Origin of the sequence: Nocardia sp. NPDC059154, from assembly GCF_042755705.1 — a bacterium.
Classification (GTDB): domain Bacteria; phylum Actinomycetota; class Actinomycetes; order Mycobacteriales; family Mycobacteriaceae; genus Nocardia.
This window is the reverse complement of sequence record NZ_JBHZCS010000081.1, coordinates 1-43242: the sequence shown is the minus strand read 5'-3', so window position 1 is coordinate 43242 and position 43242 is coordinate 1. Positions and strand designations below refer to the sequence as shown.

The following is a 43242-nucleotide window of genomic DNA, read 5'->3' as shown; positions in this document are numbered from 1 at the left end:
AACCCGATCAGCGTCTGCCCCGACGACAGCTTGGCGATCTCGCTGTCGTTCGGCGCGGCGACCTTCACGACCACATCGGCGCTGTACGGATCACCTATCTCCGCACCAGCCTCCACATATGCGGAGTCCGGGATCGACGCTCCCAAGCCCGCCTCTGACTCGACAACAACGGCCACCCCTTGTTGCACAAGGCTCGGGATGGCTTTGGGCACCAAGGCAACTCGGCGTTCGCCGGCATCGATCTCACGAACGACGCCGACTCTCGTCCGGCTCGGAGTGCCGTCTCCAGCACTCTTCACTGTCTCCACTCGTTCAGGTCCTCACTGGTAATCACGGCCAGGCACCGCCCCGGTTGGGCCAGATACTTCAGGACGCTGTGCGGCTTCGGATGTACCGAAATGAAACAGCCTGTACAACGACCTGCTCGCGTCTGGTGGAGCGGCATCCCAAGAGTTATTGTATTGAATACTCACTCTATTAATAGCGTGTCGTCACCACCACTCGGAAACCAGGAGGAACTGATGTCGGAGCGAGTCACCATCGACATTGTCGACGGGGTCGCGGACGTCCGACTGAACCGGCCCAACAAGCGAAACGCCCTGGATCTGGCAATGTTCGGCGGACTGGTTCGCGCCGGAGACGATCTCAAACGGCAACGCGGACTCCGCGCGGTCGTGCTCTCCGGAGAGGGACAGGACTTCTGCGCCGGACTCGACTTCCGGGTCTTCGAGTCGATGCGTGACGACGAGGGATGGGCAGGAGCGATCGAGCTTCCGCCGGGGTCGGGACCTGCCAAGGCGGCCGGCCAGCGAGCCGCACACATCTGGACCGAGCTTCCGGTGCCCGTTATCGCCGCAATCAGCGGTCATGCACTCGGAGGCGGATTGCAGATCGCCCTCGGCGCGGACATCCGGATGGTGGCGCCCGATGCGAAATTGTCCGTCATGGAGATCAAGTGGGGTCTTGTACCGGACATGACGGGAACCCAGCTGCTGCCCGAGCTGGTCGGGCGCGATGTGGCCAAGGAGCTCACGTTCTCCGGGCGGATACTCAGTGGCACCGAGGCATTCGAGCTCGGCCTCGCCACCCGGGTCTGCGCCGATCCGCGCGGATCGGCGCTCGAGCTTGCGCATTCGATCGCCGATCGCAATCCCGAAGCGATCACCGCCGCCAAACGTCTGCTGGATCTGGCTGGCAGGGTTGATCTCGAAACCGGTTTCGCCGCAGAACAGGCCGAGATCGGCGCGCTGGTTGGCAGCGCGAATCAGGTCGAGGCGGTCAACGCGGAGTTCGAAGCACGCCGTCCGCGGTTCGCCGATCGGACCGAACACACCGGGTAGGACGAGCCGCACCGGAACCCGTGTAGCGGCTCACAGGAAGTGAGAGGGCAGTCGAAATGACCGCAGAACTTGTCGAATACGAGCGGTCACCGATGGGTAGTGGAGCGCCCAGTGGTCACAGCACCCGAGCCTGGCGTGATTTCCGTCGGCGATGCGCCCTGACCGCGGCCACCGAGGTGTTCGTCGCGCGGGGCTACCACGCCGCCACCATGTCGGAGATCGCCGAACGCGCGGGATTCAGCAAACCTGTTCTGTACAAACAGTTTTCGAGCAAGCTCGAACTGTACTTGGCGGTGTTGCAGCAACATATCGACACTCTCACCGAGAACGTGCGTCACGCGCTGCACTCCGCTGCCCCGAGCCGGGACCGCGTCCACACCGCGGTGAAGGCGTACTTCGACTTCATCGACAGCGAAGCTCAGGGCTTCCGGCTGGTTTTCGACTCCGACGCTTTGGCCGAACCCTCGGTGCAGTGGCGATTGGGACGGGCCGCCGACGCGTGCGTCGAGGCGATCACCGGGGCGATCGCGCAGGATGCCGCGATGAACACCACGCAGGCGCGCCTGCTGGCCGCAGGGCTCGTCGGAGCCAGCCAGTTCGCGGCGCGGTACTGGCTCGACACCGGCCGGACCAGCTCGAAAGCCGATGCCGTCGAGTCCGTAGTCGCTCTCTGCTGGGGTGGCCTGTCTCGGATCCCGCTGAGCCGGATCGAGCCGATCACCCTCCCGCCTGAAGGGGATTGACGCGTTGGTTACCACCGGACAACTTCGGCGCTCGGCGAGAACACGCGGGCCGCAGCCGAAAAGGCGTGCAGCCGCTCCGCGAGTCTGGTGGAGGGCATCGCACTTCCGCGACGTCCTCGCGCGATGATCCGAAGGCAGTTGGCTACATGCCTGCTGTCTGTGGGCCACGAATCAACCGGACGAGGCCACAGCGTCAGCGGACAAACCGCTGACGCTGTGCACCGAACACGGACTCACACAGCTGATCGCCGACGCCGGGCCACAGATAGCCACAGTTGTTGAAGCGGGTCGGTGAAGACTGGCGGCTGCTGAACAAGCAGGTGTCGGATCCCGAGCTCCGGAAGTCCCTCACGCCCGATTACAAAGCCGGATGTAAGCGACTCCTCCTCTCCAGCGACTACTACCCCGCAGTCGCAAGCTCCAACGTCGACGGAAGTGGCCGCGAAGCTGGACCAGCGTGGACGCTATGTCACTGCAACGGGATGTCCGCAGTCAGCCGGTCGACGAGAAAGGCGAGGATCTCGTCGCGGGCCGCGGCGGTCGGTTCCCCCGCCGTATCGATCAGATGCGCGGTGACCACACTGTGCGGGCAGCCGACGATCTGCGAGAAGAACGGCGGCGGAGAGGGATTCGCCGCGTCGGCGGGCAGCACTCGCGGCTCGAAACGCGGACCCAGCGCCGCGGAGTAGGCGGCGAAGCGCTGCGCGGTGCAGAAGCGGTCGCCCTCGAAGCGATAGGCGCGCACCACGAGATCATCGCGATCGAGTCGCTCCCGCACGGCCGCGAGCTCACCGGGCGAAATCTCCAGTCCGCCAGGCTCATCCAGTGGCAGCGACGGCTGGCACAGCACCGGCGCCAGCATCGCGGGCTCCAGCATCATGGTGAGCGCGAAATTCCCGGTGAAGCACATACCCAGCGCGCCGACGCCCAGACCGCCGCATTCGCGATGGGCCAGGGCTGCCAGCGCACGCAGCCACACCGCGACCGGGCTGGACTTGCCCGCACCGAAGGCCCGGAATTCCGCGCTGACACAGGCTCGTTCGAAGACTTCCACGCCCGCCTCCGCCCCCGGATAGGCACCGTCGCGGCCGAACAGTGACGGCAGGTAGACGGTGAGCCCGGCGTCTCGCACCCAGCGGGCGAAGCGAGCCACATCGGGACTGATGCCGGGCATTTCCGCCATGACGATGACGGCCGGTCCGCTGCCGCTGACGTACACCGTGCGGGCTGCTCCGTCGAGTGTGATCGACCGGGGTGCGAAATCGGCGAGGTCGTCGTCGAGAGGATCCTGCGGGAGAGATTGCTGCACACCCCATACCCTGTCGCAGCAGGTCAGCACACCACCATTGGCAAGATCGCCACCCTTCGGTCTAATCTCGCCACATGATTACCCACCTCGCGCTGGACGGTGTGCTCGAAGGTGCACTCGGTCTCGGTATCGACATCGTCGACACGGCAGCCGGGATCGCCGGTGACACGACAGGCGGGCGGCTGCGGCAGCGCGTCGCATCACTCGATGGGCTGCCGGTCCGATCCAGCGGTGGGCGGCTGATCAGCGTCGATACCGAAACCCCGCTCGGCGCGGCGGAGTTCGAACCCGGCGATATCCTGGTGCTGCCGGGGCCGTCCGCGTCCACCGAAGCGCGTGTCGAGGAACTGCTGACCCGACCCCAGACCATGCAGGCCGTCGAAATCATCCGGCGTGCTGCTGATTCCGGCGCTACGGTAGCTGCCTCCTGCTCGGCAGTCTTCGTGCTCGCGGCCTCGGGGCTGCTGTCGGGCCGGACCGCCACCACTACCTGGTGGCTGGCGCCGCTGTTGGCCCGCCGCTTCCCCGATGTCACCGTGCACTCCGATCGCATGGTGGTCGACAACGGCGAAATACTCACCGCCGGTGCGGCTTTCGCCCACACAGATCTGCTGCTGGCGCTGGTCGCCCGCCTCGGCGGCAGTGCGCTGGCCGAGCAGGTGGCTCACTACCTGGTGCTCGACGCCCGCATGTCGCAGTCGCGCTACATGGTGCTCGAGCATCTACGGGCCACCGACCCGGTGCTGCGCGCCGTGCAACAGCACGTGCACGCCAATCTGCACCGGCAACTATCGCTGGACGAATTGGCCAGTGTCGCAACGGTTTCTCCGCGCACTCTGACCCGCCGCATCCGTGACCGCGTCGGCGTCTCACCCACCCAGTACGTTCATCGCCTCCGGGTCGGGCAGGCGGCCACCCTGCTCACGACCACGCGCGAACCCGTCGACGTGATCGCGGGTGCGGTTGGTTACGCCGATCCGGCGGCCTTCCGGCGCATCTACCGCAGGCACACCGGCGAGACACCGACCGCCACCCGCACCCGCGCGGCCGAATCGACCTAATAGGAGTGCCGTTCACGGTCGTGTCGCCTGGTACATGAAGCCCTGTTCAGCCAAGTAGCCACCGCGATCACTGTTCTTGTTCGGTCGCCAGCGTGGAGTAGCGGTGCAGTGATGTCTTCGGGATGCCGGTCTTGCTCGTGATTTCACCTCGCACAGGTTCCAGCCGAGCCGGTCGAGTGTGTAGGCCACGATGGTGTCGCCGTCGAGCAGTTTGGCCAGTCCGGGCCGGTCGACGACCGCCCCGCTCTTCTTGTCGAGGTAGATCCGCTCATCTGGCAGGCCTGCGGCGGTGAGGGCGTCGAGTTGGCGTTCCAGGCTTTGCTTGGTGGTCGAGACTCGGGCGTAGCCGAGTTCGAGTCCGCCGACCGGATGCTGTGGTGCGTTCGCCATACCCGAAATATCGGAATTCGCTGCCGTACATGCCTTTCGGAACATCTTCGGTGGAACGATTTCCGGAACGAATGCCGTTCCGCTTCGCCCTGGTGTCCGATCACCGACCGCGGCGTGTTCGGTGCGGCGTCGGGTTGTTCCACTTCCAAGGAAGCGGAACAGATAGCCAACCCGGCTACCGCCCAGGACAAACGGACCTCGATGGCTTCAGGCGGCCTTACTTTGGGCCTGGGGCCAGCTTCAGGATTCCGGGGCCGTTCCTGACACCTGTCGAAGATGCCGCGCTCGTTCCGGGTCGTCGCGCCAACGCCTGCCGACCCGGAACGATCGAAATCACGGTCGGCTTCAGCTCGGTAGCCGTACTTGGTGGCCAGCGAGTGGTAGAAGTTCTTGCCCTTCGCCCCCATACCGCCGACATACATCGCCAGGTGCGGCTTCACCTGCTCCCGGAGCGGTTCGACGTTGTCACCGATGGCCAGCGCCGGGCTGGCATAGATTTCGAGTTCACCGAGGGCCGGATCGCGCTTGGCCTTGCCCCGGGTCAGCGCCGCTCCCCACACCGCATCGACCTTCTCCGGCAGCACGAGAAGCGGCTGCCATCCCTGGGCCAGCTCTGCGGCCAGCTCTACATTCTTCGGCCCCAACGCTGCCAGTAGAACCGGGATACGTTCGCGCACTGGGTGATTGATGAGCTTCAGCGACTTGCCCAACCCGGTGCCCGCTCCCGGCGGCAACGGGATGGTGTAGTGCGTGCCCGCGAACTCCAGCGGCTCACGTCGCCACACCTTGCGGCAGATCTCAATCACCTCTCGGGCTCTGCCGATGGGCGCGTCATACGGCACGCCGTGAAAGCCCTCGATCACCTGCGGACCGGACGCACCGATTCCCAAGATGTACCGCCCATCCGATACATAATCCAGTCCCGCCGCGGTCATGGCAGTCAGCGTCGGAGTACGGGTGAAGAGCTGCAGGATGCCCGAAGCCAGCTGTACCCGTTGGGTTTTGGCCGCCAGGTAGCCGAGGCCGCTGACCGCGTCGAACGAGTAGGCCTCGGGGACGAACACGATATCCAGTCCTGCCTGCTCCAGGTCTGCGACTTCAGCGGCGACTTCCCTGAAGCCGCCCGCGTAGTTGATGCCCAGTCCGATACGCATTGGCCGATTACTCCTATTATATTGAGTGTTCACTCTATTAATTTGTAACAGACGAAAGCCGAGGGCAGGCGTGAACACGTCATCCACCGCACAACGAGGCCCGCTTGCGGACGTCCGGGTCGTTGAACTGGCCGGCATCGGCCCCGCGCCGCACGCCGCGCTGCTACTCGCGGATCTGGGTGCAGATGTGGTGCGCGTACAGCGGCCGGGGCAGTTCCCCGGTTCCACGGAGCGGCCACAGTGGCGCGGGCGGACCATTGTCGAGGCCAACCTGAAGGATCCGGCCGACATCGAGAAGACTCTCGCCCTGATCGCCAAGGCCGATGTGCTGATCGAGGGCTTCCGGCCCGGCGTCACCGAGCGCATGGGACTGGGCCCCGACACGGCGCTGGAACGCAATCCACGCCTGATCTACGGCCGCATGACCGGCTGGGGCCAGTACGGCCCGATGGCCGACCGCGCCGGACACGACATCAACTACATCTCGCTCACCGGTGTGCTGAACGCCATCGGCCGCAAGGGCGAACGCCCCGTGCCGCCGCTGAACATGGTCGGCGACTTCGGCGGCGGTTCCATGTTCCTGGTCTTCGGCATCCTGGCCGCGCTGGTGGAACGCCAGAACTCCGGCAAGGGCCAGGTCATCGACGCTGCCATGATCGACGGCGCACTCGCGCTCTCACACATGATCTGGGGCATGAAGGGCGTGGGCCTGTGGTCCGATGAGCGCGGCACCAACCTGCTCGACACCGGTATGGCCTTCTACGACACCTACGAGACCTCCGACGGCAAGTACATGGCCGTGGGCTGCATCGAGCCCCAGTTCTACGCGGAACTGCTGCAGGGCCTGGAGATCTCGCCCGAGGGCCTGCCCAACCAGCTCGACCCCAACGGCCAGGACCAGCTGCGCAAGCTGTTCACCGAGAAGTTCAAGACCAAGACCCGCGACGAGTGGTGGGCGATCTTCGAGCACACCGACGCCTGCACCACCCCGGTCCTGACTTTCACCGAGGCCGAACAGAATCCGCACATCCAGGCCCGCACCGGGCTGATCGACATCGACGGCGTCGTGCAGCACGCCCCGGCCCCGCGCTTCTCGCGCACGCCGGCGGGCATCCCGACCCCGCCGCCGAACGAGGGCACCCCGATCGAAACGGTCTGGGCGGACTGACCTTCCGCGCACGGCCGAACGCCCCCTATGGAATTCCACAGGGGGCGTTGACTTTTCCGATGCGGCGGGTAGCTCCCGGACTTACGGGGCGACGAGCTGGATGTCGAGCTCGATGGCGATCTTGTCGCTCAGCATGGCGTTGGGCATGCCCGGGGCGACGTCGAACTCGCTGCGCTTGATGGTGCCGGAGGCGGTGAAGCCGGCGTGCTCCTTGTTGTCCTGCGGGAAGACCTGCACGCCGCCCCACTCGACCTCGAGGGTGACGGGCTTGGTGATGCCGCCGATGGTGGCCTCACCGGTGACCTCGAACTCCCCGCTCAGGGCGACGGGCTCGGGGACGCGGAAGGTCAGGTGCGGGCGGTTGGCGACATCGAGGATGTCGGCGCTGCGGACGTGGCCGTCGCGCATCTCGTTGCCGGTGTCGAACGAGTCGAAGTAGATGGTGGCCTCGATGGCGGCCTCGCCGGCCTCGTTGACCACGAAGCCGGTCTCGAAGCGGTTGAAGCGGCCGCGGACCTTGGAGATGCCCAGGTGCTTCACGGTGAAGTTGACCGAGGAGTGGGCGGCATCCAGGGTCCAGGAGCCGGGGGCGAGGGTGGTCTGCTCGGAAGTCGTCATGTCAACCACTCTAAGTGGACTTCGGTCCGGTTATCCACACCGTGGTTATCCGGGGACTGCCAGGGCGCGGATAACGGAACCAGGACCAGGCAGTATGGAAGGGTGTCCCGTTCCGAATTCGCCGAGTTCCTGATCGCCCGCCGCGCGCAACTGCAGCCCGAGGACGTCGGACTGCCCGCCGGGCGGCGACGGCGCACACCCGGCCTGCGCCGCGAGGAGGTGGCCGCGCTCGCCGGTGTCAGCGCAGACTACCTGGCCCGCCTGGAACAGGGACGCGACACCAACCCCTCCACCGCCGTGCTGGCCGCCCTCGCGGAAGCCTTGCGGCTCAACGAGATCGAGAAACACCACTTCGGCAAGCTGGCCCTCGGGCTGGAGCAGAAGGCTTCCTGCCCCGCATCCGGGCAGGCCCGGGAACAGGTCTCCGAGACCATTCAGGCGGTCATCGACGCCCTGCAGCCGACGCCCGCGCTGGTGCTCGGGCGCTGGCTGAACCTGCTCGCCGGAAACCCCTCCTTCCGCGCCTTCGCCGAACCCCTCGGCATGTTCGACGCGGAGGCGCACGGCAACTTCGCCATCTACGTCTTCGCCCACCCGGCCGCCCAGCAGACCTTCCTGAACTGGTCCGACGTCGCCGATATGGCTGCTTCGTCCCTGCGCGCCGCCGCCACCCGGTTCCCCGACGACCCGTCGGTCGAGGCCGTCGTCACCGCCCTGAACCGCTACCCGGAGTTCGAACGACGCTGGCGCGAGCACCGGCTCACCGATTTCCGATCCCTCGTGCTGAAGATTCAGCACCCCGCCCGGGGTGCGGTCGAGGTGGAGGTCGAGACCCTGGATCCGGCCGCCGACCAGACCGTCATGGTCTGGCTGGTCGACCGCCGCCAGGCCCGCACGCCCGGATTACGGCTGGTCAACGAATAAAAGCCGCAGGTTCCGGGGGTTTCGTTCCCGCTGCCGGGGCGGGTCGGGCCATCTACAGTTGAGCCATGGCTCGGAATTGGCCGATGGTCGAGCGGGTGAAAGAACTCGAATCGATCAGGTCGGCACTCACCGGCGACGAGTTCGTCGGGGCGGTGCTCACCGGTGACGCGGGGGTCGGCAAGACCACGCTGGCGCGGCAGGCCACCGCCGCCGTCGGCGGCAATATCCGCTGGGTCGCGGGCACCGAATCCGCCCGCAGCATTCCACTCGGGGTCTTCGCCCACATGGTGGGGGTGTACACCGCCCACGATCCGGTGACCTTCATGGCGGCCGCGCGCGAGGCGCTGCTCGCCGACGGGCACACCATCATCGGCGTCGACGACGCCCATCTGCTCGACCAGCTCTCGGCCACCCTGCTGCTGCAGCTGGCCCTCGACAAGGCCGCCCACATCGTGTGCACCGTACGCAGCGGGGTGCAGGTGCCCGACGCGGTGACCTCGCTGTGGAAGGACGGGCATCTGCTGCGCATCGACCTGAAGCCGTTCACCCAGCGCCAGAGCGTGGAACTGGTGGAATCCATGCTGGGCGGGCAGCTGGAGGGCTTCACCGCCAACCTGATGTGGGAATCCTCCGGCGGCAACGCGCTTTTCCTGCGGCACCTGGTCGAGGGCGCGCTGGAGGCCGGGACGCTGCGGCAGGTCAGCGGGGTGTGGCAACTGCGCGGGCGCGCGGCCGTCACCTCGGAATTGGCTGCGCTGCTGGAGGATCGGGTCGAGCAGCTGCCCGAGTCGGTGCTGCGGGTGCTGGAACTGCTCACCTTCTGCGAGCCCATCGACCTGGACGTGCTCTCCGAACTCGCGGGCGAGGAGGCGGTGGAATCCGCCGAATCACGCGGTCTCATCAGGATTGTCGAGAACAGCCATCAGCTGCTGGTGCGTTACAACCATCCGCTGTTCGGTGAGGTGATCCGTCGGCGACTGGGTATCGCGTCGGCGCGGCGGCTGCGCGGGCGGCTCTACTCCTCGCTCCGGGACCGGCCCATCAACTCCGCGTCCGAGCGCATCCGATTGGCCGAATTGGCGTTGGACAGCGACAAATCCGCGGATCTCGAGCTGTTCCAGGCGGCGGCCGCGGATGCCATCGCGCTGGCGAATCTGCCTCTGGGCGAACGGTTCGCGCGCGCGGCGGTGGAACGCCAGGGCGGAGTGGAGGCCGCTGACCTGCTGGCCCGCGCGCTGTTGTGGCAGGGGCATCGCATCGAGGCCGAGCGCACACTGGCCGGATTCGATCCGGACGAGATGAACGAGGTGCAGCTGGCGCGCTGGGGCAGCACCCGGGTGTCGAACCTGCTGTGGTCCATGGGCGACGCGGATCGCGCCGATACCGTGCTGGAATCGGTGCGACACCGGGTCACACATCCGAAAATTGTTGCGACACTGGATGGTCTGGCCTCCGCGTGCGCGGTCAACGAGAACCGGCTCGACGATGCGTTCGCCCTCGCCGAGCCGGTAATGTCCGCCCCGGACGCGCCACCGTGGGCGGTGTACTGGGCTGCCTTCGGCGGCGGACTCGCCCTCGCGCTCATGGGACGCGGTGAAGCCGCCCGGCAGTATGCGGCCCGCTCGCACGCCGTGGAGTCGCATATCGACGGATTGAACCGATTCATCTCCACACACGCGGAAGTGCTGGCCCTGACCTTCATCGGCGAGTTGGAAGCCGCGCGCCGATGCGCCAATACGCCCTACCCGTTCTCCTCCCCCGGCCAATATCTGGCCTGGGGCATGGCCAAGATCCTGCAGGGCACCGTGGACGTGGCGCAGGGCCAGTTCCCGCAGGGCATCGACAATCTCGAGCAGGCGCTCGCGGCGCTCACCACGGAGGGCGCGGCGTCCTGGATGTTCCCCGCCCAACTGCGGCTGGCGGAGGCGTACTCGGCGCTCGGGCGGCCCACCGAAGCGGCGGAAGCCATTGCGGCGGCGACCCTGCGAGGCGGGCGTCACAGTGCCGTCTATGAACCGCTGCTCGGACTCGTGCGGGCCATGCAGACGGCCGCCGAGGGCACCGCGACACCGGCCGTCCGGCTCGCGCTGGGGGCGGCGGATCTGGCCGCACGCACCCACCAGCACGCCATCGAGGCCATGGCGCTGCACGCCGCCGCCCGTTTCGGCGATCAGTCGGTCGGCGGGCGGTTGGCGGATCTTGCGGCCCGCATCGACGGGCGGCTGGTGCAGGTGCAGGCGCGGCACGCGGTGGCGGTCGCGGCCCACGACGGACCCGGATTGGATACCGCCGCAGCGGAATTCGAGGCAATCGGGGCGCTGCTCTCCGCGGCGGACGCGGCCGCGCAGGCCGCCTCCGCGCACGAGCGGGCGGGTGACCGCCGGCGACTGCTGGAATCCGCGGCAACCGCCAATCGGCTGGCGGCCGCCTGCGGCGGCGCGTCCACCCCGGCGCTGCGGCAGTCCGCGCAGCCGCTGCCGTTGACCGCGCGCGAACGGGAGATCGCGAATCTGGTGGCGGCCGGGCTGTCCAACCGGCAGATCGCGGACCGGCTGACCGTCTCGGTGCGGACGGTGGAGGGGCACCTGTACCGGGCGTGCATCAAGCTCGATGTCACCGATCGGGAGGCGCTGGCGGAATTGATGCGCGGAGGGACGCCTTCGGGCAAATCAGCAAAGCTGACCTGATCCGGATCGAGTAATGAATACCGGCGTGCTCCGCCACGCCGTCCCCCTGCCGCCGGCGTCCTGCCGCTGGAACTTCGCACCCCCAATTCGAGGCGCTGATCTGCGTCGATGCGGATAGGGCCGATGCACGGCCAAGCCGAGCCACGGGTTCCCGCGAATAACCGGTAGTCATGGCCGGTCTCGGAACCGGCGCAACGAAATATGTTGGAAGGCAGGTGTTTCGACGTGGTCGGTCGGGATCGTGAAGTGAAGGGCGCCGTGGCTCGGCGGGCGATCGTCGTGAGCGTCGTTCCGCTGGCGTTGGCAGTGGCCTGCGCGAATACGAGTGACCACTCGGCCAAGTCGGCGCAGGGCAGCTCGACCCTGGCCGCCGTGCAGCCGGCTGGTACCCGCGCCCCGGCCAATACCGGTGCCCCGGAAGCGAATCCGCAGCCGGGTGCGGCGGCCCCGGACGCCGCGGGCACCGCCGGCCACTCGAGCTCCGTCCAGTCCGTCCCGCGCCCCGGCGCCGCCCAGCCGGGCGTGGCCCTCCCGGCCCGTGACCAGGATCGCCCCGGCCCGCGTCCGAGCCTCGCGCAGCCCGGCGTCACCGTGCCGAATCACCCACTGCCGCAAGCACAGTCGCCGTCGCAGGCCGACTACCCGATCCCCGCGAACTTCCGCCCGATCCCGAATCACGAAGCGGCACCGGCGGTCGACTTCCGAACCCTGCACGCCCCGACGCTGGTGGACCCGGTCCTCCCGATCGCCCCGCCCCCGCGCACCGTCCGCATCGGCGACTTCACCACCCCCGCCCCGGACCAGCTGCCAGACGACATTCTCGACACCGTCAACGGCGCAGCCGCCGACACCGAAGCCGGCCTGGCCACCGGCCTCAACTCCATCGGCGTAAACCCGAGCCGCTCCGACAAGATCGCCGCGGGCACCCTCGGCGGTGCGGCGATCGGCGGGGGCGTCGGCGCCATCGGTGCGGGCGTTCCGGCGGCGCTGCTCGGTGCGGCAGTCGGCGGCGCGATCGGCGCGGGCGTCGGCGCTGCGGTCGGATTCGGGCTCGGTTCGGCCGGCGCGGTCGTGGCGCCGTGGACCGCGCCGATCGACGTCCCGGGCGGCACAGCCGGTGGGGCGCTGATCGGCGCAGGTGTCGGCGCTGCCGCTGGAGCCGCGGCCGCGGGCATCCCGGCCGCACTCGCCGGGGGAGCTGTGGTCGGAGCGGGCGGCGCGGCGCTGGGTGGGTTCCTGGGCGGCGCGCTCTGACGCACATCTTCCGGCGATACGGGGCATCCGCACCAGGCTTTCGGTGCGGGCGCCTTCCATATGGCGGCGATCAGAAGAGGGTGGGTTCGCCGAAGCCTGGAGTGCGTTCGATTTCCAGGAGGCGCTGTTTGGTGGTGAGGCCGCCGGGGGCGGAGAAGCCGTGCAGGGCGTGGTCGGCGGCCAGTACCCGGTGGCAGGGGATGATCAGGGGGATCGGGTTGCGGCCCAGGGATTGTCCGACGGCCTGGGCGCCGCCGGGGGCGCCGATGCGGTTCGCCACCGCGCCGTAGTTGAGGGTGTGACCCGGGCCGATGGCGCGGGTCACCTCGTAGACGGCGCGGTCGAAGTCGTTGAAAGCGGTGGTATCCAGGGGGATCCAGCGGAGGTCGTCCAGGTCGCCGGTGAGGTGGGCGCGGATGCGGTCGATGGCCGTGGCCAGCTCGGCGGTGGGCTCGGCCTCGTGGATGTCGGCCAGGCGGTGGCGGCGCAGGATGTGGGTGCGGGTGGCCGCGGGGTCGCGGTCGGGAAGGGCGAAGCGCAGGACGCCGGTGGCGCTCCAGGCGATGGCGCACACGCCGATCGCGGTATCGAAGAGCGCCGCCGACGCCAGGGGTCGGGCCGGGGCGGACATGAGGCCAGTGTGCACGGTGGCACCGACAAGAATCCGATTCAAGTCCAGTTGGCTAGAACTGGACTGATTCTCCTCGGCACGGGATGGTGGACAGGGCGGCCACGGCCGGAGCGCTGCGACGGAATCGCCGCGCGGGAGCCGGCGGGCAGGCATCCGGGCGGAACGACGCAATGGCCGCGAGGTCCGAATACTGCCGGGACGCTTCATATTCGGCGACCGACCAGTCCGACATGGGAGCATGCGGGCGATACCGCTCCAGCAGCTCGCCCCAGCGCTCACCGGGCTTGGGCGCATACCGGTACACGAGACCGGCGAAAGCGGCGACGATCAGAATGGAGACCAGCAGAGCGACCATGAGCCCATAGTGGCTCGGGCCCGGACTTGAAGAAAATATCCAGTACCCCGATACTGGCCTGTATGGCGACACGAGTGATCGGCGCGGCCAGCCTGACGCGCGACCTGGGCCGGTGGCGGAACGACGAACCGGGCGCCCCCGCCGACAATGGCAAGCGTGCGGCTCGGCCCGCCTACGTGGCACTGGCGGAGAGCATCCGCCTGCTCATTCACGACGGCCGCGCGCCGCTCGGCGTCGCGCTGCCCAGCGAGCGCGATCTGGCCACCGCCCTCGCGGTCAGCCGCACCACCGTCACCTCCGCGTATTCCCTGCTGCGCGAGCACGGTTACCTGATCAGCCGCCAGGGCTCGCGCAGCACCGTGGCGCTGCCGCCGACCGTGGTGCACGACGGCGCGAAGCCCGCGCGCAGCATCCTGGCCATGATGGCGCAGCCGGAGCTGCCGACCATCGACATGACCTACGCCGCCATGTCCGCCCCGCCGCAGATGACCGAGGCGTACTCCTTTGCCCTGCAGGGGCTTCCGACCTATCTCGGCACGCACGGCATGGACCCGGTGGGTGTGCTCATGCTGCGCGAGGCGCTGGCTCGCCGCTACACCGAGCGCGGGCTGCCCACCGAGCCGGACCAGATCCTCATCACCCTGGGCGCGCAGCACGGTCTGCGGCTGCTGCTCAATGTGCTCACCACCCCGGCCGAACGCGTACTCATCGAGCACCCCACCTACCCGAACGCCATCGAGGCGATTCGCGATGTGGGTGCGCGCCCGGTTCCGGTGCCCATGCGCCCGGACGGCTGGGATCTGGACGGAATCCGCAGTGCCGCACGGCAGACCGCAGCCAGCGTCGCCTACCTGATTCCGGACTTCAACAATCCGACCGGTCACCTGCTCGACGCCGAGGGCCGGGCGGAGCTGGCCACCATCGCCCGCGAGACCCGCATGACGGTGATCGTCGACGAATCCATGGTGGACCTGAACCTCACCGACCTCGAATCTCCACCCCCCGCCGCCGCTTTCGCCCGCAATTCGGAGATCGTCACCATCGGTTCGGCCTCCAAGTCCTTCTGGGGCGGCCTGCGCGTCGGCTGGGTCCGCGCCAACCAGGCCCTGATCACCAAACTCCTGGGCACCCGCTCCACCGTCGACCTCGGCACCCCCGTCATGGACCAGCTGGCCACCGTCCACCTGCTCCGCAATGCCGACGAGATCCTCACCACCCGCCGCGACCAGCTCCGCTCCCGCCGCGCGGTCCTGCTCGAAACCCTCGCCGAGGAACTCCCCGACTGGCGCGTCACCGAGGGCGTCGGCGGCATGTCCGTGTGGGCCCAACTTCCCGCCCCGGTCTCCACCGCCTTGGCCGCCACCGCCCCCAACCACGGCGTCTTGCTAGCCGCCGGACCACGTTTCGGCGTCCAGGGCGCCTTCGAACGCTTCATCCGCCTCCCCTTCACCCACGAGGAATCGGACCTGCGAGTCGCCGTGAAGTCCATCGCGGCGGCCGCCGCCGCCCTCAACCCGCACGCCGCCGACCCCCTGGCCCCACTCATCACCTACTGACGTCACCCAGCCAGGCGGCGCTACACGACCCCGAGACCCGCAATATGCCCTGAAACGGCTCGCGCCCGCCGCGAAAGCGGCGGGCGCGTGTTTTCCGCTCAGCGACAACTGATTTCGCAAGATGCGGGTAACTCACCGGGTACGACCAGAATCGGTTCGGCACCTATCCGCAGGCACGGATGCAGAACCGGCAACGGCACTCAGCCGCCCGCTAAAGTCGCGGGGAGGCGGCAACGTCGTGGCGGACGATGGTCTGGTCACGACCCGGGCCGACGCCGATGCACGAAACCCGTGCTCCCGATAGTTCTTCCAGGCGCTCGACGTAGGCCCGGGCGTTGGCCGGGAGCTCCTCGAAGGTGCGGGCACCCGAGATGTCCTCCCACCAGCCGGGCATTTCCTCGTAGATCGGCTTGGCGTGGTGGAATTCGGTCTGGGTGGTGGGCATCTGCTCGACCCGCTCGCCGTCGATCTCGTAGGCGACGCAGATCGGGACCGTGTCCAGGCTGGAGAGCACGTCCAGCTTGGTGAGGAAGTAGTCGGTGATGCCGTTGACGCGGGTGGCGTAGCGGGCGATCACGGCGTCGAACCAGCCGGTGCGGCGGGCGCGGCCGGTGGTGACGCCGACCTCGCCGCCGGTCTTGGCCAGGTAGGTGCCGGACTCGTCGAAGAGTTCGGTCGGGAACGGGCCGGAGCCGACGCGGGTGGTGTACGCCTTCAGGATGCCGAGCACCGTGGTGATCTTGTTCGGGCCGACGCCCGCGCCCACCGCCGCGCCACCCGCGGTCGGGTTGGAGGAGGTGACGTACGGGTAGGTGCCGTGGTCGACATCCAGCAGGGTGCCCTGCGAACCCTCCAGCAGCACAATCTCATCGCGCTCCAGCGCCTGGTTGAGCAGCAGCCGGCTGTCGGCGATGCGGTGCTTGAAGCCCTCGGCCTTCTCCAGCACCTCGTCCACCACCTGCTGCGGGTCCAGCGCGCGGCGGTTGTAGATCTTCACCAGCACCTGGTTCTTGAATTCCAGTGCGGCCTCGACCTTCTGGGTGAGGATCTTCTCGTCCAGCACATCGGCCACGCGGACGCCGACGCGGGCGACCTTGTCCTGGTAGCAGGGACCGATGCCGCGGCCGGTGGTGCCGATCTTCTTGTTGCCCAGGAAGCGTTCGGTGACCTTATCGATGGCCACGTGGTACGGCATGATCAGGTGCGCGTCGGCCGAGAGCAGCAGGCGGGATGTGTCCACACCGCGCTCTTCCAGACCGGCGAGTTCGGCCAGCAGCACACCCGGATCCACCACCACGCCATTGCCGATGACGTTGGTCACATCGGGGGTGAGGATGCCGGACGGAATCAGATGCAGCGCGAAGCTCTCACCATTGGGCAGCACCACGGTGTGACCCGCGTTGTTGCCGCCCTGGTATCGAACTACCCACTGGACCCGATCGCCGAGCAGATCGGTTGCCTTGCCCTTGCCCTCGTCGCCCCACTGGGCGCCGATCAGCACGATTGCCGGCATGTGAGTGTCTCCTACGGGTTCGACGCGCAGCCCCTCTGGTGCTGCAGCTACCCGCCGTCAGAAGGCGGTGGCCGTAGGCACACTTTACGGGAGTCCCCCATGAGTCCCGAGAGGCGGCATACCCGCAGTTCGCGGCCCGGCTCGATTCTGGACTGCGCTCCGCCTCCCCGCGCTCGGAGCGGAAACGGGAGCGAAGCGGAGGAGGGAAGAATCGAGCTTCCGGCTCCATAGACCTGCGCCTTGGCCGCGAACCCGCCCGGAGCGAAGCGGAGGGCAAATCCGGCACCGTAACGGATGCGCAGCGAGGACAGCGTGGCAAATGAGACAGGGCTATGGTGGCACGGGGAGAGGACCGGCGGGGGTCCATCGGATATGCAGCGAGGCGGATAGGTGTTGGCAAGCCAGAGGAGGGTGTTCGGCAGTTGAGTACCCATGTTCTCCGCTGCGACGGCGCGCCCGTTCCCATCGCGCTGGCATCCCTGTCCCTCACCCAGACCTCCGCCATTCCCGATACCGGCGCTCTGGACGAGTTGCTGCCGGTCATGGCCGCGGACAGCCTGCCCCGGCTCATCGTGCTCGGTGAGGATGCCGGATTGGCCGCGGTCCTCACCCATCTGATGCGCACCGAACGCCTCGGCGTCGAAATCGGTTATGTGCCCATCGATCGCACCTACGGCTCCCGCGCCTACGAGACCGGTACCGGTTCCGCCGCCGCCAAGCGCGCGCTGGAGGGGAAGGCCATCGCGACCCCGCTGATTCGCGACGACACCGGCAAGGTGCTGATCGGCCGCGCCACCCTGGTCGGCGAGGCGGGCGCGAAGCTGGAGGGCGAGGCCTACGTCGACGACACCCGGCTGTTCACGGGAAAGGTCGCGGCACTACATGTTTCGCCCATGCTGGAGATGCCCGGCCTGCATGCCACCGTGCAGCGCGGCCTGCGCAAGAAGCGCTGGGTCGAGGGGCGCGCCATGCAGCTGGGCACCAGCGGCGCCATTGTCACCCGCGACGGGATCACCACCGATCGGGTGGTGAAGCGCTCCACGTTCTATCGGCATCACGAACCTTGGCTGCTGGTTCGCTGATTCACCCCCAGAATGGGTAACGGCGTACAGCAGAGCCGACCAGTTGGGAGTATCAGGTGAATTACCCGCGCGCGGTGGGCCGGGCATCCGGAGCGGTCCGGCCCAGTCCGGTGTTCCTACTGGTCGTGGTGATCACGGTGGCGGGCGGAGCGCTCGCCTGGGACGCCGACTACGGTTCGCGCCAGGCCCAATTCGGTGTTTTCATCCTGGTGGTGGCGGGCTGGATCGTCTCCATCTGCCTGCACGAATTCGCGCACGCGTATGTGGCGTGGCGGGCCGGGGACCGCGAAGTGGAGATGCGCGGGTATCTGACCCTCAATCCGCTCAAGTACAGCCATCCACTGCTGTCGATCGCGCTGCCGGTGGTGTTCATCGCGCTCGGCGGGTTCGCGCTGCCCGGTGGTGCGGTGTACGTGCACTCGCACAACTTCAGCCCGCGGGTACAGCGGATCCTGAGCGGCGCCGGGCCCGCGGTGAACGCGCTGTGCGCGATCGTGCTGCTGGTGATCGTGCGGTTCTACGGCAGCACACATTCACACGCGGCATTCTGGTTCGGGCTCAGTTACCTTGCGTTCCTGCAGATTACGGCGACCGTGCTGAACCTCATCCCGATTCCCGGCACCGACGGGTACGGGATTCTGGAGCCGTCGCTGAGCTATCAGACGCGGCGGTCGCTGGATCAGATCAAGCCGTTCGGCATCCTGATCCTGTTCGCGCTGCTGTTCACGCCGGAACTCAACCGGCTCTTCTTCGACGCGATCAACGCGCTGTTCGAATTGTCCGGGCTGCCGGGCAGCTGGTGGTCGGCGGGCAGCGCGCTGACGCGCTTCTGGCTCTGACCCGGGTGGGCCGCCCGGACGACCCGGTGCCGGGCGGCCCATCGCAACGACATCGGTCCGGAGAAACCGTTGCCACCCTTCGTTGCGAGTCCGGAACCGGACTACCCCTCGTAAATCCGGCCTGATACGAACGGTAGAGGGACGCAAGCGGTTCGACGCGAGTAGCGGACTACCCGAAGATCAAGAGCAGGCCCCCCGCAGGCGAATCGAACATACCTGCAATTCCGGTCTCGGGCCTACCCGTGATTCGGGCGGAGGTGGATGCGGATCAGTCGATCGGCGTGACATAGGGATGCGGGACGGTCGGCGGCAGCAGCGCCATGGCGGAGAGCCTTCGTATCCCGCACACCTGCATGAGATCCACGACGATGGAACGCAATTGGGCGAAGACCACGTGGGCGGACAGGCCCGCCCCGGTCACCAGATCCTTGGTCGCGCCCTTGCCGACCGAGCGCAGCACACGGGTCGCCTCGGCTGGATCGGGCTTCTCGTCCGGGTCGGCCAGCATCATGCGGCGCACCACATCCACGGCCTGACCGAGTTTCTCGACCTCCGCGACCAGGCCCGGATTCAGCACCTCGTCGTCGCGCACCGAAGTGAGCGCGCGGCGCAGCAGCACGCGGGTATTGCGGACCGCGTTGTCGAGCGGGTCCGCGGCCAGCCGCAGGCGCTGCAGGCGGGAGCGAGAGTTCCAGTACAGCGGGGAGATTCGAATGATCTCCCGGCTGCCCTCCAGGGTATTGCGCATGGCGTCGATCGCACCCTGGGTGCCGCGCACGGTCTCGAGCGCCGTCTTGATCTTGGCGGCATCCTGCTCGAGCAGGCCGTCCGCGCACTCGGTGAGGGCATTGCCCATCACCTCGAGAATCCCGGCGGCCTGCTCCCGAGCGCGGCGGACCGGATGCAGCGGGATCGCCGCCACCACCACGATGCCGACCAGACCACCCACCAGCGCGTCGATCATGCGCAGCGACGCACCACCCTGACCGGGCGGATAGAGCGTTGCCACCAGCACCGCGGAACTGGCCGCCTGCATGGTGATGACCGGGCCGCCGTCGAGGAAGACGGCGGCGCACATGGCGATCACCACCAGCAGCACGATCTGCCAACCGCCGGTGCCCACCCGGGAGACGAACAGGTCGCCGATGCCGATGCCGACGGCCACGCCGACGATCAGCTCGACCGACCGGCGCAGCCGCGCACCGAACGACAGGCCGATGGAGATCATGGCGGCCATGGGCGCGAAGAACGGGCGCTCGTGCCCGATCACATTGTGGGCGATGAACCAGGCCACGCCCGCGCCGATCGCGCACTGCACGATCGGCAGCAGCGAGGACCGGACGCGCCCCGCGGCCCTGCGCGCGCGGGTGACGCTGCTCTCCCGGGCAGCGTCGAAGGTTTCGCCCAGGCCGCTGCTCAATTCAGTCGAGGCCGAGCTCGGCGGCCGCGCGGGGGTCGCAGTCCTCGAGCAAGTCCAGGCAGCGCGCGTACTCGTCGGTCTCGCCGATGGCGCGAGCGGCCTTCGCCAGCGCGCCGACGCTGCGCAGGAAGCCCCGATTGGGCTCGTGGCTCCACGGCACCGGGCCGAAGCCCTTCCAGCCGTTGCGGCGCAACAGGTCCAGGCCGCGGTGGTAGCCGGTGCGCGCGAAGGCGTAGGCGGAGATGATGTCGTGGTTGATCTCGCCTTCCGCGGCTGCGCCCCGCTCCAGCGCGGCCTCGGCCAGGTAGGCCCAGGCGATGGAGGCGGTCGGATGCGCCGCGGCAACCTGCACCGGGTCCTGTTTCTGGAGCAGCGCGTCCTCCGCGTCGATGTTTTCCGGGAGGAGGACCGGCTGCGGTCCGAGTAGATCGCCGAAGGAGGTCATGCCGATCATTCTGCACCGCCGTCCGGAATGCTCAGTAGGCTGACCGTCGAATCACAGTTCCGCCGAAGCAAGGGGTGTAGCGCGTGTCCGACCCGAAAGACGACCAGCAGCCGCAGGGTCCTGCCAACTCGGCATCCGGCGCCGAGGACACCGCCGCCCCCAAGACTCCGACCGACCAGTCCGCGTCCCGGCCCAGCGGCCCCGCCCCGAGCAACCCCGCGAAGGGCCCCGGCGCACCGAGCGATGCCGGCGCCGACGACGCTCCCCCGACCGCGGCCACGGAAGTGATTCCCACCGCCGACTCCCGCACCGAGGAGATCCGCACCGGCGCAGCCGAACCCGCACCGGCCGGCTCGAAGCGGGCCCCCGGCCAAGGCAAACCGGCCAACCCGCCGCCCGCCAAGTCCGGCTCGGCCGGTTTCGCCACCATCCACTACGAAACCCCCAAGTCCGCCGGACGCATCCAGCCCCCCGCCCCGCAGAGCACCCCGGGCGGCCAACCCCCGGCCGCCGCGCGCCAGGGCTCGGGCGAATTCGTACCCCAGAACACCTCGAGCGCCCGGCCCGCGGCCCCCGGCGCGGCCGGCAAGCAGAACCCGCCCGGCACCCAACCCGCTGCGGCCCGGCAATCCGCCCCCGCCCGACAGGCTCCCGCCGCGGGCGCCGCACCGCGACCGGGCACCCCGAAGGCCGCCGAACCCGCAGCGGGACAGACAACCCGCCCGGACACGAACGCGGCGACGCCATCGAACGCAGCCGCTGAGAAGTCCACTGGCGCTGAACAATCCGGACCCGGCGCAAAACCACAGGCCGCAGGCGATGCGCAGCGCCCGGACGCGTCCTCGACCTCCGGAGCGAAGCAGGGGCAGCCCGCCCCGGCCGACCCGAAGGGTTCGAGCGCACCCGCGCAACAGAACGCCGGTGGAAAGCCGCCTGGCGCGGAGCAGTCCGGCCCGGGCCGGCAGGCGGCGACGGACGATGCTCCTACGCAGTTCATTCCGATTCAGCGGCCGAGCGGGGAGAAGCCTGCCGCGGGCGAGGCCGCCGCGGCGGATGCGACCACCCAGTTGATTCGGATTCAGCAACCCGGGAAGGCGGCGAACGGCGGCGCCGCGAAGGCCGGTTCCGCGCCTGCGGCTGCCGGGAAGCCGGGTGGAGCCGCGAGCGATGCGGCGCAGGGGAAGCCCGCGCCGCAGGATGTTCCCACCGAGGGGATGCCGCAGGCGGATTCGCAGCCGGAGGATCGCAAGGCCGCCGCGGACGGCGGTGAGTCGAAGGATGCCGGTAAGGCGAAGGACGGTGACGCGGCGGCCGAGAAGGCCGGCGGGGCAGGCGATTCCGGGGCGAAGCGGGACGGCGATTCCGGCGACGCCACCGGCGGGGACGCGAAAACCGTTGTGATCAAGAAGGTTCCGAGTCCAGCGGATGACGCTACGACGGCGTTGCCCATCGTGTCCGGGGACCAGGCGACCGAGAAGATCCGGGTGTCGGGGCCGCAGGGGCGGGCGGTCAGCAAGCTGCCGCAGACGCCGCGGGTGAACGCGGGGCCGCGGAATGTGGGGCCGAAGGGGAACGCGCCGGCGCCGGACGCCCCGGTCGAGGAGACCCGGCCGTCGCCGCCGCGACCGCCGATGGGGCCGCGCCGGCCCGCGACCGCGCCGTCACCGGCGGATATGCAGCCGACCACGCCGGGACAGCCCATCGGCGGTCCGCGCATCGCCCCGCCGCAGCGGGTCGGGGCGGGTGCGCCGCCGCAGGGTCCGCGCGGCCCGCAGGGACCGGGCGCTCCGGGTCCCAATGCACCGCAGGGACCCCATGCACTGCAGGGACCGAACGCACTGCAGGGACCGAACGCACCGCAGGGTGTGCAGCAGGGTCCGGTGCCGGGTGGCCCGGGACAGGCTGGGCCGCAGGATGTTCAGGGGGATGGACCGCGCATTCTGGCGCAGCCGCAGCGGGTTCCGGCCGCCGCCGAGGCAGCCGCCGGGACCGCGCCGGCCGCGGGCGGTGCGTCGAAGAAGCTGTGGATCATCGTGGCGGCGGCCGTGATCGCGGTGATCGCCATTGCCGGTGTGGTGTTCGGTGTGGTGAAGCACAAGAACAACAACTCGCCGGAAGCCTTGGTCCAGAAGACGATCACCACGTACACCGACGCGCTGAAGTCCGGGAATCTGGACGCGTTGCGGGCCGTGACCTGCGGTGCGCAGCACGACTTCTACCAGAAGATCTCGGCCGACCAGTTCGCGAGCGTGTACAAGACGTCGCAGGACCAGAAGAGCATTCCCCAGGTGAAGAGCGTCGACGCCATTCAGATCACCGGCGACGCCGCGCTGGCGCAGGCGACCGTGTACACCGCGGCGGACCCGTCGAAGACGTCCGCACGCACCTTCGATCTGCGCGACGAGGGTGGTTCGTGGAAGGTGTGCGACCCGCAGAACGGGCACTGATCGGCTCCCGGAAAATTTACTGACGCATTTGCGGCCCCGGTCGCGATGAACATCACAAAGACCTGGTCAACAGTCCGGCACGTCGGTAGAGTGTCCCGGATTGTCTGGGCCAGCCATTTCGGCATTCCGGCACTTCAGCGGTTGTACACCGTCAAGGACATTGTCTGTTCCATGAGGGCAGTGTCCTTGCAGAAGTGGTGCGGGCCCACCGGGTTTCGATTTGCAGGGAGCTGAACACCATGCCGGAAACGGCAGAGGCTACTCAAGCCACCGCGGCCGAGCTGGTCGGACGGCACTTCCGTGTCCGTGATCACTACGACGTCGGCCGCGAGAAGATCCGCGAGTTCGCGCGTTCGGTGCGCAACGATCACCCCGGTCACCACACCGAGGCCGCGGCCGCGGCGCTCGGCTACGGCGGCCTGCTCGCCTCCCCGACCTTCGCGTCGGTGATCGGCGCGGCCACCACCCGCTCGCTCATCGGATCGGTGCTCACCGAGTACGACGTCTCGCAGATCCTGCAGACCGATCAGATCTTCGAGTACTACCGCCCGATCCTGGCCGAGGACCGCCTCGGAGTGGACGTCGTCGTCGAGAACATCCGCAGCTTCGGCGACAACGACTTCATCACCGTCAAGGTCACCCTCACCGATGCCGACGCGCTGCCGGTGCTGGTCGCCACTACCACCATCGTGGCCCGCAAGGGCGTCGAGATCGATCCGGCCACGGTCGAGACGGTCTCGGGCGTGGTCATGCACGGCCATGTGGTCGAGCCCGGCGAATTCGACGGCGACCCGACCGGTCTGATTCTGCTGGCCCCCGACGAGGTCGCCGAGCTGGCCGCCCCCGCCCCGCCGCAGCCGGTCCACACCATCCCCACCACCGCCACCCTGACCGCCGGCACCGAGCTGCCCGCCGCCAAGGTGCCGGTCACCCGCGGCGACCTGGTCAACTACGCGGGCGTCTCCGGCGACCCGAACCCCATCCACTTCAGCGACACCGCCGCCACCCTGGTCGGCCTGCCCACCGTGGTGGCGCACGGCATGCTCACCATGGGCCTGACCGCCGGCTACCTGGTGGACTGGCTGGGCGATCCGTCGGCGCTGGGCAAGTTCAGCGTCCGCTTCTCCGGCTTCGTACCGGTCGAGCCGACCGCCCCGACCATCGTCGAGTTCACCGGCAAGGTGAAGTCGGTGGACGTCGCCCGGGGCGCGGCCACCGTCGTTCTGGGCGCGACCTCGGAGGGAAAGAAGCTGTTCGGCCGCGCGATCGCCGAGATCCGGCTGTCCCGCCTCCCCGAGACTTCAGCGCACAGCTGAGAGCTCCCCCGCCTCCCCGGAACTTCAGCGCCCGGCAAAGAGCCGTCGCCCGCCGCGCACGCGTGCCGGCGGGCGTGTGCCGAATCTATTTCGGGCGTACCCCAGGAGTTACCCCCACCGTTACGAAATCAGTTGCTGCGGCTGGCAACCGAACAACAAGAAGCGGATGCGCCGCACCTGCCACGCGGCCCACTCGCTTCAAGTGCTAGTTCACTGTGGCGTGCATCAGGTAGACGTTGTAGTCGCTCCAGGTCGACATGGTGAAGTACATGTCGTTGCCGGTGGACCACGGATGGATGAAGCCGCCGTAGAGCTCCGGGAATTGCAGTGCGCTCACCGTGATCGCGCTGTCGGACCACGTGCCCTGCGGCGTATCCGATTCCCGCACAACGAGTGCCGCCTTGGCGGTGTCCAGGTAGCTCATCTGCCACACATTGCGGCTCTCGTCGTAGCGCACCGACAGCTCACCGGCGGGCGCGTCGACAATCGGTGTGACCGTGACCGATCCGTTCGTCTCGGGTATCCAGGAGCCGCTGTTCCAGTACTGGTAGGCCGTCGGGTTGAGCACCTGGTCCTTCGGCACCCGGGCCAGCCCGACCCCGCCGAGCCGCGAGTTGGGGATACCGAACATGTAGACCCAGTCCCCCTGCGGCACCATGGCCGTCACCTGGAAGTTGGAGAGGCCGAAGATGTTCTCCCACTTGGCGTACGGATCCTTGGTCCAGTGCTCGCCGTGGTCGTCGGAGTAGGCGATGCCGCCGTAGTTGGTGTACCAGGTGCCGGGCACGCTGTTCCAGGTGCGGATCGACATGTAGCTCAGGTACTGCCGGTCCCCGATGGCGAAGCCCGAGGTCGGAATGGTGGTGATCTCGATATTGTCCAGCTTGCGGCTGCTCAGCAGTTCGGTGGCGTGACAGCGGTCGTCGGTGACCATGCGGTCGAACACGACACCGTTCTCGAGGTCCCGGTTCTTGCTGAAGGCCAGCAGGTTCGAGCGCCAGTCCTCACCCATGCCGCCCGGCGGGTGGAAGTCGCGGCCGACGGTGTCGCCGAAGGCGATGGCGATCTCGTCCGGCGCGCTCTGCCACATGATGCCCAGGTCGGTGCCCTGGACCTGCCAGCGCTTGTCGGTGCGGTTCACCGAGTCGGCGCCGGTCAGCTTGGCCACCTCGCGCACGTCGGAGACCTGCGGCGTCGGCCGGGCAGGCACCTGGGCGGCGGCCTCGACCGGCGGGTGCGTTGGATCGGGACCGGGCGGCAGCGCCGGCGGATTCGGGTTGGGCAACGCGAAATTGAACGGTTGCGGCCGCACGATCAGCTTGGGGAGGCCGAGCTGTTCGGCGAGTCCCGGTGGCGGAGCGGGAGTGTCGGTGAGATCCGGGCACGGGTTCACGCACGGATCCGGCGGTAACTCCGTCGCCACGCGCTTGGTGTGCTCCGGCAGCGGCCCGGTGTCGACCGTGACCACCGGATAGGGCACGGGCACCTCGACGGTCTTCGGGACCAGCGACTCGTGTCCGGGCTTGGCGTCGGTGCTGCAGGGCCCGATACCCGGAACGGCCGGTGCCGCACCCGGATCCGGATCCGCCGCCGCGACCGGCCCGCCCATTCCGGCGAGTACGCCCGCCCCGACGATCACCGCCCCCGCAGCTGCCACCAGCCGCTTGGCCATGCACTCAACCTTCCGATAAACGGGCTCTCCGGATATGTCCGGGCAGAGACCCTACCCCCGGAACCGGGCGAACCGCCGGTACTCGACCGATCTCGACCGAATCGAGACCCGTGGGCCTACCGCCGCCGCACTGCGAACCGAAACCGACAGTGCAGCAGCGTAATACAGCGGCGACTCAGCGCAAGGCCTGGAAGGTGAGCACGGTGGTGCCGATCCGGATGGCGTCCCCGTCGGCCAGCACGGCGGCCGATTCGATGGACTCCTCGTTGATGTAGATGCCGTTGGCGGAGTGCAGGTCCTTGATGAGCAGCCCGGCCCGGCTCGGGGTGATCTGCGCGTGGTACCGGCTGGCCTTGGGATCGTCGAGCACCAGATCGTTGTCCGTCATGCGGCCGATCTTCACGCCGTTCGGGCCGATCGGCACCACCCGGCCGTCGGACAGCCGCAACTGCCCGGCGCGCACGGCGCGCGGCATCTCGGTGACGGTCTCGGTCATGGCCTTGGCCATGCGCTCGACCTCGTGAATCTGCCCGGTGCTCAACGGTTCCTGACGCAGCACCTTCTGCTCCAGCGCGATGAGCGCGGGACCGGGATCGATGCCGAGCTCGTCGGCCAGCACGGTGCGCACCCGGCGGCAGGCGTCGAGCGCGTCGGCCTGACGGCCGGACAGATAGAGCGCGGTGATGAGCTGCGCCCACAGCGGCTCCCGCAGCGGATGCGCACTGGTCATCGACACCAGCTCGCCGACCACGGAAGAGGCTCGGCCCAAAGCGATTTCGGAGTCGATGCGGGCGGAGGCGACCAGCAGCCGCTCCTCGTCCATGGCGGTGGCGAAGCTCTCCGCGAAGCCGAGGCCGGACAGATCGTCCAGGGCGCGGCCGCTCCATTCCGCCAGCGCCTCGCCGAAGAGCCGGGACGCGGCGGTGGGGTCGCCGATCGAGGCGGCCTCCGAACCCTCGCGGCGCAGCGTCTCGAAGCGCCCGAGATCGCACTCGTCGTCCTCGATCTCCAGCCGGTAGCCGGAGGATTCGGTGCGCAGCAGCGCCACCGGGTCGACCCCGGCGGTGCGCAGGGTCTTGCGAATATTCGAGACGAACACCTGCAGACTCGCCTGATAGGAGTCCGGCGGATCGTCGTTCCAGACAATGTCGGCCAGCGCCTGCGAGGACACCGCGCGCCGCCGGTTCACGGTCAGAGCCGCCAGCAGCGCACGCGGCTTGGGGCCGCCGACCGGCACGGACCGACCGGCGACCAACAGCTGCACGGGGCCCAGGACCCGCACATCGACAGTCATGCCACCTGCCTCGATAGAGACCGCGGCGCGCCCGCCGCTCGAAAATTGCCCGGGATTCCGCTCGTTGCAGCGGAATCCCGACCTTTGAGCTTACTTGGCGCTGATCGAACGTCCCGCAGAGTTCAGGTCGTTGCAGGCCTCGACGACGCGCGCCGCCATCGAGGTCTCGGCCTTCTTGAGGTAGCTGCGCGGGTCGTAGACCTTCTTGTTGCCGACCTCGCCGTCGATCTTCAGGACGCCGTCGTAGTTGCCGAACATGTGGCCGGCGACCGGACGGGTGAAGGCGTACTGGGTGTCGGTGTCGACGTTCATCTTCACCACGCCGAAGCGCAGCGAGTCCTCGATCTCCGACTTCAGCGAGCCCGAACCGCCGTGGAAGACGAAGTCGAACGGCTGCGCGTCCGCGCCCAGGCCCAGCTTGGCGGCTGCCACCCGCTGGCCCTCGGCCAGCACCTCGGGCTTGAGCACCACATTGCCCGGCTTGTACACGCCGTGCACATTGCCGAAGGTGGCGGCCAGCAGGTACTGGCCGTTCTCCCCGGAGCCCAGCGCGTCGATGGTCTTCTCGAAGTCCTCGGGCGAGGTGTAGAGCTTCTCGTTGATCTCGGCCTCGACGCCGTCCTCTTCACCGCCGACGACGCCGATCTCGACCTCGAGGATGATGTTCGCCGCGTGTGCCTGCTTCAGCAGTTCCTTGGCGATCTCCAGGTTCTCGTCGATCGGGATCGCGGAACCGTCCCACATGTGCGACTGGAACAGCGGGTTCAGGCCGTTCTTCACGCGCTCGGCCGAGATGGCCAGCAGCGGGCGCACGAAGGTGTCCAGCTTGTCCTTCGGGCAGTGGTCGGTGTGCAGCGCGATGGTCACGTCGTACTTCGCGGCGACCACGTTCGCGAACTCGGCCAGCGCGACCGCACCGGTCACCATGTCCTTCACGCCCAGACCGGAACCGAATTCCGCACCGCCGGTGGAGAACTGGATGATGCCGTCACTTCCGGCGTCCGCGAAGCCCTTGATGGCCGCGTTGATGGTCTCCGACGAGGTGCAGTTGATGGCGGGGAACGCGAAGGAGTTCTGCTTGGCCCGAGCAATCATCTCGGCGTAGATCTCCGGAGTCGCGATGGGCACAGTGACCTCCGTGTTGTGTGTGGTGCGTACTACAAAATTCTGTCAGTTGACACGATAGGACAGCCCCTTTTCTCCGGGGCAATGGCCTCACATACCCCACAAGTTTGTGAGGTTGCTTCGACGTTCGGTGTGATGTCCGGGCTACCGGTACTGTGGTGGCCGTGACCTTGCTGGCCGTATCCGATGCCGTGACGACCAATGCCGCGCTCCCCGCGATCTTGGATCCAATGCACCTCCTGACGGAGACTTGGCTGCAGCACGCGGTGCTCCCGGCGATCCTGGCCATCGTCTTCATCGAGACCGGTCTGCTGTTCCCCATCCTGCCCGGCGACTCGCTGCTGTTCACCGGCGGTCTGCTGGCGGCCCAGGCACACCCGCCGGCCGGCATGAACATCTGGTGGCTGGTGCCGGCCACCGCGTTCGTGGCCTGGCTCGGCGACCAGAGCGGCTACTGGATCGGGCGCACCATCGGCCCGGCGCTGTTCAAGAAGGAAGACACCCGCTTCTTCAAGCAGCGCTACATCACCGAGACCCACGCCTTCTTCGAGAAGCACGGCCCCAAGACCATCGTGCTGGCCCGCTTCGTGCCCATCGTGCGCACCTTCATGCCGGTGCTGGCCGGTGTCTCGAAAATGGACTACCGCAAGTTCGCCACCGTCGACATCATCGGCGCGGTGCTGTGGGGCGGCGGCGTCACCGTGCTCGGTTACTTCCTGGGCAATGTCGAATTCATTCGTAAGAACGTCGAGGCGATCTTCCTGCTGATCGTGTTCGTGTCCATCCTGCCGGGCATCATCACGGTCGCGAAGAACCTGCTGCACCGCGGCCAGGCCCCGGAACAGGCCGAGTACGCCACCTCGACGAACGAGCCGACCCACTGAGCCCTTCGGTGTCGATCACCCCGCTAACCCTCGCATCGGGCGGCCCTGCCGTTCTTTCCGCCTCCGGCGGATTCGGCCCGCTCGAGACAGCCGGACCAGTGCTCGTCTGGACCGTGGTTCTCACCTTCGTCTTCCTCGAGTGCGCACTCATCATCGGGCTGTTCCTGCCCGGTGACTCCATGCTCATCACCGCCGGTGTGGTGCTGGCCTCGCAGGTCGGCGAGGGGCAGGTCTGGGCGCTGTCGATCGGCACCATGATCGCGGCCATCGCCGGCAACCAGGTGGGGTACGCCTTCGGCCAGCGCGCCGGACACCATCTGGTGGCGCGCAAGAACGGGAAGTACATCAATACCCGCAATCTCGCGCGGGTTTCGGACATGCTGCACAAGCACGGGTTCCTGGCGGTGCTGGTGGCCCGCTGGATTCCGTGGGTGCGCACGCTGTGCCCGCTGGTCGCGGGCGCGGCCGGGATGGACCACCGCAAATACACCATCGCCTCGTCCGTCGGCGCGGTCATCTGGGCGCCGGTGATCCTGCTGGCCAGCTACTACGCGGGCAGCTTCCTGGAGAACATGTCCTGGCTCATGCCCGCGGTCATCGGAACCCTGGTGGTCGGGTTGGTGCTCGGCACGGTCCTGGGCGTGCGGCAGTACCGCGTCGAAATGGCACGTCCCGCCGAAGATTTCGACCTCGACGTGGCAGAGGCCGCGACGGTGCCGCTGCCCCGGCTGCCGCGCGCCTGAACGATTACAGCCCGGCGGCCGTCACCGTGTGCGCGGCCTCCATCAGCTTCCAGCCCGAAAGCTGCACCGACAGATCGCGTTCCGGGCTGCGCGAGGCGGTCACCGAACCGCCCTCGAAGCCGCCCGCGCCCGCGATGCCCGGAAGTCGCGCGGGCTGCCGCCAATCCGCGCCGAACAGCGGCTCACCCTCCACATCCAGGCGGTGCTCCCAGGCCGCGGTCGCGGACGCGCGCACCATCGCGGCGGCCTTGCGGCGCGCGGCCACCTGGGCGGGGCCGTCGCCGGGCAGCATGAGGGCGGTCAGCGCCAGGTAGCGGATGAGAATGCCGTTGAACAGGCCGCCGTCCCCGCCGCCGTCGCCGACCACCACGCCGTCCGCGGTCAGATGCTCCTCGACCGCGTCCACCAGCCGGACCGCGCGCTCGGCGTGCCGCGGTTCGCCGGTGTGCACGGCGAGTTCGGTTTCCAGGCCGAGCGTCACGCCCTGGCAGTAGCTGTAGACCGGCTTCTCGACCTCGCCGGAGGGTAGGTGGATGCCGTCGAAGATGAGGCCGGTCTCCTTGTCGCGCAGGTTGGCGTCGAGGAAGTCGGCCAGTTCCTGCGCCAGGTGGTAGCGGCCCAGGCGCGCCATCGCGATGCCTGCCGGGCCGTTGGCCGGGGCGTTGTAGAAGTCGGAGCCCTTACGCCAGGGGACCGCGCCGAACTCCGGATCGAACCCGTTGGCCAGCGTCTTCTCCAGAGTGAGCAGCGCGCCCCGCACCTCGGCGACACCCTGGGTGCGTTCGGCCCGCTCCAAAGCGATTGTCAGCCAGGCCATGTCGTCGTAGTAGTTGTTGGTCCAGCCGGTGATATTGCGCAGGCGCGAGGCGTGGGCGATGGACCAGAGGCGGCGCTGCCGGGCGGGGGTCGGCGCGCGATTGGCGGCGTCGACCGCGCAGTCGATCAGGTGGGCCTGCCACCAGTAGTGCCAGAAGGCGAAAACCCGCTCACCCTTGGTGGCGGGCCAGCCCACCACGCCGAGCTGGGTGCCGGGACAGCCCCACAACTTGCGTAGGTGACGCGAGAGGATCGCGGACTCCGCCAGGTCGGCTCGCTCCGACCAGAGGGCGGCGGTCGGCTCGATATTGCGTCCGGTCCGCGAAGTCATAGGACTTATCGTGCCAGTCGGGCACTGCGCTCGTGGCTGATTTGTTACCGAGAGTCGTCCAGCTCACCAGGCGGTGGTGAGGTCGGCGTGCTGGCGGATCCAGGCGTGCATGGCGATGCCCGCGGCGACACCGGCATTGATACTGCGGGTCGAGCCGAACTGCGCGATCGAAACGGTCAGCAGCGCGCCCGCTTTCGCGGCCTCGGTCACGCCCGGGCCCTCCTGGCCGAAGAGCAGCAGGCACTCGCGCGGCAACGCCGCGGTCTCCAGCGGCACCGCACCGGGGACGTTGTCCACCGCCACCACCGTCAGTCCCTCGCCGGCCGCGAAACGCAGCAGCTCATCGATGTCGGCGTGATGGTGAATGTGCTGGTAGCGGTCGGTGACCATGGCCCCGCGGCGATTCCACCGCTTGCGTCCGACAATGTGCACGGCCGCCGCCGCGAAGGCATTGGCCGTGCGCACCACCGTGCCGATATTGGCGTCGTGCCCGAAGTTCTCGATGGCCACATGGAACGGGTGCCGGCGGCTGTCGATGTCGGCGACGATGGCCTCGCGCCGCCAATACCGGTAGGCATCCACCACATTGCGCCGGTCGCCGTGCTCGAGCAGGTCCGGGTCCAGGCGCGGATCGTCCGGCGGCTCGGCGCCGAACTCCTCGCGCCACGGTCCGACGCCGTGCGGATGCTCACCCCATTCGGTCGGTCCGGGGGTCGGCGGTTCGTGGGCGGTCGGGGCGGAACTCACCCCGGCGATGGTAGTTGCCTAGTGCGAGGAGCCGACCGCGCCCACGATGATGGCGAGCACGATGAACAGGATGACCAGGACCATCAGCGCGGTGGCGACGATGCCGCAGATCCAGCCGGCCGTCACCATGCCGCTGCCGCCGATCATGCCGTTCGACTCGCTGATCTCCCGGCGGGCCTTGCCGCCCATGATCCAGGCGATCGGCCCGAGCAGCTGGCAGAACACCAGACTCATGATGCCGAGGATCAACACGACCACCGCCTGCGGATGATCCGGCGCGGGCGCGCCGTAGTAGCCGGGCGGGTAGTAGCCGGGCGCCTGCGGCGGGTAGCCCTGGGGGTAGCCGGGCTGCTGGTTGTAGCCCGGCTGCTGCTGGTAGCCCTGGGACTGCGGATCCCAGCCCGGCGGGGGCGCGTCGTAGGTCATGGCTGAATGCTAGGTGGTCGTGCTGGCTACACCGAATATTTTCTGGGCTGCTCCCTCGCCACCGCACCGCGCCGCCCGCGACCATGAATCCATGAGCGATACGGCCGCCCTACCCAGCATCGTGCTCGATCCGCCTGCGCCGCAATCGGATCCGGGCCACCGCCCCGCCCCCGCGTCCGTGCTGCGGACCTTCCTGGTCACGCCGTTCCGGGCGCGCACCTGGAAGGAATTCGCCTACCTGATCATCGTTTTCGGGCTGGGCTGTGCCGCCGCGGTCTATCTGTTCCTGGGTATCGGCGGCAGCCTGTACCTCTCGGTGTTCGTGGTCGGCATCCCGGTGCTGGCGGCCATGATCCTCGGCGGGCGGGTATGGGGCCGCATTCATCGGGTGCTGGGCGCGGTACTGCTCGACGCGGCCCTGCCCGAGCCGCCCCCGTTCACCTTTCGGCCCGGGCCGATCGGCTGGCTGCGCAGTGCCTTCACCGATCGGACCTCGTACCGCGCCCTGCTGTTCCTGATCCTCGACGGCCTGCTGGGTGTGGTGATCGGCTACGGTGTGCTGACGGCGGTGGCGGTGACGGGTTTCGTTGCGCTGTCGCCGATTCCGTGGGCACTCATGGATCCGGTCAATGTGGACGAACGCGGCGTGTCGCACCGGTCGATGATCCAGTTCGGCGACTACTACCTCGACACCTGGCCGCGCGTCCTGGGTTTCGCGGCGCTCGGCGTGCTCGGCTGCTTCCTGCTGCCGTGGCTGATCCGCGGCGTCTGCCTCCTGCACCGCGCCCTCGCGTTCTGGCTGCTGACCCCGACCGCCCGCGATCTCGAGCTGGCCGGCCTGCGCGAGAGCCGCCGCGCGGCGGTCGACGACTCCACCGCCACCCTGCGCCGGCTGGAACGCGACCTGCACGACGGCACCCAGGCCCGGCTGGTCAGCATCGCCATGATGCTGGGCCGCGCCGAGGAGCGGATCGCGGCGGGCGGCGATGCCGCCGAGCTGATCGCCCAGGCCCGCACCGGATCCAAGGAGGCACTGACCGAACTGCGGGAACTGGTGCGCGGCATCCATCCACCCGCCCTCGAACTCGGGCTGGAACCGGCGCTGGAGACCCTGGCCGCCCGCTGCGCGCTGCCGGTGGAGCTGCGGGTGCTGCTGCCGCTGCGGCCCAGCTCGGCCATCGAGGCCATCGCCTATTTCTCGGTCGCGGAACTGCTCACCAATGTGGTGAAACACGCTGCCGCGAACCGGATCTGGGTGGCGGTGCGGCCGGCGGGGACGGATGCGCTGGCGGTGAGCGTGCGCGACAACGGCCAGGGCGGCGCGCTGCAACCGATGGGCGGACCCGGCGAAGGCGTTGTGGTGGGCGGGCTTTCGGGACTGGCGCAGCGGGCGCGCGCGGTGGACGGCACGCTCACGGTGGACAGCCCCATCGGCGGCCCGACCGTGGTCACGCTGGTGCTGCCGCTGGCCGGGCCGCAATGATCGAGGCTGTGAACACTCCGGACAACGAGGACGCGAACACCGCGAACCAGCCGCTGCGGGTGGTCATCGCGGAGGACAATGCCATCCTGCGCGACGGCCTCACCGCGTTGCTGGCGGAACGGGGGTTCGAGGTGGTGGCCGCGGTGAGCGACGCGACCGGTCTGCACGCCGCGGTTGCCGACCAGCTGCCGGATGTCGCCGTGGTGGACGTCCGCATGCCGCCCAGCTTCACCGACGAGGGCCTGCTGGCCGCGCTCGCGCTGCGCCGCAGCCATCCCGGCACCGGGGTGCTGGTGTTCTCGCAGTGGATCGAAACCCGTTATGCCACCGAGTTACTGGCCGCCGGAGCGGGCGGCGTCGGCTACCTGCTCAAGGACCGGGTGGCCGACGTCGGCGATTTCACCGAGGCCCTGCGCCGCGTCGCCACCGGCGGCACCGCGCTGGACCCGGAGGTGGTCGGCCAGCTCATGGGCGCTGCCCGGCAACAGGATTCGCTGGCCCGGCTCACCCCGCGCGAGCGTGAAGTGCTGGAATCCATGGCCCAGGGACTGTCGAACGCGGCCATCGCCCGGGCCCTCTCGGTGACCGAGCGCGGGGTGGAGAAACACATCGGCAACATCTTCTCCAAGCTGGAATTGCCGCCCTCGGATCTGCATCATCGGCGGGTACTCGCCGTTCTGCGGTTGCGGGGTTGAAACATCGCTGCACGGTTGCCGGGCGTGGAAGACTGGGCCCATGACTCGATCGAGTTCCGCGGAATTGCTGAAATCGGTTGAATACTGGCCGAATCACCTCCTGACCATCGCGGAGTGGTCGCTGCTGCCGGAAAACAATCGGCACTGCCGCGAACTGGTGGACGGCGTGCTGGTGGTGGCGCCGCAGCCGCCGCGGCATCAGCTCGCGGTGTGGCGTTTGGCCGCCCAGCTGGAGCGGGCGCTGCCGCGGCGGGTGGCCGCCATGGCGCGGATCGAATTGATCATCGACGACGGCACGCCGCCGACCGTGCGGGTGCCGGACGTGCTGATCGTGGGCGGTGCGGCCGGGGCCGAGCACGCCACCCGGGTGCGGCCGGGGGATGTGCTGGCGGCGATCGAGATCGTGTCGCCGGGTTCGCGCCGGGTGGATCGGGTCATGAAGTTCGCCGAGTACGCGGCGGCGGGGATCGGGCACTACTGGCTGCTGGAGACCGAGGAGTCGCTGCGGCTGCTGACCCATCGACTGCAGGACGGTCGATACCTACCGACCGGTGAGTACTCGGGACAGGTGACCCTGGCACTCGGCGGCCTCGACCTGCCGCTCGATCTGGACGCGCTCACCACGCTCCGCACATCCGGCGTGTCCGTTTGACCCACCAGCCCTCTGACCTCGCCTGATCGGGCCACGCGGAACAAACTTCGGGACTATCCTGGAATTCTGAAAGGCCGTGGTTGGAGGGTGTCATGGACCACGCGCGTATAGCCCGTACGGTGCTCGGAGTGACGGCGGCATATCTCGTCGCACTCGGGTTGTGGCTGGGGTGGCTGGTCCCGCTCACCCCGCCGGGTACCGTGCCGGTCCAGATCGTCACACTGGTCGGTCTCTTCGGAACGTTCCTGGGCCTCGGCATGCTGTTCGCCCAGCGCCCCAGCCGCTCCGACCGCAGACTACGCCGGCACGGGCTCGAGGGCTGGGCGAACATCGAAGCGGTCCATCCCTTGCAGCGCACCGACCACTGCACCGAGATCACCGAACTCGATCTCGAACTCGTGGTGCCGGGCTCGGAGACCTACTACGGCAGCATCGTCTTCGATGTCGAACCGGTGGTGAAACCGAGAATCGCTGTGGGCGGCACGATTTCGATCCGTGTCGATCCGCAGAACCGGGACCGGATCATCCTCTGCCTCTGATATATATCCAGCTCAGTGCCGGATTCGCACGATTCGGGCCGTAGGCTCCTGGGCATGACGATCGCCGAGAAACCCGACCGCAGGGAAGCGCCGCTGGTGCTCGACACCCAGCCGCCGCGCACGCTGGGGTTCACGGATCAGGCGGCGTTCTGGCTCAATCTCGGCGTCAGTCTCATCGGCTTCAGCGGCGCCGCGTACGTGCTCTTCCCGACCGGGAACCCGCCGCTCCCGCTGGCCGGGGCGCTGCTGGCGACCGTCCTGGGCACCGTGGTCGGCGCGGCCATGGTGGCCGGACCGGGCGCCGTCGGGGCCCGCACCGGCGCGCCGGCCATGGCGGTGCTGCGCGGCCTGTTCGGGACGCGGCTCTCGTACCTGCCGACGGTCGCCAATATCGTGCAGTGCATCGGCTGGGGTGTGTACGAGCTGACCGTGATCGCGCTCGGCGTCTCGGCGCTCACCCACGACCGGGTACCGCACTGGGTGGTGATCGTCGCGGCGGGCACGCTGTCCACCACCATGGCCATCTGGCCGCTGTCCGCGGTGCGGGCGCTCCGCAAATACGTCTCGGTGGCGGTGGCCGTCGCCATGCTCTACTTCACGATTCAGCTACTGCGGCAACCGATTCCGGTGCAGCACGACACCAGCTGGAGCGGGTTCTGGCCCGCCGTCGACACCACCCTGGCCGTATCCATCTCGTTCGTGCCGCTGGCCGCCGACTACACCCGGCACTCCCGCTCGGCGAAGACCGCCGCCGGGGCCACCGTGGCCGGCTACTCGATCGCCCAGGTGTGGTGCTACCTGCTGGGCATCATCGCCATCCTGCAGGCGGGCGGCAATGCCGACCACGTTTTCGACTCCTTCCTGGGCGTCACCGCGGGCTGGGTCTTCTTCGCGGTACTGGTGCTGCGCGAGTCGGACCAGTCCTTCGCCAATGTGTATTCGACGGCCATGTCCATCCAGAACCTGCTGCCGCGGGTGGATCGGCGACTGCTGGCCGGACTGGTCGGTGTGGCGGTGACACTGCTGGCGCTACCGGTGCGCGACTTCAGCAGCTACGCGAATTTCCTCTATCTGATCGGCTCGGTCTTCGTGCCGCTGTGCGCGGTGCTCATCGTCGACTACTTCCTCGGTCAGGGCCGCCGCGACTGGAATCTGGCGCAGAACGCGCCCGCCCGGCCGCTCATGCTGCTGCCGTGGGCCATCGGCTTCGTGGTGTACCAGCTGTTCAATCCCGGCTCCATCAGCTGGTGGGCGACATTCTGGACCCGGGCACAGGACGCGCTCGGCGTGCATCCCGGCTGGTGGTCCTCGGCCTCGCTCTACTCGTTCCTGGCGGCCGCGGCGGTGACCGCGCTCCTGGTGCGGGTCCGGCGGGGATGACCGACGGCCGCGTCTACGGCATGGGCTTCGACCCGCTGGTCGAACCCGATTGGCCCGCACTGACTTCCGCCGAGGTGGACGCGGTGCTGGGCACGGACGCGGCGATCGTGTGGCGCAGCCCGAGACCGCTGTCGGCGACCGCCCGGGTACGCCCCACGGACGGGCACGACCTCATCGTCAAACGCCTCCCCCGGGCGCTGCGCGACGCCGCCGCGCTCGGCGAGGAGCACCGCTTCATGGATCACCTGCGCTCGCAAGGAATTCCGGTGCCGCGCGTACGGCACACGGTCGACCTGGGCGATTTCGCCTACGAGGTCCAGGAATCGGGTGGCGGACGAGACGAGTACGAGGGCGTCTTCTCCTGGACGCCGTACCGCTCTCTCGACGGGGCGGCCGCGGCCGGGCGCCTGCTGGCCCGCCTGCACCTGGCCGCCGCGGGATACGAGGCGCCACGCCGCCCGTCCCGGCCGCTACTGGCAAGCTTCACCCTCTTCGCCTCCGCCGATCCCCTTGCGGCCGTGGCGAATCGGGCTGCGGAACGCCCGGCTCTCGGCGCATTCCTCGCCGAACGCGACTGGCGGGCGGACCTGGAACGCGTCCACCTCCCGGCCTACGAGCGGCTCCGGCCTCTGCTCGCGGACCTGGAACCGCTGTGGACACACAATGATTGGCACGGCACGAACCTGCTCTGGCGCGACCGCGACGTCACCTCCGTCATCGACTTCGGCCTGTGCGACCGCACCACCGCCGTCCACGATCTCGCCATCGCCATCGAACGCAGTGCCGTGGACTGGATTTCGATCCGCGACGGCGGACCGGCGAAGGTGCGATTCGACCAGGTACGCGTGCTGCTCCAGGGCTACGAATCGGTCCGGCCGCTGACCGCCGCCGAGCGGCGCGCCCTCCCGGCGCTGCTCCCCCTCGTGCATTGCGAGTACGAGCTGTCCGAGATCGACTACTTCCTCGGCGTCGTCCCCGGCGGCAATGCGAAGAACGCCGAAATCGCCTACGACGAGTACTTTCTCGGCCATACCGCATGGTGGACGGAATCCGGCGCGGGCCGCGAACTGCTATCCGCAATCCCCGGAATGGCGCGCGTCACCGAATAGTGGTGGCGAGCACAATTCTACGGATCTCGAATGGCGGCAGCGGGACTTGATTCCGCGACCGCGATCGGATAAAACTTGTTCCGTTGCCATCGGCAACGCGAATCGTTCTGCACGCCATCTGAGTTCAGCGTGCTGCGGGGGTCGGGAGGACAGGAAAAATCATGCGTGGTGGGCACGGGTGTCGGGGCCGTGGTCGGCGCCGTCATCTGCGCCGTCACCGTGGTCGGCATTCCGCTCATCCCGCTGTGCGCCCTCGGCCCGGCGCTCCAGGGCGCCCTGATCGGCCTGCTCGTCGGCGCGGTCGACCCGGATGCCATTCCGCAGGTCCTGCCCTGATCCCTCGGGGATAAAAAACCGGAACCCCATCCCGAAACTCGGGATGGGGTTCTTGTCCAATCGAATTCGATGACCGGCAGCGGTTACCGATGACAGATACGGTGACCTATTCGATTACCGATATGGCTACCGATGCGCGCGGGGATCTGCGAGCAGGTATTGCGCGGCGGCATACGTGCCGAGAATGACGCCCTCACTGATCCGGCGCGACTTCTCATCGCGCGCGAAAATACGCCGCAGCACGATCAATCCGTCGGACAGCGTGAACAACAGCGCACCCACGCCCAATCGGCTGCGCGGGTCTGCATTCGGAATATTCACGCCCGCGATATTCTTCGCGTCCTGGGCCAGTTCCGGATCGGACGCCAGCGTGGCCGCCGTGCCGAGGGTCGCGCCGTAGACGGTGAGCGGCACCGCGATCGCCGGGGCCTTGAACCGCATCAGCGCCGCCGCGCCCAGCCAGGCCGCCAGGCGCGGAGCCGCGATCTGCGCGCGCGGCCGGCCGCCGCGCCGGAACCACAACCACGAGTACCCGGTCTGCATGACCGCGAAAGACGAAGCGCCGGCTATCAATCGGCGATCGTCATCGGGGTCGATGAGCAACACGTCGCCGACCGTGGCCGCGGCCAGTGACCCGAGCAGCACCGTGCGATCGGTGCGATGCAGAGCCGCGCCGTTCATCGCCACATCGGCCGCCAGCAGCGGCATCAGCAAAGGCTTTGCGGCCCACTGCAATTTCTCGCGGCCGGTGACGGCGCCGAACACCGTCACCACCGCCGCGCCGACGAACGCGGCGCGGAACGGGCGGGCCATCAGAAGCTGGGTTCGGCCGGCGCGGGCGGCAGCACCGCGACCTGACCGGCGTAGGACAGGCCCGCACCGAAGCCGAGCAGCAGCGCCAGCTGACCGCCCTTGGCCTTGCCGGTCACCAGCATCTCCTCCATGGCCAGCGGAATCGAGGCCGCGGAGGTGTTGCCGGTGTTCTCGATGTCATTGGCCATCGGGATGTCGTCGGCGAGCCCGAGGTTCTTCTTCATGAGCTCGTTGATGCGGGCATTGGCCTGGTGCGGGATGAACACCTCGATGTCCTCCTTGGGCACGCCGGACTGCTCGATGGCACTCGACAGCGCGCGCGGCAGGGTGACCGCGGCCCAGCGGAAGACCTTGGGGCCCTCCATGTGCAGCGACATGCGGCCCACCGGCTCGACGGCCGGGTCGGTGCCCTGCAGGCGCTGCGCCTTGTTCATGAACTCCAGGAAGTCGACGTCCTGCGCGATGGCCTCGGCGTTCTCGCCGTCGGAGCCCCACACGGTCGGCGAGATGCCGTTCTCCTCGCTGGGCCCGACCACGACCGCGCCCGCGCCGTCGCCGAAGATCATGGCGGTGCCGCGATCCTTCGGGTCCAGGCCCACGGTCATGGTTTCCGCGCCGATCACCAGGATGTATTCGGCCGAGCCGGAGCGGATCATGTCGGTGGCGACACCCAGGCCGTAACCGAACCCGCCGCAGCCGGAGGTCAGGTCGAAGGCCGGGATGCCGTTCATGCCGAGGTCGGCGGCGACGCTCGGCGCACCGTGCGGGGTCAGCTTGAGCCAGCTGGAGGTGCAGAAGAGCAGCGCGCCGATCTTGGACCGGTCGATGCCGGTGTTGTTCAGCGCCCGGTTGCCCGCCGCCACCGCCATGGTGCGCAGCGTCTCGTCACCGGAGATCCAGCGCCGGTTGTGGATGCCGGTGCGCTCGAAGATCCACTCCGGGGTGGAGTCCAGGACCTCGCACACTTCGGCGTTGCTGACCAGGCGCTGGGGCCGGTAGGCGCCGATGCCGAGCATCGCAACATTTTGATGACCCTTGTTGATTGCAATGCTCACCACTGGTGACTCACACGACCCTTCACAACACCTTTGTCGGACGTAAGACCAGCACAGGCTAACCCAGAGCAAGGGTTCAGCCCAGAGCAAAGTCTTGTTAACCCTTCGGTAAGGACTTAAGTCCTCACCCCAGCGCGAGGTCCTTCAGACCCAGGATCGACCGGTACTCCAGACCCTCGGCCGCGATGATGTCGTCGGCGCCGGTCTCACGGTCCACCACGGTGGCCACACCGACCACGATGGCGCCCGCCTCACGCAGCGCGCGCACCGCGGTGAGCGGGGAGTTTCCGGTCGTGGTGGTGTCCTCGACCACCAGCACCCGCTTGCCCACGATGTCCGGGCCCTCGATCTGACGCTGCATGCCGTGCGTCTTGGCGGCCTTGCGGACCACGAAGGCGTCGATGGCCCGGCCGGGCGCGTGCATGACCGCGGCCGCCACCGGGTCCGCGCCCATGGTGAGCCCGCCCACCGCGTCGAAGTCCCAGTCCGCCACGAGTTCGCGCAGTAGCTTGCCGATGAGCGGGGCCGCCTCGTGGTGCAGGGTGGCGCGGCGCAGGTCCACGTAGTAGTCGGCTTCCTTGCCCGAGGACAGGGTCACCCGGCCGTGCACCACGGCGAGGTCGCGCACCAGAGCCGCGAGTCTGTCCCGGTCTGTGGTCGTTACCTGCATTGCTTTCTCTATGTCCTTCCGCGTGCGTTGAACAGGCCCCGGTTCAGGCGGGTCACCAGGGATCGTGGGATGAACCCGGCGATCGCGACGATCGCTTTGTACTGCATTCCGGGCACGCTGATCACCCGGTCTCTCTCCAGATCATGCAGCGAACCCGCCACCACCTCGTCCACGCTCAACCACAACGGTCGCGGTAGCGAGGCCATGTCGATTCCGGCCCGCTCATGGAATTCGGTGCGGACGAATCCCGGGCACAAGGCCTGCACCCGGACTCCGGTTCCGGCCAGCCCGCCGGCCAGCCCCTGTGAAAAGGATACGACGTACGCCTTGGAGGCCGAATAGGTCGAACCCCGTCCGGGTATCAGGCCCGCGGTGCTGGCCACATTGACCACGGTGCCCTTGGCCGCGTGCAGCATGGGCGGCAGGGCCGCCCGGGTCAGCTGTACAACGGCGGTGACGTTCACATCCAGTTGCTGCTGCAGGGCGTCCGGCTCCAGCGTCCAGAACTCGCCCGACATGCCGAATCCCGCATTGTTGACCAGGAATTCGACGCCCTGTGCCAGGCGCTCGGCCACCCGGCCGAGGTCGGCGGAGCGGCCCAGGTCCGCGGGCAGCGTCTCGGCTCGCGCACCGAAACGCACCCGCACATCGTGTGCCAGCGCGGCCAGCCGATCCTCATCCCGCGCCACCAGCACCAGGTCGTAGCCGAGCGCGGCGAGCCGGGTGGCGTACGCCTTGCCGATGCCGGAGGTCGGTCCCGTGATCAAGGCCACCGGGCGGTGGGCACCCGGCAGGCGCGGGGCGCCCGCCGGACGATCAGCGGAACTCTCGGTCATCGGCGGCCCATCACTCGCACGACTGGGGAGCGGTCGGCAATGACCGGAACTGCGCCCCCATTCTGATCCCTGACCGACCCACCCGCGGCGAATTCGCGCAGACACCACGTGGCTGCGGCGTGCCGCGCGCGGACACGGCCGGGGTGGGTCACCTCGGCGCGGGTCCCTGGTAGGGGCGGAACCCCGGATGGAACGGACCGCCGGGCGGGGCGCTGCGGCCCTGGTCCTTGCGCCAGCCCTCCTCGGGCTCGCGGTCGGACTCGGATTCGTCGTGCCAATCCTCGGATTCCGGTTCCGCCCAACGGTCTTCGTCCCCGGGGCGGCGCCGATCGTCCTCGTCGTACCGGTCCGGCTCCTCCCCCTCGGGGGCGGGCGGCCAGTTGCGGCGCGGGCGGTTGCGCGGGTCCGGCACGACTTTCAGTGCGGGACGCCAGTTCTCGGGCTCGTCGTCCGGTTCGCTCGCGCCGGCGATATCGCTGACCAGCGGGGACTCGTAGTCGTCGGCTTCCTCGGCGCGCGGGCGGGCCGGGCGGTCCTGGCCGCGTGGGCGATCGCGGTCGTCGTCGCCGAAGTCGCCGAATTCGTCGTGGCCGTCGTAGTCGTCGTCCTCGGGAACCGGGTGCGAGCGACCAGGTTCGGGGAGTTCGTCGCGGCCGCGCTCGGCATTGATGACCGGCGGCAGCACGTGCAGCAGGCCCGACAGCCGCAGCACCGCGTCGATGGCCATTTCCCAGTCCTTGGCCACGGCCCCGACCGGCAGCATGCCCAGGGTCCAGTTGCCCTCGGACCACAGCTGCTGCACGGTGTCGGGCAGCGACTCGATGAACGCCACCATGCGCTGATCCACCGCGTGCCGGGCCACGTCCGGGTTGGTGGCGAAGACCACCCGGTCGCCGATGGCGCCGAGCAGCTCTAGATCGTGATCCTTCGGCGGCGCCGCGGTTTTCAGCCGCAGGTCGATGTCGATGTCCGAGCCGATCTGCCGGCGCACCGCGACCAGGGTGGCGGCGTCCTCCAGATCGAAGAGCACGAACTTCTCACCCTTGCGGTTGCCCGACACCACGTCCACCGCGGACAGGTAGCCGAGCTTGGCCAGGGCGCCGCGCCGCCAGGTGGAGGCGAGCGCGGGCTCCACCGAAACATAGGTGTAGCCCTGGGATTTCGCCCAGACCTGTCGCACGTGCCCGGTACGCTGCCGCTGCAGCCGATCGAAATAGAGCAGCACGATCGCACCCACGAGCGCGATCGCCGCCAGCCCGAACCATATCGCCGTCATCGCCGCCTACCCTACTGTGTTTAATTGCCCCTCCGCTTCGCTCCGGGGCGGGTTCGCGGCGCTGGAGGTCTCGATTCTTCCCTCCTCCGCTCCTCCGCTTCGCTCCCC

The 43242-nt window shown here is 68.5% G+C and carries 40 protein-coding genes and 2 pseudogenes; 21 read left to right on the top strand and 21 right to left on the bottom strand.

Translation table 11 applies throughout. The features are described from left to right. Positions 1 to 308 (bottom strand): annotated as a pseudogene (locus ACFXN1_RS43540) (NAD(P)(+) transhydrogenase (Re/Si-specific) subunit alpha); the annotation flags it as partial. A 153-nt stretch (positions 309 to 461) separates the two neighbouring features. Here ACFXN1_RS43540 and ACFXN1_RS43535 point away from each other — a divergent pair. After that, a complete protein-coding gene (locus ACFXN1_RS43535; protein ID WP_379446473.1) occupies positions 462 to 1340 on the top strand; it encodes a crotonase/enoyl-CoA hydratase family protein in 879 nt (292 codons plus the stop codon). A gap of 56 nt (positions 1341 to 1396) precedes the next feature. Next, on the top strand, positions 1397 to 2083 hold the full coding sequence (locus ACFXN1_RS43530) for a TetR/AcrR family transcriptional regulator (RefSeq protein WP_379446474.1): 687 nt from the start codon (positions 1397 to 1399) through the stop codon (positions 2081 to 2083). Between the two features lie 469 nt (positions 2084 to 2552). Here the strand turns inward: ACFXN1_RS43530 and ACFXN1_RS43525 are convergent, their stop codons facing one another. After that, positions 2553 to 3392 (bottom strand): dienelactone hydrolase family protein, encoded by an 840-nt coding sequence (locus ACFXN1_RS43525; protein ID WP_379446475.1) that lies wholly within the window; start codon positions 3390 to 3392, stop codon positions 2553 to 2555. A gap of 74 nt (positions 3393 to 3466) precedes the next feature. On the opposite strand from ACFXN1_RS43525, the gene ACFXN1_RS43520 reads away from it, so the two are divergent. Then, complete coding sequence (locus ACFXN1_RS43520) at positions 3467 to 4453, top strand: GlxA family transcriptional regulator (protein WP_379446476.1); 987 nt, start codon at positions 3467 to 3469, stop codon at positions 4451 to 4453. 12 nt (positions 4454 to 4465) lie between these two features. On the opposite strand, the gene ACFXN1_RS43515 is transcribed toward ACFXN1_RS43520, so the two are convergent. Further along, positions 4466 to 4843, bottom strand: coding sequence for a recombinase family protein (locus ACFXN1_RS43515; RefSeq protein ID WP_379463921.1), 378 nt, complete (start codon positions 4841 to 4843; stop codon positions 4466 to 4468). 332 nt (positions 4844 to 5175) lie between these two features. Next, positions 5176 to 5997 (bottom strand): annotated as a pseudogene (locus ACFXN1_RS43510) (LLM class F420-dependent oxidoreductase); the annotation flags it as partial. Positions 5998 to 6067: 70 nt separating this feature from the next. Between ACFXN1_RS43510 and ACFXN1_RS43505 the strand changes: the two are divergent. Beyond that, a complete protein-coding gene (locus ACFXN1_RS43505; protein WP_379463919.1) occupies positions 6068 to 7165 on the top strand; it encodes a CaiB/BaiF CoA transferase family protein in 1098 nt (365 codons plus the stop codon). An 81-nt stretch (positions 7166 to 7246) separates the two neighbouring features. Here the strand turns inward: ACFXN1_RS43505 and ACFXN1_RS43500 are convergent, their stop codons facing one another. Then, positions 7247 to 7783, bottom strand: coding sequence for a YceI family protein (locus ACFXN1_RS43500; RefSeq protein ID WP_379443259.1), 537 nt, complete (start codon positions 7781 to 7783; stop codon positions 7247 to 7249). Between the two features lie 102 nt (positions 7784 to 7885). Between ACFXN1_RS43500 and ACFXN1_RS43495 the strand changes: the two genes are divergently transcribed. The 3 genes from ACFXN1_RS43495 (at position 7886) to ACFXN1_RS43485 (ending at position 12648) form a co-directional block, all read left to right on the top strand. Then, entirely contained in the window at positions 7886 to 8707 is an 822-nt protein-coding gene (locus ACFXN1_RS43495) for a helix-turn-helix domain-containing protein (RefSeq protein ID WP_379443258.1), read from the top strand. Positions 8708 to 8772: 65 nt separating this feature from the next. Next, complete coding sequence (locus tag ACFXN1_RS43490) at positions 8773 to 11394, top strand: LuxR C-terminal-related transcriptional regulator (protein WP_379443256.1); 2622 nt, start codon at positions 8773 to 8775, stop codon at positions 11392 to 11394. A gap of 225 nt (positions 11395 to 11619) precedes the next feature. Next, positions 11620 to 12648 (top strand): hypothetical protein, encoded by a 1029-nt coding sequence (locus ACFXN1_RS43485; protein ID WP_379463917.1) that lies wholly within the window; start codon positions 11620 to 11622, stop codon positions 12646 to 12648. A gap of 70 nt (positions 12649 to 12718) precedes the next feature. Here ACFXN1_RS43485 and ACFXN1_RS43480 read toward each other — a convergent pair whose 3' ends face one another. Beyond that, entirely contained in the window at positions 12719 to 13279 is a 561-nt protein-coding gene (locus tag ACFXN1_RS43480; RefSeq protein ID WP_379443254.1) for a methylated-DNA--[protein]-cysteine S-methyltransferase, read from the bottom strand. Between the two features lie 52 nt (positions 13280 to 13331). Beyond that, the gene (locus ACFXN1_RS43475; RefSeq protein WP_379443252.1) at positions 13332 to 13634 is read right to left on the bottom strand and encodes a hypothetical protein; all 303 of its coding nucleotides are present in this window, start codon (positions 13632 to 13634) and stop codon (positions 13332 to 13334) included. Positions 13635 to 13696: 62 nt separating this feature from the next. Here ACFXN1_RS43475 and ACFXN1_RS43470 point away from each other — a divergent pair, with 62 nt between their 5' ends. After that, a complete protein-coding gene (locus ACFXN1_RS43470) occupies positions 13697 to 15190 on the top strand; it encodes a PLP-dependent aminotransferase family protein (protein ID WP_379443251.1) in 1494 nt (497 codons plus the stop codon). A gap of 211 nt (positions 15191 to 15401) precedes the next feature. Here the strand turns inward: ACFXN1_RS43470 and ACFXN1_RS43465 are convergent, their stop codons facing one another. After that, on the bottom strand, positions 15402 to 16703 hold the full coding sequence (locus ACFXN1_RS43465; protein WP_364619895.1) for an adenylosuccinate synthase: 1302 nt from the start codon (positions 16701 to 16703) through the stop codon (positions 15402 to 15404). A 422-nt stretch (positions 16704 to 17125) separates the two neighbouring features. Between ACFXN1_RS43465 and ACFXN1_RS43460 the strand changes: the two genes are divergently transcribed. Continuing rightward, a complete protein-coding gene (locus ACFXN1_RS43460) occupies positions 17126 to 17785 on the top strand; it encodes a hypothetical protein (RefSeq protein ID WP_379401254.1) in 660 nt (219 codons plus the stop codon). A gap of 56 nt (positions 17786 to 17841) precedes the next feature. Further along, positions 17842 to 18624: a site-2 protease family protein gene (locus tag ACFXN1_RS43455; protein WP_379443250.1), complete on the top strand. Its 783-nt coding sequence runs from the start codon at positions 17842 to 17844 to the stop codon at positions 18622 to 18624. Positions 18625 to 18892: 268 nt separating this feature from the next. Here the strand turns inward: ACFXN1_RS43455 and ACFXN1_RS43450 are convergent, their stop codons facing one another. Both ACFXN1_RS43450 and ACFXN1_RS43445 read right to left on the bottom strand, forming a co-directional pair. Next, complete coding sequence (locus tag ACFXN1_RS43450; RefSeq protein ID WP_379443249.1) at positions 18893 to 20044, bottom strand: aromatic acid exporter family protein; 1152 nt, start codon at positions 20042 to 20044, stop codon at positions 18893 to 18895. A gap of 1 nt (position 20045) precedes the next feature. Beyond that, positions 20046 to 20489: a DUF3151 domain-containing protein gene (locus ACFXN1_RS43445; protein ID WP_379401251.1), complete on the bottom strand. Its 444-nt coding sequence runs from the start codon at positions 20487 to 20489 to the stop codon at positions 20046 to 20048. 83 nt (positions 20490 to 20572) lie between these two features. On the opposite strand from ACFXN1_RS43445, the gene ACFXN1_RS43440 reads away from it, so the two are divergent. Next, positions 20573 to 22936, top strand: coding sequence for a hypothetical protein (locus tag ACFXN1_RS43440; RefSeq protein ID WP_379443247.1), 2364 nt, complete (start codon positions 20573 to 20575; stop codon positions 22934 to 22936). A 239-nt stretch (positions 22937 to 23175) separates the two neighbouring features. Next, a complete protein-coding gene (locus ACFXN1_RS43435) occupies positions 23176 to 24252 on the top strand; it encodes a fused (3R)-hydroxyacyl-ACP dehydratase subunits HadA/HadB (protein ID WP_379443246.1) in 1077 nt (358 codons plus the stop codon). Positions 24253 to 24457: 205 nt separating this feature from the next. Here ACFXN1_RS43435 and ACFXN1_RS43430 read toward each other — a convergent pair whose 3' ends face one another. From ACFXN1_RS43430 to fbaA, 3 genes are all read right to left on the bottom strand, one after another. Beyond that, positions 24458 to 25924, bottom strand: coding sequence for a DUF4185 domain-containing protein (locus tag ACFXN1_RS43430; protein ID WP_379443245.1), 1467 nt, complete (start codon positions 25922 to 25924; stop codon positions 24458 to 24460). Between the two features lie 175 nt (positions 25925 to 26099). After that, a complete protein-coding gene (locus ACFXN1_RS43425) occupies positions 26100 to 27218 on the bottom strand; it encodes a BTAD domain-containing putative transcriptional regulator (protein ID WP_379401247.1) in 1119 nt (372 codons plus the stop codon). Positions 27219 to 27308: 90 nt separating this feature from the next. After that, entirely contained in the window at positions 27309 to 28346 is a 1038-nt protein-coding gene (fbaA, locus tag ACFXN1_RS43420; protein WP_354843373.1) for a class II fructose-bisphosphate aldolase, read from the bottom strand. A 227-nt stretch (positions 28347 to 28573) separates the two neighbouring features. Between fbaA and ACFXN1_RS43415 the strand changes: the two genes are divergently transcribed. Both ACFXN1_RS43415 and ACFXN1_RS43410 read left to right on the top strand, forming a co-directional pair. Then, positions 28574 to 29227: a DedA family protein gene (locus ACFXN1_RS43415; RefSeq protein WP_379401331.1), complete on the top strand. Its 654-nt coding sequence runs from the start codon at positions 28574 to 28576 to the stop codon at positions 29225 to 29227. Between the two features lie 98 nt (positions 29228 to 29325). Then, positions 29326 to 29970 carry a DedA family protein gene (locus ACFXN1_RS43410; protein ID WP_379401246.1) on the top strand — a complete coding sequence of 215 codons (645 nt, stop codon included), beginning with the start codon at positions 29326 to 29328 and terminating at the stop codon, positions 29968 to 29970. A gap of 4 nt (positions 29971 to 29974) precedes the next feature. Here ACFXN1_RS43410 and ACFXN1_RS43405 read toward each other — a convergent pair whose 3' ends face one another. The 3 genes from ACFXN1_RS43405 to ACFXN1_RS43395 form a co-directional block, all read right to left on the bottom strand. After that, the gene (locus ACFXN1_RS43405) at positions 29975 to 31117 is read right to left on the bottom strand and encodes a glycoside hydrolase family 76 protein (protein WP_379443243.1); all 1143 of its coding nucleotides are present in this window, start codon (positions 31115 to 31117) and stop codon (positions 29975 to 29977) included. A gap of 63 nt (positions 31118 to 31180) precedes the next feature. Next, positions 31181 to 31864 (bottom strand): TrmH family RNA methyltransferase, encoded by a 684-nt coding sequence (locus ACFXN1_RS43400; protein WP_379443242.1) that lies wholly within the window; start codon positions 31862 to 31864, stop codon positions 31181 to 31183. 18 nt (positions 31865 to 31882) lie between these two features. Beyond that, positions 31883 to 32290 (bottom strand): DUF4190 domain-containing protein, encoded by a 408-nt coding sequence (locus ACFXN1_RS43395; protein WP_379443241.1) that lies wholly within the window; start codon positions 32288 to 32290, stop codon positions 31883 to 31885. Between the two features lie 91 nt (positions 32291 to 32381). Between ACFXN1_RS43395 and ACFXN1_RS43390 the strand changes: the two genes are divergently transcribed. The 7 genes from ACFXN1_RS43390 to ACFXN1_RS43360 all read left to right on the top strand — a co-directional run bounded on the left by ACFXN1_RS43390 (position 32382) and on the right by ACFXN1_RS43360 (position 38484). Continuing rightward, positions 32382 to 33773 (top strand): sensor histidine kinase, encoded by a 1392-nt coding sequence (locus ACFXN1_RS43390; RefSeq protein ID WP_379443239.1) that lies wholly within the window; start codon positions 32382 to 32384, stop codon positions 33771 to 33773. A gap of 53 nt (positions 33774 to 33826) precedes the next feature. Then, entirely contained in the window at positions 33827 to 34468 is a 642-nt protein-coding gene (locus tag ACFXN1_RS43385) for a LuxR C-terminal-related transcriptional regulator (protein WP_379401330.1), read from the top strand. Positions 34469 to 34508: 40 nt separating this feature from the next. After that, complete coding sequence (locus ACFXN1_RS43380; RefSeq protein WP_379443238.1) at positions 34509 to 35120, top strand: Uma2 family endonuclease; 612 nt, start codon at positions 34509 to 34511, stop codon at positions 35118 to 35120. Positions 35121 to 35212: 92 nt separating this feature from the next. Further along, complete coding sequence (locus ACFXN1_RS43375; RefSeq protein WP_354843354.1) at positions 35213 to 35659, top strand: hypothetical protein; 447 nt, start codon at positions 35213 to 35215, stop codon at positions 35657 to 35659. A 54-nt stretch (positions 35660 to 35713) separates the two neighbouring features. Further along, positions 35714 to 37039, top strand: a complete 1326-nt coding sequence (locus tag ACFXN1_RS43370; protein ID WP_379443237.1) for a purine-cytosine permease family protein — start codon at positions 35714 to 35716, stop codon at positions 37037 to 37039. Continuing rightward, positions 37036 to 38148 carry a phosphotransferase enzyme family protein gene (locus tag ACFXN1_RS43365; RefSeq protein WP_379443235.1) on the top strand — a complete coding sequence of 371 codons (1113 nt, stop codon included), beginning with the start codon at positions 37036 to 37038 and terminating at the stop codon, positions 38146 to 38148. Before ACFXN1_RS43370 ends, ACFXN1_RS43365 begins: the two co-directional genes overlap by 4 nt. Positions 38149 to 38313: 165 nt before the next feature. Further along, positions 38314 to 38484, top strand: coding sequence for a hypothetical protein (locus ACFXN1_RS43360; RefSeq protein WP_379443234.1), 171 nt, complete (start codon positions 38314 to 38316; stop codon positions 38482 to 38484). 126 nt (positions 38485 to 38610) lie between these two features. On the opposite strand, the gene ACFXN1_RS43355 is transcribed toward ACFXN1_RS43360, so the two are convergent. From ACFXN1_RS43355 to ACFXN1_RS43335, 5 genes are all read right to left on the bottom strand, one after another. Beyond that, positions 38611 to 39297, bottom strand: a complete 687-nt coding sequence (locus ACFXN1_RS43355; RefSeq protein WP_379443233.1) for a lysoplasmalogenase — start codon at positions 39295 to 39297, stop codon at positions 38611 to 38613. Next, positions 39297 to 40355 (bottom strand): beta-ketoacyl-ACP synthase 3, encoded by a 1059-nt coding sequence (locus tag ACFXN1_RS43350; protein WP_379443231.1) that lies wholly within the window; start codon positions 40353 to 40355, stop codon positions 39297 to 39299. Before ACFXN1_RS43350 ends, ACFXN1_RS43355 begins: the two co-directional genes overlap by 1 nt. Before the next feature lie 121 nt (positions 40356 to 40476). Beyond that, positions 40477 to 41022 (bottom strand): orotate phosphoribosyltransferase, encoded by a 546-nt coding sequence (gene pyrE, locus ACFXN1_RS43345; protein ID WP_354843337.1) that lies wholly within the window; start codon positions 41020 to 41022, stop codon positions 40477 to 40479. A gap of 8 nt (positions 41023 to 41030) precedes the next feature. After that, complete coding sequence (locus ACFXN1_RS43340) at positions 41031 to 41858, bottom strand: SDR family NAD(P)-dependent oxidoreductase (protein ID WP_379443230.1); 828 nt, start codon at positions 41856 to 41858, stop codon at positions 41031 to 41033. A 148-nt stretch (positions 41859 to 42006) separates the two neighbouring features. Further along, entirely contained in the window at positions 42007 to 43134 is a 1128-nt protein-coding gene (locus tag ACFXN1_RS43335) for a hypothetical protein (protein WP_379443228.1), read from the bottom strand. Between the last annotated feature and the right edge of the window lie 108 nt (positions 43135 to 43242).

Bases quoted from the DNA above. Each gene is read 5' to 3' on its own strand.
- ACFXN1_RS43530 (WP_379446474.1), top strand. From the start codon at position 1,397: ATGACCGCAGAACTTGTCGAATACGAGCGGTCACCGATGGGTAGTGGA.
- ACFXN1_RS43520 (WP_379446476.1), top strand. From the start codon at position 3,467: ATGATTACCCACCTCGCGCTGGACGGTGTGCTCGAAGGTGCACTCGGT.
- ACFXN1_RS43515 (WP_379463921.1), bottom strand. From the start codon at position 4,843: ATGGCGAACGCACCACAGCATCCGGTCGGCGGACTCGAACTCGGCTAC.
- ACFXN1_RS43500 (WP_379443259.1), bottom strand. From the start codon at position 7,783: ATGACGACTTCCGAGCAGACCACCCTCGCCCCCGGCTCCTGGACCCTG.
- ACFXN1_RS43490 (WP_379443256.1), top strand. From the start codon at position 8,773: ATGGCTCGGAATTGGCCGATGGTCGAGCGGGTGAAAGAACTCGAATCG.
- ACFXN1_RS43480 (WP_379443254.1), bottom strand. From the start codon at position 13,279: ATGTCCGCCCCGGCCCGACCCCTGGCGTCGGCGGCGCTCTTCGATACC.
- ACFXN1_RS43475 (WP_379443252.1), bottom strand. From the start codon at position 13,634: ATGGTCGCTCTGCTGGTCTCCATTCTGATCGTCGCCGCTTTCGCCGGT.
- ACFXN1_RS43470 (WP_379443251.1), top strand. From the start codon at position 13,697: ATGGCGACACGAGTGATCGGCGCGGCCAGCCTGACGCGCGACCTGGGC.
- ACFXN1_RS43465 (WP_364619895.1), bottom strand. From the start codon at position 16,703: ATGCCGGCAATCGTGCTGATCGGCGCCCAGTGGGGCGACGAGGGCAAG.
- ACFXN1_RS43445 (WP_379401251.1), bottom strand. From the start codon at position 20,489: ATGACCTCCTTCGGCGATCTACTCGGACCGCAGCCGGTCCTCCTCCCG.
- ACFXN1_RS43435 (WP_379443246.1), top strand. From the start codon at position 23,176: ATGCCGGAAACGGCAGAGGCTACTCAAGCCACCGCGGCCGAGCTGGTC.
- ACFXN1_RS43430 (WP_379443245.1), bottom strand. From the start codon at position 25,924: ATGGCCAAGCGGCTGGTGGCAGCTGCGGGGGCGGTGATCGTCGGGGCG.
- ACFXN1_RS43425 (WP_379401247.1), bottom strand. From the start codon at position 27,218: ATGACTGTCGATGTGCGGGTCCTGGGCCCCGTGCAGCTGTTGGTCGCC.
- ACFXN1_RS43415 (WP_379401331.1), top strand. From the start codon at position 28,574: ATGCACCTCCTGACGGAGACTTGGCTGCAGCACGCGGTGCTCCCGGCG.
- ACFXN1_RS43405 (WP_379443243.1), bottom strand. From the start codon at position 31,117: ATGACTTCGCGGACCGGACGCAATATCGAGCCGACCGCCGCCCTCTGG.
- ACFXN1_RS43395 (WP_379443241.1), bottom strand. From the start codon at position 32,290: ATGACCTACGACGCGCCCCCGCCGGGCTGGGATCCGCAGTCCCAGGGC.
- ACFXN1_RS43390 (WP_379443239.1), top strand. From the start codon at position 32,382: ATGAGCGATACGGCCGCCCTACCCAGCATCGTGCTCGATCCGCCTGCG.
- ACFXN1_RS43380 (WP_379443238.1), top strand. From the start codon at position 34,509: ATGACTCGATCGAGTTCCGCGGAATTGCTGAAATCGGTTGAATACTGG.
- ACFXN1_RS43375 (WP_354843354.1), top strand. From the start codon at position 35,213: ATGGACCACGCGCGTATAGCCCGTACGGTGCTCGGAGTGACGGCGGCA.
- ACFXN1_RS43370 (WP_379443237.1), top strand. From the start codon at position 35,714: ATGACGATCGCCGAGAAACCCGACCGCAGGGAAGCGCCGCTGGTGCTC.
- ACFXN1_RS43365 (WP_379443235.1), top strand. From the start codon at position 37,036: ATGACCGACGGCCGCGTCTACGGCATGGGCTTCGACCCGCTGGTCGAA.
- ACFXN1_RS43355 (WP_379443233.1), bottom strand. From the start codon at position 39,297: ATGGCCCGCCCGTTCCGCGCCGCGTTCGTCGGCGCGGCGGTGGTGACG.
- pyrE (WP_354843337.1), bottom strand. From the start codon at position 41,022: ATGCAGGTAACGACCACAGACCGGGACAGACTCGCGGCTCTGGTGCGC.
- ACFXN1_RS43340 (WP_379443230.1), bottom strand. From the start codon at position 41,858: ATGACCGAGAGTTCCGCTGATCGTCCGGCGGGCGCCCCGCGCCTGCCG.
- ACFXN1_RS43335 (WP_379443228.1), bottom strand. From the start codon at position 43,134: ATGACGGCGATATGGTTCGGGCTGGCGGCGATCGCGCTCGTGGGTGCG.